This window comes from Streptomyces sp. NPDC030809, from assembly GCF_055572195.1.
Genome location: NZ_JBVIDV010000035.1, coordinates 1 through 57,671, shown reverse-complemented (window position 1 = coordinate 57,671; position 57,671 = coordinate 1). Strand labels below are relative to the sequence as shown.

At 73.8% G+C, this 57,671-nt stretch carries 41 protein-coding genes and 1 other RNA gene (1 of these 42 running past the window's edge); 18 read left to right on the top strand and 24 right to left on the bottom strand.

Annotated elements, in window-relative coordinates:
- The 5 genes from ACZ407_RS32625 to ACZ407_RS32605 all read right to left on the bottom strand — a co-directional run.
- Window positions 1-2,107, bottom strand: the 5' portion of a protein-coding gene (locus tag ACZ407_RS32625) for a HelD family protein (protein ID WP_468134732.1). Its footprint begins 209 nt before the window's first position; 2,107 of the gene's 2,316 nt are visible here — the first part of the coding sequence; the start codon lies at window positions 2,105-2,107; its stop codon lies off the left edge, out of view.
- A gap of 174 nt (window positions 2,108-2,281) precedes the next feature.
- Window positions 2,282-2,854 (bottom strand): CGNR zinc finger domain-containing protein, encoded by a 573-nt coding sequence (locus ACZ407_RS32620; RefSeq protein ID WP_468134756.1) that lies wholly within the window; start codon window positions 2,852-2,854, stop codon window positions 2,282-2,284.
- A gap of 155 nt (window positions 2,855-3,009) precedes the next feature.
- A complete protein-coding gene (locus ACZ407_RS32615; RefSeq protein ID WP_468134730.1) occupies window positions 3,010-4,179 on the bottom strand; it encodes a uroporphyrinogen-III synthase in 1,170 nt (389 codons plus the stop codon).
- 146 nt (window positions 4,180-4,325) lie between these two features.
- Entirely contained in the window at window positions 4,326-5,693 is a 1,368-nt protein-coding gene (locus tag ACZ407_RS32610; RefSeq protein WP_468134728.1) for a nitrate/nitrite transporter, read from the bottom strand.
- A 207-nt stretch (window positions 5,694-5,900) separates the two neighbouring features.
- Window positions 5,901-6,872: a LysR family transcriptional regulator gene (locus ACZ407_RS32605; RefSeq protein ID WP_468134726.1), complete on the bottom strand. Its 972-nt coding sequence runs from the start codon at window positions 6,870-6,872 to the stop codon at window positions 5,901-5,903.
- 85 nt (window positions 6,873-6,957) lie between these two features.
- Between ACZ407_RS32605 and ACZ407_RS32600 the strand changes: the two genes are divergently transcribed.
- Window positions 6,958-8,256 carry an MFS transporter gene (locus tag ACZ407_RS32600; RefSeq protein WP_468134724.1) on the top strand — a complete coding sequence of 433 codons (1,299 nt, stop codon included), beginning with the start codon at window positions 6,958-6,960 and terminating at the stop codon, window positions 8,254-8,256.
- 69 nt (window positions 8,257-8,325) lie between these two features.
- On the opposite strand, the gene ssrA is transcribed toward ACZ407_RS32600, so the two are convergent.
- From ssrA to ftsE, 5 genes are all read right to left on the bottom strand, one after another.
- Window positions 8,326-8,718: a transfer-messenger RNA gene (ssrA, locus tag ACZ407_RS32595) on the bottom strand.
- 86 nt (window positions 8,719-8,804) lie between these two features.
- A complete protein-coding gene (gene smpB / locus ACZ407_RS32590) occupies window positions 8,805-9,293 on the bottom strand; it encodes an SsrA-binding protein SmpB (RefSeq protein ID WP_468134722.1) in 489 nt (162 codons plus the stop codon).
- A gap of 18 nt (window positions 9,294-9,311) precedes the next feature.
- Complete coding sequence (locus ACZ407_RS32585) at window positions 9,312-10,559, bottom strand: S41 family peptidase (protein ID WP_468134720.1); 1,248 nt, start codon at window positions 10,557-10,559, stop codon at window positions 9,312-9,314.
- Between the two features lie 67 nt (window positions 10,560-10,626).
- A complete protein-coding gene (ftsX, locus tag ACZ407_RS32580) occupies window positions 10,627-11,550 on the bottom strand; it encodes a permease-like cell division protein FtsX (protein WP_468134718.1) in 924 nt (307 codons plus the stop codon).
- 18 nt (window positions 11,551-11,568) lie between these two features.
- The gene (ftsE, locus tag ACZ407_RS32575) at window positions 11,569-12,258 is read right to left on the bottom strand and encodes a cell division ATP-binding protein FtsE (protein WP_226735442.1); all 690 of its coding nucleotides are present in this window, start codon (window positions 12,256-12,258) and stop codon (window positions 11,569-11,571) included.
- 212 nt (window positions 12,259-12,470) lie between these two features.
- On the opposite strand from ftsE, the gene ACZ407_RS32570 reads away from it, so the two are divergent.
- Window positions 12,471-12,662, top strand: coding sequence for a hypothetical protein (locus ACZ407_RS32570; protein ID WP_468134715.1), 192 nt, complete (start codon window positions 12,471-12,473; stop codon window positions 12,660-12,662).
- A 141-nt stretch (window positions 12,663-12,803) separates the two neighbouring features.
- Here ACZ407_RS32570 and prfB read toward each other — a convergent pair whose 3' ends face one another.
- Window positions 12,804-13,913, bottom strand: a complete 1,110-nt coding sequence (prfB, locus tag ACZ407_RS32565; protein ID WP_468134713.1) for a peptide chain release factor 2 — start codon at window positions 13,911-13,913, stop codon at window positions 12,804-12,806.
- 315 nt (window positions 13,914-14,228) lie between these two features.
- Between prfB and ACZ407_RS32560 the strand changes: the two genes are divergently transcribed.
- Window positions 14,229-15,263 (top strand): isopenicillin N synthase family dioxygenase, encoded by a 1,035-nt coding sequence (locus tag ACZ407_RS32560; protein ID WP_468134711.1) that lies wholly within the window; start codon window positions 14,229-14,231, stop codon window positions 15,261-15,263.
- Between the two features lie 98 nt (window positions 15,264-15,361).
- Here ACZ407_RS32560 and ACZ407_RS32555 read toward each other — a convergent pair whose 3' ends face one another.
- Together ACZ407_RS32555 and ACZ407_RS32550 are read right to left on the bottom strand one after the other, a co-directional pair.
- On the bottom strand, window positions 15,362-16,645 hold the full coding sequence (locus tag ACZ407_RS32555) for a serine/threonine-protein kinase (RefSeq protein WP_468134709.1): 1,284 nt from the start codon (window positions 16,643-16,645) through the stop codon (window positions 15,362-15,364).
- A 218-nt stretch (window positions 16,646-16,863) separates the two neighbouring features.
- Window positions 16,864-18,657: a serine/threonine-protein kinase gene (locus tag ACZ407_RS32550; RefSeq protein WP_468134707.1), complete on the bottom strand. Its 1,794-nt coding sequence runs from the start codon at window positions 18,655-18,657 to the stop codon at window positions 16,864-16,866.
- Window positions 18,658-19,083: 426 nt separating this feature from the next.
- On the opposite strand from ACZ407_RS32550, the gene ACZ407_RS32545 reads away from it, so the two are divergent.
- From ACZ407_RS32545 to ACZ407_RS32525, 5 genes are all read left to right on the top strand, one after another.
- Window positions 19,084-22,653: an FtsK/SpoIIIE domain-containing protein gene (locus tag ACZ407_RS32545; RefSeq protein WP_468134705.1), complete on the top strand. Its 3,570-nt coding sequence runs from the start codon at window positions 19,084-19,086 to the stop codon at window positions 22,651-22,653.
- A 185-nt stretch (window positions 22,654-22,838) separates the two neighbouring features.
- A complete protein-coding gene (locus tag ACZ407_RS32540; RefSeq protein WP_468134703.1) occupies window positions 22,839-24,224 on the top strand; it encodes an ABC transporter substrate-binding protein in 1,386 nt (461 codons plus the stop codon).
- Window positions 24,172-25,530: a carbohydrate ABC transporter permease gene (locus ACZ407_RS32535; protein WP_468134701.1), complete on the top strand. Its 1,359-nt coding sequence runs from the start codon at window positions 24,172-24,174 to the stop codon at window positions 25,528-25,530. The genes ACZ407_RS32540 and ACZ407_RS32535 overlap by 53 nt, the downstream gene beginning before the upstream one ends.
- The gene (locus tag ACZ407_RS32530; protein WP_468134699.1) at window positions 25,527-26,390 is read left to right on the top strand and encodes a carbohydrate ABC transporter permease; all 864 of its coding nucleotides are present in this window, start codon (window positions 25,527-25,529) and stop codon (window positions 26,388-26,390) included. The genes ACZ407_RS32535 and ACZ407_RS32530 overlap by 4 nt, the downstream gene beginning before the upstream one ends.
- Window positions 26,391-26,483: 93 nt before the next feature.
- Window positions 26,484-28,754, top strand: a complete 2,271-nt coding sequence (locus tag ACZ407_RS32525; protein ID WP_468134697.1) for a bifunctional glycosyltransferase/CDP-glycerol:glycerophosphate glycerophosphotransferase — start codon at window positions 26,484-26,486, stop codon at window positions 28,752-28,754.
- Window positions 28,755-28,780: 26 nt separating this feature from the next.
- On the opposite strand, the gene ACZ407_RS32520 is transcribed toward ACZ407_RS32525, so the two are convergent.
- Window positions 28,781-29,404: a TetR/AcrR family transcriptional regulator gene (locus ACZ407_RS32520; protein ID WP_468134695.1), complete on the bottom strand. Its 624-nt coding sequence runs from the start codon at window positions 29,402-29,404 to the stop codon at window positions 28,781-28,783.
- A gap of 167 nt (window positions 29,405-29,571) precedes the next feature.
- Between ACZ407_RS32520 and ACZ407_RS32515 the strand changes: the two genes are divergently transcribed.
- Both ACZ407_RS32515 and ACZ407_RS32510 read left to right on the top strand, forming a co-directional pair.
- On the top strand, window positions 29,572-30,522 hold the full coding sequence (locus ACZ407_RS32515) for an ABC transporter permease (RefSeq protein ID WP_468134693.1): 951 nt from the start codon (window positions 29,572-29,574) through the stop codon (window positions 30,520-30,522).
- On the top strand, window positions 30,515-31,303 hold the full coding sequence (locus ACZ407_RS32510) for an ABC transporter ATP-binding protein (RefSeq protein WP_468134691.1): 789 nt from the start codon (window positions 30,515-30,517) through the stop codon (window positions 31,301-31,303). The genes ACZ407_RS32515 and ACZ407_RS32510 overlap by 8 nt, the downstream gene beginning before the upstream one ends.
- Before the next feature lie 463 nt (window positions 31,304-31,766).
- Here ACZ407_RS32510 and ACZ407_RS32505 read toward each other — a convergent pair whose 3' ends face one another.
- The 3 genes from ACZ407_RS32505 to ACZ407_RS32495 all read right to left on the bottom strand — a co-directional run bounded on the left by ACZ407_RS32505 (window position 31,767) and on the right by ACZ407_RS32495 (window position 38,307).
- Window positions 31,767-36,713: an NAD-glutamate dehydrogenase gene (locus ACZ407_RS32505; protein ID WP_468134689.1), complete on the bottom strand. Its 4,947-nt coding sequence runs from the start codon at window positions 36,711-36,713 to the stop codon at window positions 31,767-31,769.
- 369 nt (window positions 36,714-37,082) lie between these two features.
- Window positions 37,083-37,772: an HAD family hydrolase gene (locus ACZ407_RS32500; protein ID WP_468134687.1), complete on the bottom strand. Its 690-nt coding sequence runs from the start codon at window positions 37,770-37,772 to the stop codon at window positions 37,083-37,085.
- Window positions 37,773-37,803: 31 nt separating this feature from the next.
- Window positions 37,804-38,307, bottom strand: coding sequence for a DUF6912 family protein (locus ACZ407_RS32495; protein WP_468134685.1), 504 nt, complete (start codon window positions 38,305-38,307; stop codon window positions 37,804-37,806).
- A 259-nt stretch (window positions 38,308-38,566) separates the two neighbouring features.
- Here ACZ407_RS32495 and ACZ407_RS32490 point away from each other — a divergent pair, with 259 nt between their 5' ends.
- Entirely contained in the window at window positions 38,567-38,986 is a 420-nt protein-coding gene (locus tag ACZ407_RS32490) for an Rv3235 family protein (protein ID WP_468134683.1), read from the top strand.
- 71 nt (window positions 38,987-39,057) lie between these two features.
- Here ACZ407_RS32490 and secA read toward each other — a convergent pair whose 3' ends face one another.
- Window positions 39,058-41,847, bottom strand: coding sequence for a preprotein translocase subunit SecA (gene secA / locus ACZ407_RS32485; RefSeq protein WP_468134681.1), 2,790 nt, complete (start codon window positions 41,845-41,847; stop codon window positions 39,058-39,060).
- Window positions 41,848-42,075: 228 nt separating this feature from the next.
- On the opposite strand from secA, the gene ACZ407_RS32480 reads away from it, so the two are divergent.
- Both ACZ407_RS32480 and ACZ407_RS32475 read left to right on the top strand, forming a co-directional pair.
- Window positions 42,076-42,660, top strand: coding sequence for a GNAT family N-acetyltransferase (locus ACZ407_RS32480; protein WP_468134679.1), 585 nt, complete (start codon window positions 42,076-42,078; stop codon window positions 42,658-42,660).
- A 164-nt stretch (window positions 42,661-42,824) separates the two neighbouring features.
- Window positions 42,825-44,000, top strand: a complete 1,176-nt coding sequence (locus ACZ407_RS32475) for a winged helix-turn-helix domain-containing protein (RefSeq protein WP_468134677.1) — start codon at window positions 42,825-42,827, stop codon at window positions 43,998-44,000.
- Here the strand turns inward: ACZ407_RS32475 and ACZ407_RS32470 are convergent.
- From ACZ407_RS32470 to mtrA, 6 genes are all read right to left on the bottom strand, one after another.
- A complete protein-coding gene (locus ACZ407_RS32470) occupies window positions 43,993-44,718 on the bottom strand; it encodes a response regulator (protein ID WP_468134675.1) in 726 nt (241 codons plus the stop codon). The genes ACZ407_RS32475 and ACZ407_RS32470 overlap by 8 nt on opposite strands.
- 203 nt (window positions 44,719-44,921) lie before the next feature.
- Window positions 44,922-45,614, bottom strand: a complete 693-nt coding sequence (gene hpf / locus ACZ407_RS32465) for a ribosome hibernation-promoting factor, HPF/YfiA family (protein WP_468134674.1) — start codon at window positions 45,612-45,614, stop codon at window positions 44,922-44,924.
- Between the two features lie 332 nt (window positions 45,615-45,946).
- On the bottom strand, window positions 45,947-46,690 hold the full coding sequence (locus ACZ407_RS32460; RefSeq protein WP_468134673.1) for a ComF family protein: 744 nt from the start codon (window positions 46,688-46,690) through the stop codon (window positions 45,947-45,949).
- An 80-nt stretch (window positions 46,691-46,770) separates the two neighbouring features.
- Window positions 46,771-48,519, bottom strand: a complete 1,749-nt coding sequence (locus ACZ407_RS32455; protein WP_468134754.1) for an LpqB family beta-propeller domain-containing protein — start codon at window positions 48,517-48,519, stop codon at window positions 46,771-46,773.
- 229 nt (window positions 48,520-48,748) lie between these two features.
- Window positions 48,749-50,881 (bottom strand): MtrAB system histidine kinase MtrB, encoded by a 2,133-nt coding sequence (mtrB, locus tag ACZ407_RS32450; protein ID WP_468134672.1) that lies wholly within the window; start codon window positions 50,879-50,881, stop codon window positions 48,749-48,751.
- Window position 50,882: 1 nt separating this feature from the next.
- Entirely contained in the window at window positions 50,883-51,572 is a 690-nt protein-coding gene (gene mtrA / locus ACZ407_RS32445) for a two-component system response regulator MtrA (RefSeq protein WP_468134671.1), read from the bottom strand.
- A 255-nt stretch (window positions 51,573-51,827) separates the two neighbouring features.
- Here mtrA and ACZ407_RS32440 point away from each other — a divergent pair, with 255 nt between their 5' ends.
- The 5 genes from ACZ407_RS32440 to ACZ407_RS32420 are packed head-to-tail and all read left to right on the top strand — an operon-like array spanning window position 51,828 to window position 57,525.
- The gene (locus ACZ407_RS32440) at window positions 51,828-53,126 is read left to right on the top strand and encodes a DUF7847 domain-containing protein (RefSeq protein WP_468134670.1); all 1,299 of its coding nucleotides are present in this window, start codon (window positions 51,828-51,830) and stop codon (window positions 53,124-53,126) included.
- A gap of 7 nt (window positions 53,127-53,133) precedes the next feature.
- A complete protein-coding gene (locus tag ACZ407_RS32435) occupies window positions 53,134-53,826 on the top strand; it encodes a DUF4129 domain-containing protein (RefSeq protein ID WP_468134669.1) in 693 nt (230 codons plus the stop codon).
- The gene (locus ACZ407_RS32430) at window positions 53,823-55,208 is read left to right on the top strand and encodes a DUF4350 domain-containing protein (protein ID WP_468134667.1); all 1,386 of its coding nucleotides are present in this window, start codon (window positions 53,823-53,825) and stop codon (window positions 55,206-55,208) included. Before ACZ407_RS32435 ends, ACZ407_RS32430 begins: the two co-directional genes overlap by 4 nt.
- Window positions 55,205-56,215, top strand: a complete 1,011-nt coding sequence (locus ACZ407_RS32425) for an AAA family ATPase (protein ID WP_468134665.1) — start codon at window positions 55,205-55,207, stop codon at window positions 56,213-56,215. The genes ACZ407_RS32430 and ACZ407_RS32425 overlap by 4 nt, the downstream gene beginning before the upstream one ends.
- Window positions 56,215-57,525, top strand: coding sequence for a DUF58 domain-containing protein (locus tag ACZ407_RS32420; RefSeq protein WP_468134663.1), 1,311 nt, complete (start codon window positions 56,215-56,217; stop codon window positions 57,523-57,525). The genes ACZ407_RS32425 and ACZ407_RS32420 overlap by 1 nt, the downstream gene beginning before the upstream one ends.
- Window positions 57,526-57,671 lie beyond the last annotated feature (146 nt).

The window sequence follows — 57,671 nt, the reverse complement described above, 5'->3', positions numbered from 1 at the left end:
GCCCGCCCAGGTCCGCCAGCCAGCCGGCGGCCTCCTCGCGGCGGTCCATGGCCACCACGACGCCGACCGTGCCGTCCACCTGCTCCAGCAGCCGCGCGGTCTCCGCCCGCACCGAGGCGCCCAGGTCCCCGCCGGCGGCGGTGAACCGCGGGCGCAGGCCGGTGGAGCGCACCGCCGTCGGGGACTCCGCCCCCGGCATCGCCAGGGCCAGCACCCTGGCCGCCAGCTCGGCGATCTCCGCCGGGTTGCGGTAGTTCACGGTCAGCGTGAACCGGCGCCGCGGACGGGTGCCCAGGGCCTCGTCGCGGGCCTCCGCCGCCTCCTCGGGGGTGGTCCACGAGGACTGGGCCGGGTCGCCCACCACGGTCCAGGTGGCGTGCCGGCCGCGGCGGCCGACCATCCGCCACTGCATGGGGGTCAGGTCCTGCGCCTCGTCGACGATCACGTGCGCGTACTCGGTCCGCTCGGCCGCCAGCCGCTCCGCCCGCTCGCGCTGGGTCTCCTCGCGCTGGGGCATCAGCTCCTCCAGCCCGGTGAGCTGGTCCAGCGGGTCCAGCTCGCGCTTGCGCTTGGGCCGGGCGGGGGCGCCGAGCAGCGTCTGGAGCTCGTCCAGCAGGGCCACGTCGTGGACGGACAGCGGGCCGTTGCCGTCCGGGCCCACCCGGCGCAGCGAGCGGGCCAGCCGGCGGGTCTCGCCGGGGTTGAGCACCCGGCGGCTCCAGCGGCCCAGCTTCTTCTCGTCGGCCATGGCGGCCAGCACCCGGCGCGGGGTCAGCTCGGGCCACCAGGCGTCGAGGAACTCGATGAACGGGTCCTCGGTGGACACGTCCTCGTCGAAGCTGGACCGCAGCTCGGCGGCGAGCTCCGGGTCGCTGTGCCGGCCGGCCCCGCCGGACTTCGCCCACAGGGCGTCGAGCAGCAGCTTGCGGGCGCGCGGGCGCAGCAGGTTGACCGGCGCGGTGCCGCCGAGGGCCGCCTGCCGGATCCGCTCCAGTTCGTCGGCCTCCAGCTCCTGGCGCCGGTTGAAGGCGACCACGCGCAGCCGCTCGGGCGCGCCGCCGAGCTCCAGGGCGCCCCGTACGGCCTTGCGCAGCACCTTGAGCATGCGCGAGGAGCCCTTGACCCGGGCCACGGCGGGTTCGTCGTACGTGGTGGCCTCGGCCCCGTCGACCAGCGAGCCGAGGGCCCGGATGGCGACCTGCCCCTCCTCGCCGAGCGAGGGCAGCACGCCCTCGGTGTACGCGACGAGCAGCGGGGTCGGGGAGACGATCAGGATGCCGCCGGAGTAGCGGCGGCGGTCCTGGTAGAGCAGGTAGGCGGCGCGGTGCAGGGCGACCGCGGTCTTGCCGGTGCCGGGTCCGCCGGAGACCTCCGCGACGGAGGCGGCGGGGGCCCGGATGACGAGGTCCTGCTCGGCCTGGATGGAGGACACGATGTCGCGCATGGTGTGCGTGCGGGCCCGGCCGAGCGCGGCCATGAGGGCGCCGTCGCCGATGGCGGGCAGTTCGGTGCCGTCCAGGAAGGCGGTGACCTCGGGGCGCATGAGGTCGTCCTCGACGCCGAGGACCTTGCGGCCCTTGGAGCGGATGACCCGGCGGCGGATCACCCGGCCGGGGTCCTTCGGGGTGGACCGGTAGAAGGGCGCGGCGGCCGGCGCCCGCCAGTCGATGACCAGCGGGGAGTAGTCGGCGTCGAGCACGCCGATGCGGCCGATGTGCAGGGTCTCGGCGACGTCGGCCGTCAGGTCGGGGCGGATCGCGTCGTCGGCGGGGTCGACGGAGGTGTACGCGCCGTCGGGGCCGCGCTGCCCGTCCTTGCCGAGCACCAGGTCGATGCGGCCGAAGAGGAAGTCCTCGAACTCGTTGTTGAGGCGGTTGAGGTGGATGCCCGCGCGGAACACCTGGGCGTCCCGCTCGGCGAGGGCGCCCGGGGTGCCGACCTGGCCCCGCTGGGCGGCGTCGTTCATCAGGAACTCGGCCTCGTGGATCTTCTCTTCCAGTCGGCGGTACACCTGGTCCAGGTGCGTCTGCTCGACCGCGATCTCGCGATCGCGGACGGAATCTGCCGTGGTACCGACCGTGAGATCGACGGCATCCTGCGCGGCCACCGGGGCCCCCTTCTGACGTGCGTGGGCGACCGTCAACCGTACGCGAAGGCGGACCGTATCTGCACGTGCGTTCCGGGAGCGCCGGGAAGGGCCGGGCCGGTCCGGTAAGGCGTCCGGGCCGTTGCGGTCCTCACGAGGGCCGCACGGGGGCCGCACGCGGTCCGCACCCGGCCCTCAGGGGGTGCGGGCGGCGACGGCGCGGCGGCGGTGCCGGGCGACCCGTTCCCGGTTCCCGCACAGCTCGCTGGAGCACCAGCGGCGGCGCCGGCCGCGGGAGGTGTCGAGGTAGACCCGGGTGCAGCCGTCCCCCTCGCAGGCCCGCAGCCGGGCCCGGTCGCCGGGGTCGGTGAGGAGTTCCACCGCGTCGCGGGCCACGGCGGCGAGCAGGGCCGCCCGGTCGGGCCCGCCGCGCAGGGCCCGCACCAGCTCCCCGTCCTCCCCGCGTACGGCACACAGGCCCGGGGGTGGGCCGGCGGCCAGCGCGTTGACACGGGCCAGCGCCTCGTCGGCGGGGACGGCCGCGAGCTCGGCCCGCACCAGGGCGGACAGGTCGGCGCGCAGGGCGCGGAAGGGGGGCAGCCACTCGCCGTCCACGGGGTGCAGCGGGGTGCCCGGGGGCACCAGCCCGGCGCCGAGCAGCCAGCAGCGCAGCTCGCCCGCGCTGCGCAGCCGCTCCTCGGGGCCGCCGGTGGCCAGGAGGTCCAGGCAGGTGCGCCCGGAGTCGAACCACAGCCCGTGCGCCCGCATGTCCGCCACCGCCTCGGCTCCCGGAGAGAGTGCCCTGCCGCCACCCCAGAGTGCCCCCGCCGCCGCGGTTCCGGAACCCCGCGGACCGATCGCATCCGGGGCCCCTCGGGCGGGCGCGTCCCGGTCCCGGCCCGGCCCCGGTGCCGCGCCCGGGGCTACCCGCGGGCGTACGTGTCGTCGGCGGGGGTGTCCAGGGCCAGGCGGTAGCCCCGCTTGACGACCGTCTGGATGAGTTTGGGGGCGCCGAGGGCCGCGCGGAGGCGGGCCATGGCCGTCTCCACCGCGTGTTCGTCGGTGCCCGTGCCGGGGAGGGCGCGCAGGAGTTCGGCGCGCGGCACGACCCAGCCGGGGCGGCGGGCCAGGGCGCGCAGCAGGGCCATGCCCGCGGGCGGGACCGGGCGCAGGTCCTCGCCGACGAGGGCGGCGTGGCCGCGGATCTCCAGCCGCCGGCCGGCGACCGACAGGACCCGGGTGCGGGCGGGGAGTTCCCCGCACAGCAGGGAGACCAGGGGGCCGAGCCGGAAGCGTTCGGGCTGGACGGTGTCCACTCCGCGGGCCTGGAGCGGGAGGGCGGTCACCGGGCCCACGCAGGCGGCGAGCACGTCCCCGTGCAGGGCGTCGAGCAGGCCGGGCAGCAGGCCGCGTTCCTCGGCGCGGGAGAGGAGGGAGGCCGCGGCGGGGGCGGAGGTGAAGGTCACGGCGTCCAGGGCGCGGCCGACGGCCGCATCGAGCAGCCGGTCCAGCGGGGCCGGGTCCTGGGGCGGCAGCCAGCGGTAGACGGGGACGACGACCACGTCGGCCCCGCCCGCCGTCAGGGCCTCGACGAATCCGGGCAGCGGCTCCCCGTGCAGCTGGAGGGCGATGCGGCGGCCCGCGACCCCGTCGGCGAGCAGCCGGTCGAGGACCTCGGCGAGGGATTCGGAGTCGGGGGACCAGGACTCGACGAGTCCGGCGGCCCGGATCGCCCCCTTCACCTTGGGTCCGCGGGCGAGGAGTTGGGCCTCGCGCAGCCGGGCGAGGAGGTCCTCGCCGATGCCCCAGCCGTCGGCGGCCTCGATCCAGCCGCGGAAGCCGATGGCGGTGGTGGCCACGACCGCGTCGGGGGCGGAGTGGATCAGGTCCTTGGTGGCGGCGAGGAGTTCGCTGTCGTCGGCGAGCGGCACGATCCGCAGGGCGGGCGCGTGGTGGACGGCGGCGCCGCGCCGGCGGAGCAGGGCGGCGAGTTCGTCGGCGCGGCGGGCGGCGGTGACGCCGACCGTGAACCCGGACAGCGGGCCGGTGCCGGGGCCGGAGTTCTCGCGGTGCCCGTCCGTCGTGACCTGCATGGTGACCTGCCTCGGCGTGCATTGCGGCGCATGGGGGCGGCGCATGGGGAGGTGCGCCGGTCCGAGCCTGCCAACGGGGCGTGACGGGCTCGGTTCGGCGGTATTTCGCGGCGGTAACGGGCGGTGCGTTCGTTCCCGCACCGCCGTCACACCCGCGCGTAGCCCGACTGCGGCTCGGCCGCCGCGTGCGGGGCGGGTGCCGGGGCGGGGGCGGGCCGGCGCAGGTATACGGCCCAGGTCACGGCGCAGCACACCGCGTAGAAGCCGAGGAAGGTGACGAAGGCGGCGGTGCCGGAGCCGGAGCTGAGGAAGGCCTCGCGGAAGACGAGGTTGATGCCGAGTCCGCCGAGGGCGCCGACCGCGCCGATGAGTCCCATGGAGGCGCCGGAGAGGCGGCGCCCGTAGGCCGCGGCGGCCTCGCCCGCCATGCCCCGGGCCTCCGCCTGGCCCTGGAAGATGCCGGGGATCATCTTGTACGTCGATCCGTTGCCGAGCCCGCTGAGGACGAAGAGGGCGATGAAGCCGACGAGGAAGACGGGCAGCGAGGTCCGCAGGGAGGCGGCGACGACCACGGCCGTCGCGGCGGCCATGGCGACGAAGGTCCCGAGGGTGATCCGCGCCCCGCCGAAGCGGTCCGCGAGCCGGCCGCCGACGGGGCGGATCAGCGAGCCGAGGAGCGGGCCGATGAAGGTGAGGGAGGCGGCCTGCAGCGGGGTGCGGCCGAACTGGGTCTGGAGGACCAGCCCGAAGGCGAAGCTGTAGCCGATGAAGGAGCCGAAGGTGCCGACGTAGAGGAAGGCCATGATCCAGGTGTGGCGCTCGCGGAGGGCCTCGCGGACGGCGCCGGTGTCGTTGCGGACGGGGGCGAGGTTGTCCATCCGTACGTACGCCAGGATCGCGGCGAGCACGACGAGCGGCAGGTAGGCGGCGAGGAGCAGGCGGGGGTGGCCGGCGCCCGCGGTGCCGATGACGAGGAGCCCGGCGAGCTGGACGACCGGCACGCCGATGTTGCCGCCGCCCGCGTTGAGGCCGAGGGCCCAGCCCTTCTGCCGGAGCGGGAAGAAGGCGTTGATGTTGGTCATGGAGGAGGCGAAGTTGCCGCCGCCGACCCCGGTGAGCACGGCCACCAGCAGGAAGGTGGTGTACGAGGTGCCCGGTTCCATGACGGCGAGCGCGGCGGTGGTCGGCGCGAGGAGCAGGAGGGCGCTGACGACGGTCCAGTTGCGGCCGCCGAAGCGGGCCACGGCGAAGGTGTACGGGATCCGGACCAGCGCGCCGACCAGGGTGGCGGTGGCGATGAGGAAGAACTTGCCGGCCGGGTCGATGCCGTACTGCGGTCCCATGAAGAGGACCATCACGGACCACAGCGACCAGACGGAGAATCCGATGTGCTCGGAGAAGACGGAGTAGAGCAGGTTGCGCCGGGCGGTGCGCTCGCCGCTCTCCTTCCAGAAGGTCTCGTCCTCGGGGTCCCACTGCTCGATCCAGCGGCTTCCCGTGCGCGGTGCGGTCATCACGCCTCCACAGCTCTCGTGTCGTGGAGCCGACCGTAGGGATGGCGCGTTTCGCTCCCCGTGCCCGCGCGATGACCGCTGCGGAACGTTGCTCTCACCCGGGCGGGGCGCAGGGTGTGAGCCGCCCGGGCGTACGGGCACACGGGCACACGGGGGTACGGCGCACGGGCGCTCGAACGCCGGGGCGGACCCCGGCCCGTCCCGGCATCAGCCCGTCGCGGACATCAGCTCCGCGTCGGGTTCGGGCAGCCAGCTGCCCGCGGGCCGGTCCAGCCAGCCGTGTGCGGCGGCCAGCTCGGCCGCGGCCCGGCGCAGCGCGTCCAGCCCGGGGTGGGCGAAGCCGGGGCGCCACACCATCGACAGCGGGGACAGCGGCACCGGCTCGGCCAGCGGCCGCTTCACGGCGCCGGGCAGGTCGGCGAAGGACACGGTGGCCAGGACCGGGGTGCGGGTCTTGGCCATGACCCGCCCGAACTCCTCCTTGCCGATGGCCACGGGTGCGGGCGGCGCCACCCGGATCCCGCGCCCGGCGAACAACCGCCGGGCGAGGTCGGTCCATTCGGCGGTGCGCGGGTTCCCGGCGCCCGCGTACACGCTCTCGCCGGCGAGGGCGGCCAGCGGTACGGCGGGCAGGCCGGCCAGCGGGTGGCCGAGGGGCAGCAGCACGGCGAGCGGCTCGCAGCGGACGGGCTGGTGGGCGAGGCGGGCGCGCAGGGCGGCGGGCAGCCCGGCGAAGCGGCCGAAGGTGACGTCGAGGCGCCCGGCGGCGACCTCGGCGGCGCTGTGCGTGAGCCCGCTCTCGAAGCGGGCCATCAGCTCGCAGCCGGGGACGAGTTCGCGGGCCCGGTCGAGCACGGTGCGGGCGGTGCCGGGCCCGTCGGTGTTCACGTCCACGAGCAGCGGCCGGGCGGCGGGCCCGCGGAAGGCGGCGGCCAGTTCCTCGTGCGCGGCGAGCACCCGGTGGGCGTACGGGAGCAGCCGCTCGCCCTCGGGGGTGAGCGCGACCTGCCGGGTGGAGCGTACGAACAGCTCGGCTCCCAGGGCCCGTTCGAGCCGGCGGATGTCCCGGCTGAGCGCCTGCTGCGCCACGTAGAGGCGGGCGGCGGCCCGGGTGAAGTGCAGGTCCTCGGCCACGGCGGTGAAGCCGCGCAGCAGCCGGGGGTCCAGGTACTCGGTCACGCGCCGAGATTAACAACACAGCCGCGTGAATGGCGGCCGGGTAGGTGTTGGACCGCGGCCGGGCCCCCGGGCGAGGGTTCTTTCCATGCCGATCCTCACTGTCTCGGGCAGCACCCTGGTCATCGCCGCTCCCGCACCGCGCCGCCGCGCGGCCCGCGCCCCGGGCCCGTACGGCCGGCTCTTCGCGGTGCCGGGCGCGCGGGCCTTCACCGCGGGCAACCTCGTCGCCCGGCTGCCGATGGGGATGTTCGGCGTGAGCGCGGTCATGATGATCGCCGGCCAGCGCGGCTCGTACGCGCTGGCGGGGGCGGTGACCGCGACCGGCCTGGCGGCGACCGCCCTGGTCGCGCCCTGGACGGCCCGGCTGGTGGACCGCCACGGGCAGGCCCGCATCGCGGTCCCGGCCACCGTGCTGGCCGTGCTCGGCTCCCTCTCCCTGGTGCTGTGCGTACGGACGCAGGCCCCGGACTGGACCCTGTTCGCCTCGTACGCGGCGACGGCGACCACCCCGAACCTCGGCGGGCTGTCCCGGGCCCGCTGGGCGCACCTGTTCCGCGAGGACCCGGCGGCCCGGCACACGGCGAACGCGTTCGAGCAGGCCGTGGACGAGCTCTGCTACATGTGCGGCCCGGTCCTCGCGGCCCTGCTGTGCGCGAGCCTCTTCCCGGAGGCGGGCACCCTGACGGGCGCGGCCCTGCTGCTGACGGGCATGCTCCTGTTCTGCTCCTGCCGCTCGACCGAGCCCCCGGCCGGCGGCGGGGGGACGGCGGTCGGCCCCGCGCCCCTGCGGGCCCCCGGGATGCCCCGCCTGCTGGCGATGTGCCTGGCCCTCGGCGTGGTCTTCGGGTCGATGGAGGTGGCCTCGATCGCCTTCCTCGACGCGCACGGCCTGTCCGCGGGGGCGGGCCCGGTCCTCGCGGTACAGGCCATGGGCTCCTGCCTGGCGGGCCTGCTGTACGGCACCCTGCGCCCGGCCCCCTCGGTACGCCGCCGCCTGTTGCTGTGCGTGGCGGCGATGGCCGCACTGACGGCCCTGCCCCTGGCCGCGGCGGCGTCCGGCTCGGTCCTGCTGCTGGCCTGCGCCCTGCTGGGGGCCGGGATGTCCACTGCTCCGACGATGGTGACGACGATGACCCTGGTCCAGCGCACCAGCCCGCCGGGCCGCCTGAACGAGGCGATGACCCTGGCCGTGACCGCCCTCCTGGCGGGCATCGCCGCGGGCGCCGCCTCCGCCGGTACCGCGGTGGACCGCCTGGGCCCGGCCCCCGCCTACGCCCTGCCCGCCCTCGCCACCCTCACGGCCCTCCTCCTCACCCTCCCCCTCCTGCGCCACCGGGGCACCACGGCCACCCGTACGACGGACCGGACCCAGCTCCCATACTGAGGACTGACCCCGGGCATGACGAAGGCCCCGCTGCCGGAACCGGCGGCGGGGCCTTCGCCCACATGGGATGAGTGGAGATGGCGGGAATCGAACCCGCGTCCAACGGTGCGGAAAAAGGACTTCTCCGAGCGCAGTCCGCTATGAGTTTCTCGGCCCCGGAGATCACGCGGACAAGTCTCCGACGGGCTCAGTCACTGTTTGATTTCCCCCCACCCCCCGTGACCGGAGGTGGAGGTTTAGATCCCTTGATGACGCCAGGATCCGGGTCGGGACCATCCCCGGGCTGACGCTCCTCACAGAGGCTTCTGCTCGTTACCTAAAATTAGGCAGCGAGGGCGAAGCGGGAGTTATCGCTCTTGGTGTTGGCGATTATTGGTTGCGACACGTGGTTAACGAGATCATTGCCGCTTCCTCGGCTCGCTTCTCCTGTTTCGACAGCCGCTGTCGAAACCGATCATCCCCATGTTCTGTTAACAATGTGCTCCGCCCCCGAGGGGGTGGCGCTGCCCACATGGTACGCGAAACGGGCCACGTGATGCCAAGCCCTTTTAGACCGCGGCGCTGCGCTGCCGCCGGCGCGCGGCCGCGATGGCCCGGTTCGTCTCGCGCGTGTCCTGCTTCTCGCGCAGGGTCTGCCGCTTGTCGTACTCCTTCTTGCCCTTCGCCAGGGCGATCTCGACCTTCGCCCGGCCGTCCTTGAAGTACAGGGACAGGGGCACGATCGTGTGACCCGACTCCTGCGCCTTCGACTCCAGCTTGTCGATCTCGGCCCGGTGCATCAGCAGCTTCCGCTTGCGGCGGGCGCTGTGGTTGGTCCACGTGCCCTGGCTGTACTCGGGCACGTGCACCGCGTGCAGCCACGCCTCGTGGCCGTCGATCTGCACGAAGCCGTCCACCAGGGAGGCCCGCCCCTGCCGCAGCGACTTCACCTCGGTGCCGGTGAGCACCAGCCCGCACTCGTACGTGTCGAGGATCGTGTAGTCGTGCCGCGCCTTCTTGTTCTGCGCGATCAGCTTGCGCCCTTTTTCCTTTGCCATAGTGCGGTCATTTTCGCACTACGACCCCGCCCCGAGGCCACTCAATACCGAACGGGCCCGCTCCTCGACCCGCTCCCCCACCGCCAGGTCCGGCGCGATCCCCCGGCCGTCCAGGGTGCGGCCCCCCGGGGTCCGGTAGAGGCCCACCGTCAGCTCGGCCACCGAGCCGTCCGGCAGCTCCGTCGGCATCTGCACCGAGCCCTTGCCGAAGGTGCGGGTGCCGACCGTCACGGCCCGCCCCCGGTCCTGCAGGGCGCCGGTGACCAGCTCGGCCGCGCTCATCGTGCCCCCGTCGACCAGGGCCACGAGCGGCCGCCCGGTGTCCCCGCCGCGCGGCGCGTACAGGGCCCGCTGGGCGCCCCGTACGTCGTACGTCGCGACCAGCCCGCCGTCCAGGAAGGCCGATGCGGCCGCGACCGCCTCGCTCACCAGCCCGCCCGGGTTGCCGCGCAGGTCGAGCATGACCCCGCCGCCGGGCGGCGCGCTGCGCACCGCCTCGCGGACCCGGTCCCCGGAGCCGCGGGTGAAGGCGGCGACCTTGATGACGGTGACCCCGCCGGGCAGCGTGCGGACCGTCACGGGCGCGGTGCTCAGCCGCTCGCGCCGCAGGGTCTCGGTACGGGCCCGGCCGGCGCGTTCCAGCACCAGGACCACCGGGCTGCCGGGGGCGGCGTCCTGCGGGACCCCCCGCAGGAGGGCGATCACCCCGGCCGGCCGCAGCCCGTCCACCGGGCGCCCGTCCACGGTCCGCAGCCGGTCCCCGGCCCGGATCCCGGCCCGGTCGGCGGGCCCGCCCCGGCGCACCTGGGCCACCGCGATCCGCCCGCCCGGCCGCGGTTCCACCCGCAGGCCGACCCCGGTGTAGCTGCCGTCGAGGGAGCGGGCGAACTCCTCGTACTCGGAGCGGCCGTACACCACGCCCCACCGGTCCCCGCTCCGGCTGACCACGTCCTCGGCGGCCTGCTGCCCGGACTTCCCGTCGGCCATCGCCTGTGCGGCGGCCCGGGCCACGGCCGCGCGGTCGGCGGTGGCGGCAGCCGGGGCGGCCGGGTCGCGGGCCGGGCCGGAGCGGCCGCCCGCCCCGGTTAAGCCCCGGGAGTCCCGGCCGGGCTCGGCCGCCGAGGCGTACTCGCGTGCGAGCGGGTCCTCCGGCTGCCAGCAGCCGCCGGCCGCCCCGGCGCCGAGCACCCCGAGGAAGACCAACGTCAGAACGGCCCCGCGACGCAGGTCACGGGGCCGGAGGCGGAAGACGGGACGACCCGGCATGCCGCCGAGTCTAGGACAACGCCCCGCGCGGTACGGAAGGTTGCCCGTACCGCTCGCGGGGCGCTCGTCACACCTTCAGGTACTTGCGCAACGCGACGAAGGCCGCCAGCGCGGGCATCAGCAGGCCGATGGCGAGGACCAGCGGCAGCTTGGTCACCAGGGCGTCCCAGCCGATGAAGTTGATCAGTTCCAGCTTCTGCTTGAGCGCGAAGCCGTGGTCGATCACGAAGTACTGGCCGGTGACCAGCATCCCGCAGGCGACGAAGGCGCCGATCAGGCCGGCGAAGGCGGCCTCCATGATGAACGGCATCTGGATGTAGAAGCTGGAGGCACCGACCAGGCGCATGATCCCGGTCTCACGCCGACGGCTGAAGGCCGACACCCGCACGGTGTTGACGATCAGCAGCAGCGCCACGATCAGCATGATGAGCATGATGATCAGGGCGGCCTTGTTGAGCGCGTCGAGCAGGCCGAAGAGGTTGTCCAGCACGCTGCGCTGGTCCTGGACGGACTGCACCCCGTCCCGGCCGGCGAAGGCCGTGGTGATGACCTTGTACTTCTCGGGGTCCTTCAGCTTGACCCGGAAGGACTCCTGCATCTGGTCGGGGGTGATGGAGGCGGCCAGCGGAGTGTCGCCGAACTGCTCCTTGTAGTGCTTGTACGCCTCGTCGGCCGACTCGTACGTGACCTTCTCGACCAGGTCCATCTTCTTGAGCTCGGCCTCGATGGTCTTCTTCTGCTCCGCGGTGACCGCGCCCTTGGCGCAGCTGGCCCCGCCGCTCGTCTCCGCCTCGTTCTTGTTGCAGAGGTAGATCGAGACGTTGACCTTGTCGTACCAGTAGCCCTTCATCTGGCTGACCTGGTCGCGCATGAGCAGGGAGCCGCCGAACAGGGCGAGCGACAGGGCGACGGAGATGACCACGGCGAAGGTCATCGTGAGATTGCGGCGGAGGCCGACGCCGATCTCCGACAGGACGAACTGGGCGCGCATGGCGTCTCTTCAGGCCTTTCAGTGCTGGTAGCCGTAGACGCCGCGCGACTGGTCGCGTACGAGACGGCCCTGTTCGAGTTCGATGACGCGCTTGCGCATCTGGTCGACGATCTGCTGGTCGTGCGTCGCCATGATGACGGTGGTGCCGGTCCGGTTGATCCGGTCCAGCAGCTTCATGATGCCGACGGAGGTCTGCGGGTCGAGGTTGCCGGTGGGCTCGTCCGCGATGAGGAGGGCCGGCCGGTTGACGAAGGCCCTCGCGATGGCGACGCGCTGCTGCTCACCGCCGGACAGCTCGCCGGGCATGCGCTCTTCCTTGCCGCCGAGGCCGACCAGGTCGAGGACCTGCGGCACGGCCTTGCGGATCTCGCCGCGCGGCTTGCCGATCACCTCCTGGGCGAAGGCGACGTTCTGCGCGACCGTCTTGTTGGGCAGCAGGCGGAAGTCCTGGAAGACGGTGCCCAGCTGGCGCCGCATCTGCGGGACCTTCCAGTTGGACAGCCGGGCGAGGTCCTTGCCCAGGACGTGCACCTGGCCGTGGCTCGCCCGCTCCTCGCGCAGGAGCAGCCGCAGGAAGGTGGACTTTCCGGAGCCGGAGGAGCCGACCAGGAAGACGAACTCGCCCTTGGTGATCTCCAGGGAGACGTCCCTGAGGGCGGGGCGGCTCTGCTTCGGATAGGACTTGGAGACGTTGTCGAATCGGATCACGGGTGCACCACGGTCGCCGGGAGTAGGTGTGCGTGACCATACGCGACAGCGCGCGAGGAGGGCAGCCGGCGTCCATACTTGACCGATATGTCCGCGTTCTCGGACGGATCATCCGTCGGGCCGCGCCGAATGTTCCCGAAGCTGGCACAGTGGGAGGGGGAACGGACCCGTTCCCTCCAGCGTTGTTCAAGGGGACGAGAGGAGGAGAGCGCATGACATATGACCGGCTCGTGTGCGCGAACTGCGCGGCGCCCGTCGCCCAGGGCCGCTGCCCGGTGTGCCGGGCGAACCGGGAGCGCCTCCAGCAGGAGAGCCCCTTCGCCGGCCTGAACCCGATGGCGCTCGTCGCGCTCCTGGTGGTCCTGGTGGCCGCACTGGCCCTCGTGGCAGGGCACACCGCGTAGCCCGGGCACTCAACCGATCGTATGAAGCGTGCAACAGCAGGCGGAAGGGCCCCGGGCGCGTGACGCACCCGGGGCCCTTCTGCGTGTCTGCGTGCTGCGTACTGCGTGCCTGTGACGGCCCGGCCCGCTCGCCCGTGACGGCTAGCTCGCGGTCTCCTGCTGCTTGCGCCAGCGGATGCCGGCCTCCAGGAAGCCGTCGATCTCGCCGTCGAGGACGGCCTGCGGGTTGCCGACCTCGAACTCGGTGCGCAGGTCCTTGACCATCTGGTACGGGTGCAGGACGTAGGAGCGCATCTGGTTGCCCCAGGAGCTGCCGCCGTCCTTGAGGGCGTCCATCTTGGCCTGCTCCTCCTGGCGGCGCCGCTCCAGCAGCTTGGCCTGGAGGACGTTCATGGCGCTGGCCTTGTTCTGGATCTGCGAGCGCTCGTTCTGGCAGGAGACGACGATGCCGGTCGGGATGTGCGTGATGCGCACGGCCGAGTCGGTGGTGTTGACGCCCTGGCCGCCGGGGCCGGAGGCGCGGTACACGTCCACGCGCAGCTCGGACTCGTCGATGTCCACGTGGTCGCTGGTCTCGACGACCGGCAGGACCTCGACGCCGGCGAAGGAGGTCTGGCGGCGGCCCTGGTTGTCGAAGGGCGAGATGCGCACGAGGCGGTGGGTGCCCTGCTCGACGGAGAGGGTGCCGTAGGCGTACGGGGCCTTCACGACGAAGGTGGTCGACTTGATGCCGGCCTCTTCCGCGTACGAGGTCTCGTAGACCTCGGTCGCGTAGCCGTGGCGCTCGGCCCAGCGGAGGTACATGCGCTGGAGGCGCTCGGCGAAGTCGGAGGCGTCCACGCCGCCGGCCTCGGCACGGATGTTGACCAGCGCCTCGCGCTCGGCGTACTCGCCGGAGAGCAGGGTGCGGACCTCCATCTCGTCCAGTGCCTTGCGCACGGACACGAGCTCGGCCTCGGCCTCGGCCCGGGTGTCCGGGTCGTCCATCTCCTCGGCCAGCTCGAACAGCACCGCGAGGTCGTCGATGCGGCCGCGCAGGGTCTCGGTCTTGCGGACTTCCGCCTGGAGGTGCGAAAGCTTGCTCGTGATCTTCTGGGCAGCCTCGGGGTCGTCCCACAGGGACGGGGCCGCGGCCTGCTCCTCGAGCACGGCAATGTCTGCCCTCAGCTTGTCGAGGTCCAGGACGGCCTCGATCGACCCCATGGTCGAGGAGAGGGACTTCAGCTCTTCGGAAACATCGACGACTGCCACTCCCCCAGCGTAGCCGGTCACCCGGCGGTCCTGACCGTCCAGGGGCGATCACCGGCTTCTGGGAGTCGGCGGCGGGGGCGTACCCTCGGGCTATGACTCTTGTGCTCGTGATGCGCCGCCATGTGGACTACATGCGCGTCACCACCATGAGCTGTCGACCGTCGGACTAGAACCAAGCGCCTCATCCCGCCTGCTTCCACCGGTCCTGTCCACGGCACCCGCAGCCCTCGGCCCACCACCGCCGACTGCCCCTCCCGCCCGCTGCCCCACCACCTCTGGGGAACAGGACCCCGTGACATCCGAAACGGAGCCGTCATGCCGTCCGCGCACCTCGACACCCCTCTTCCCGTCCTCGACCTCTCCCGTGCCGACGACCCGGCCCAGCGCGAGGCCTTCCGCAAGGAACTGCACGCCGCCGCCCGCGACACCGGCTTCCTGCACCTGACCGGCCACGGGATAACGGACGCCGAGTCCGCCCGCATCCTGGACCTGACCAGGCAGTTCTTCGCCCTGCCCGAGTCCGACCGGCTCGCGGTCAGCAACCTGAACTCCCCGCACTTCCGCGGCTACACGCGGATCGGCCACGAGCTGACCGGCGGGGCCTCGGACTGGCGGGACCAGCTGGACGTGGGCGCGGAGCGCCCGGCCCCGGTGGTGGGCCCGGAGGACCCGGCGTTCCTGTGGCTGGAGGGCCCGAACCAGTGGCCGGCGGCCCTTCCCGAGCTGCGCACGGTGGTGCTGGAGTGGCAGGAGCGGCTGGCGGGCGTGGCGCACCGGCTGCTGCGCGAGCTGCTGGCCTCGATCGGCGCCCCGCAGGACTTCTTCGACGAGGCCTTCGCCGACCGCCCGCACCTGCACACGAAGCTGATCCGCTACCCCGGGTCGGCGCCTTCCGGGGCGGACCAGGGCGTGGGCGCGCACAAGGACTACGGGTTCCTGACCCTGCTGCTCCAGGACGAGGTGGGCGGGCTCCAGGTGGTGAAGGACGGCGGCTTCCTGGACGTGCCGCCGATGCCGGGCGCGTTCGTGGTCAACCTGGGCGAGCTGCTGGAGATCGCGACCGAGGGGTACCTGGTGGCGACCGACCACCGCGTGGTGAGCCCGCCCGGCGCGACGGAACGTTTCTCCGTGCCGTTCTTCTACAACCCCCGCCTGGACGCGGTCATCGAGACGGTGCCCGGCGACTACCTGGAGCACGCCCCCGGCGTCGCGCACGACGCCTCGAACCCGCTGCACGCGGAGTACGGGCTCAACGAGCTCAAGGGCTGGGTCCGGGCGCACCCGGCGGTGGCCCGCCGCCACCACCCGGAGCTGGTCGCGGCCGCGCAGGAGCCGGTCCTGGGCTCGTAGCGGGGCCGTCCCCTCCCGCGGGCGGGGCGCCCTACGGCGTGGGCGGGCCGCGCGCGGGTGGCGCCCTACGGCGTGAGCGGGCCCGAGCGGGTGGCGCCCTACGGCGTGAGCGGACCCGAGCGGCCCGACTGCTTGTGGTCCTGGGGCGGGGGCTCCTCCGAGGAGACCGCCAGCCAGGTCCCGATCCCGACGACCCCCGCGAGGGCCGCCGCCGCGGCCCCCAGCGCCAGGCGCCGCTTGCGGACGGCGTCCGCGCGGTGCCGGGCGGAGCCGGGGCGCGGGGCGCCGGTGGGCCGCGGCACCCGGGCGGTGCCGAGCGCGCCGCCCGCGAGTTCGTCGGGGCCCGGCACCCGCATCGAGGTGTGGGTGTCCCGGCCGGAGTCGACGAGCGGTCCGCCGGGCACCAGCGGCACCGCCCCGCGCCGCCGGGCCGGCGGGGCCGCGTCCGGGGCCTCCCCGGGCTCCCCGGCCTCGTCGGCGGGTGAGGCGTACTCCCCGGTCTCCAGGTCGTCGGGCTCGTCCACGTCCAGCGGGGGCATCCCGGCCAGCAGCGGCAGCAGCTCGCGCAGCCGTACGGAGAGCTCCGAGGCGCGCAGCCGGGAGGCGGGGGCCTTGGCCAGGCACTGCACGATCAGCTGCCACAGCTCGTCGGGGATGCCGGGGAGCGGGACGACGGTCTCGGTGACGTGGCGACGCAGGACCGCCCCCGGGTGCCCGCCGCCGAAGGGCGTGAACCCGGCCAGCAGCTCGTACAGCACGGTGGCGAGGGCGTAGATGTCCACGGCCGCGCGCGGCGGCAGGCCCTCGACGATCTCGGGGGCGAGGTAGTCGGGCGTGCCGATGATCCGCGTACGGGTGCCGGCGGCGGGCGGTCCGGTCCGGCGGGGGGAATCGATGAGCTTGGCCACGCCGAAGTCGGTCAGGAGGGCCGGGTGCGCCCCGCCGGGGCCGAGCGGGCCCTGCATGTCGAGGAGGACGTTCTCCGGTTTGACGTCGCGGTGCACGACCCCGGCGGCGTGCGCCACGGCGAGGGCGTCGGCCACGTCCGCCACGATCGCCACGGCCGCCTCGGGGGCCAGCCGGCGTTCGCGGTCGAGACGGGTGCGCAGGTCGGTGCCGCGTACGAGGTCCATGACGAGCGCGAGGTCGTTGCCGTCCACGACGAGGTCGCGGACCCCGACCACTCTGGGGTGGTCGAGCCCGAGCAGGGCACTGCGCTCCTGGACGAACCTCCCCACCAGCTCCTGGTCGGACGCGAGGTCCTCGCGGAGCAGCTTGATCGCGACGGGCCCGTCGGGTCCGTCGCCCAGCCATACCGTGCCCGCGCTGCCGCGTCCCAGGATCTGGTGAGCGGTGTACCGGCTGCCGATCTTCCGTGCCACGACTGCTCCCTCAACCGCTGGCGTACGCGTCCAAGCTACGCGGCCGGGAGGGGGTTGCACGCCATTCGACGGGCGCAGATCGCGGCGACCTTCACTTCTGCGGGGGAAATCACCCCCCACAAGTCGACAAATCTACGAACTCGCTCCCTGGCGGGGGTGCGGCGGCGGGAACGGCCGAGGGGCCGGCGGAGTACCGCCGGCCCCTCGGTCCGGACCTTCTAGACCTTCACGCCCCTGACGAAGTCGCTGACCTCGCCGATCCAGGTGCCGATCTGGTCCCACCAGCCCTTGCCGGTGCCGATCCACTCCTGGAGCGGGGTCAGCTCCCAGATCAGCCAGCCGCCCACGAAGAACAGCAGCACCAGGAACAGGCAGCCCTTGAGGCAGCCCAGCCCGGGGATGCGCATCGGGTTGGCGCTGCGCTGGCGCGGCGGCCGGGGCTCCCGCGGGGCCGGCCGGGCCGGCTGCTGGGGCTGCGGCGCGGGCGCGGCCGCGTACGGCTGGGGCTGCTGCGGCTGCTGGTACACCGGGGGCGGCGGCTGCGGCTGCTGGTACTGCGGCTGGTGCGGCGGCTGCTGGTACTGCTGCGGCGGCGGGTACGGGTACCCGCTCGCCTGCGGGGCCGGGCCCTGGCGGTACGGCTGCTGCGGCGGGGGCGGAGCCTGGCGCTGCGGGGGACGCTGCTGCTGGTGCGGGGGCTGCTGGGGCTGCTGCCCGTACGGCTGCTGCGGCGGGGGCTGCCGGTGCGGGGGCTGCTGCGGCTGGGGGCGCTGCGGCCGGCGGCGCAGCGGGTCCTCGCTCGGGTCGAGGTACTGGATCTGCGTCTGCTCGTTGCGGTCGCGGGCGGCCTGGAGCTGGGACTGCCACGGGTGCGGGGCGTCCGGCTGCTGCACCGGCGGCATGACGGCCGTCGGGTCGGCCGCACCGGCTCCGGCGCCCGCGGTCTGCGGGAGCACGGAGGTGGCGTCGTCCCCGCCCACCGGCGGCAGCACGCTGGTCATGGCGTTCGGGTCGTACGCGCCCACGGGCCCGGCGGCGGACCCCGCGGGGAGCACCTGGGTCGGGTCGGCGGCCCCGGGGGTCTCCGGTACCGGCGCGGGCGAGGGGTCGGGGGTGAGCAGCGCGCCGACCCCGAGGGCGGCCTCGACCTCGGCGGCGGAGGAGTGCACGCCGATGCCGGCGGCGACCACGCGCAGGGCGCGGGCCAGGCTCTCGGCGCTGGGGCGCTCGTTCGGCTCCTTGCGCAGGCAGCGCTCGATGACCGTCCAGAGCGGCTCGGGCAGGGTGGAGGGCCGCTGGGGCTCCTCGCTGAGGTGGCGGTGCAGGACCTCCAGCGCGGTGCCGCCGGCGAACGGCGGGCGGCCGGTGACCAGCTCGTACAGCAGGATGCCGGCGCCGTAGATGTCCACGGCGGAGGTCTGGGGGCGGCCCTCGGCGGACTCCGGGGCCACGTAGGCCGGGGTGCCGACGAACTCGTGGGTGCGGGTGAGGCCCGGGGAGTCGGCGAGGCGGGCGATGCCGAAGTCGGTGAGCATCGGGCGCATCTGCCCGGCGCTCTCGTCGAGGAGCACGTTGGCCGGCTTGAGGTCGCGGTGCACGACCCCGTCCGCGTGGCTGGCGGCGAGCGCGTCCGCGATCTGGGCGGTGAGCAGGCTCGCGGCGACCGGGGTGAAGGGGCCGTTCTCGCGGATGTAGCGGTGCAGGTCCGGGCCGTCGATCAGGTCCATGACCAGCGCGAGGAGGTCTCCCTCGACGACCAGGTCGCGGGTGCGCACGATGTTGGGGTGCGTCAGCCGCAGCAGCACGGAGCGCTCGCGCAGGAAGCGCATCACGATGTCCGCGTCGTTCGCGAGCTCTTCCTTGAGCACCTTGATGGCGAGGGTCTCGCCCGGCTGCCCGGGCACGGCCGCTTCCGCGCCGGCCGTCTCCCGCTGGCGCGCACGCCAGACGGTGCCCGTGGCGCCGCGGCCGAGCGGCTCCTCGAGCAGGTACTTGCTGCCTACCGGCCGCACGTCAGCGCTCCCTGGTCTCAATTTTCGTGTCCGACCACTCTAGGGGTTGGTGGTCCGGAAGACGCGGGTCCAGGGCGGATGGTTGCCGCACATCCGTGCGAAGGGTGACGGCCGTACGGGTTCCTCCGCGGTCCGCCGGGCCCGTGAACACGGGTTTCCCGGGACCGGGGGACGGCCCGGGAGGATCCGGTGCGCGGGCGGGCGGCGGCCGGACCATCATTCAAGATCACTTTCGGGTGGCTGCCGGGCGTGTTGTCCGCGACAGGTGCGAGGATGCACCCAGTACGGATGCGGGGGGTCGGGAGCCCCCCGGTCCGGCAGACCTGAACGGGCTACGCGTCCGTGCCGGGTTGGGGGGCGGACCGGGCAGCATCCTGCCGCCGTTCCCCTGCCGGGCGCACCGCGCAGAAGGGACCGCTGACGGCGATGCAGATCCGGCTGACCGTCCTCGGGCCGCGCAGCGGCCACCAGAGCGCGAGCGCGCGCTGTGACGTGCTCGTCACGGCGCCGGCCGGGACGCCCCTGGCCTCCGTGGCCTCCGGGCTGGCGGCCACCGTCGCCGGACCGGACACCGGCGGCACGGTCGTGCTGTACGCGGGGGCCGAGCGGCTGGACCCGCAGCGGCACACCCTGGGCGAGCCGCCCCTCATGGACGGGGCCGTGCTGTCCGTGCACCTGCCGGCGGCGGAGGAGTCCCCGGCGGTCGGCTCGGCCGCGCAGCTGCACGTGATCGCGGGCCCGGACGCGGGCGGGGTGCACCTGCTGCACGGCGGCCCGATCCGCATCGGGCGCTCGGCGGAGGCCGACGTCCCGCTGGACGACCCGGACGTCTCCCGCCTGCACTGCGCGGTGACGGTGTCCGAGGACGGCCGCGTCGCGGTCGCCGACCTCGGCTCGACCAACGGCACCTCCCTCGACGGCCACCCGGTCGGCCCCGACCCGGTCCCCCTCACCCCGGGCTCCCTCCTCTCCGTGGGCGAATCCACCCTCCGCCTCCTCCCGCCCGCCCCACCGGCCACCCTCCCCGTCACCCCGGACCTGGAGGGCCGCCTCCGCGTCAGCCTGGCGGCACGGCCGGAGACGCCCGGCGGCCGCACGCCGTCCGGAGCCACGAACGTCCCGGCGGGCCCCGACGCCTCCCCGGCTTCGGGCCTCCCGGGTCCCGCCGGCACTGGTCCCGGCGGCACTGCGGGCTCAGGCGGATACGCGGGCCTCGGCGGCCCTGCGGGTGGCGCCACCGGCGGCCCGGCCGGGCACGGCAGCCCGGGCACCGGCGGATACGCAGGGGCCGGTGGCCCTGCGGGGGCCGGTGGTCCTGCGGGCCTCGGCGGTCCCGGCGGCAGTCCGGCCGGATACGGCGGCCCGGCGGGTGCCGCCACCGGCGGCCCGGCGGGGCACGGCGGCCCGGGACTCGGCGCCGCTGCGGGTCCTGGCGGTCGTGCAGGGGCTGGCGGCGTCGGCGGTACCGGGACCCCTGCCGGTCTCGGCGGGCCGGCCGGGCCGGGTGGGGCGGTCGCCGCCGACGGGACTGCGGGCGGTGCTCCGGGCTCCGGGGGCGGCTCGGAGGGCGCGGGGGCGGACTCGTACGCGTATCCGCAGGCGCAGCCGGTCTCCGGGGCGGCCGGAGCAGCGGCCGCCGTTCCCGGTGCACGGCGCGCGCCCGTTCTCGGGGTCACGGGCGCGGGAACCTCGGCCGGGGCGCCGGGCCGCTCAGCAGCAGCGGCCGCAGGACCGGGAGCGGCACCCGCGGCGTATCCCGGCCCTGGTACCGGTGTGGGTGCCGGTACCGGTGCCGGTCCTGCGGCCGCTGCCGCTCCCGGCGTCGCTCCCGACCCCGCCCCCGGCCCCGGTGCCGAGTCCCCCGCCCCCCGTCGCGGGCTCGGGGCGTGGGCGCGCCGCCGGTTCGGGCGGGAGGCTGCCGGGCCGGCCGCGGAGGGGCCCGCGGGCGGGCCCGTCGCGGGTCGGCCCGCGGAGCTGCCGGACGCCGGGCCCGACGCCGCCGCGCTGCTGCTGACCGCCCTCGGGCCCGGCCCGCTGCTGTGGGAGCGCGGGCCCGGACACCCCGAAGCGCTCCTCGTACGCCTCGGGCACGGTTGCGCGGTGCCGCTGCGCGAGACCGGTTCGCTGGGCCTGGCGGGCCCGCGGGCCCGGCTGCTGGGCCTCGCCCGTTCCGTGGTCGCCCAGCTCGCCGCCCTGCACGGCCCCGAGGACCTGGAGCTCGTCCTCCTCGCCACCGACCGGGCGCGCCCCCTGCCCGAGCGGCGCGCCGACTGGGGCTGGCTGGGCTGGCTCCCCCACGTGCGTCCGGCGCACGGTCAGGACTGCCGGCTGCTCCTCGCGTACGACAAGGACCAGGCGGCCGCCCGTACCGCCGAGCTGACCCGGCGGCTGGACGACAGCCCGCTGGGCCCCGGCTGGTCCGCCGCCGACCGGAGCACCGTGGCCCGCACGGGCGCCGCGTACTGCGGCCCGCGCACCGTGGTCGTCCTCGACGGCGATCCCGGCCCGGGCCCGCTGCGCGACACCGTGGCCCGGCTGGCCGCCCACGGCCCCGCCGCCGGCATCCACCTGGTGTGCCTGGCCGAGACCCCGGCCGCCTCGCCCGCCTCCCCGGTCTCCGACACGTACGAGGCGGCCTGCGCGGCCTCCCCCGCCTTCCGCGACTGCGGTACGGCCGCCCTGCTCAGCGGGGACGTGGCCACCGCCCTGCGGGTGCTGCCGGTGGCCGGCGGCCGGCCCGCCGGACACGGGGAGACCGTCACCGCCGACGCGGTCTCGGCGGCCTGGGCCGAGCGGTTCGCCCGCGCCCTGGCCCCGCTGCGCACCGAGGGCGCCGAGTCCGGGCCGCAGCGGCCGGCCGCCGCCCTGCCGGCCGCGGCCCGGCTGCTCGACGAACTGGGGCTGGCCCGCGCCACCCCGGCCTCGCTGATGGCCCGCTGGGCGGCCGCCACCGACCAGGGCCAAGGGGTCGGCGGGCTGGCCGAGGTGGTGCTCGGCAGCGGCCGCAGCGGCCCGGTCGGCGCGGAACTGGTCGCCGAGGGGCCGCACCTGCTGATCGAGGGCCCGCCCGGCAGCGGCCGCACCGAGCTGCTGCGCTCGGTGGCGGCCTCGCTGGCCGCGGCCGCCCGGCCGGACCGGCTGGGCCTGCTCCTCGTCGACGGTGCGGGCGGCGAGCGCGGCGAGGGCCTCCGGCCGTGTACGGAACTGCCGCACGTGTCGGGGCACCTGGTGGCCTCGGACCCGGTGCGGATGCGCGAGTTCGCCCAGGCCCTGGGGGCCGAGCTGAAGCGGCGCGCGGAACTGCTGGACGGGGTGCCGTTCGCGCAGTGGCACGCCGTACGGGAGGTGTCGGGGCGGATGGTGGCCCAGCGGGCGCCCAGCGCGGCGGAGCTGCGCGGGGACCTCGACCCGCAGCGTTCGGGGACCCTGCGGCTGCGCGCCGGGACGGGCCGTACCGAGCCGGCGGGGCCCCCACCGCTGCCCCGGCTGGTGGTGCTCGTCGACGACTTCGACGCGCTGGTGGCCCCGGCCCTGGGCAGCCCCGGCCGGCCGGCCGCGGGGTCCGTGGTGCGGGCGCTGGAGGCGGTGGCGCGGGACGGGGGCGCGCTCGGGGTGCACCTGGTGGCCTCGACGGCCCGCCCGGAACGCACGGCCGGCACCGAGCCGGCCCGGCTGGCGAGCCTGCGCGTGGAGCTGGCGGCGGTGCCTGCGGGCGGAGGCGGCGAGCCGGGCGGGGCTGCGCCGGGGCGGGGGGTGCTGCACCGGCCCGACGGGCGCCAGGTCCCCTTCCAGGGCGGGCGGGTGACCGGGCGGATCCCGCGGACGGCCACGCTGCGGCCGACCGTGGTCCCGCTGGAGTGGGAGCGCATGGGTGACCCTCCGGCCCGGCGGCCGGTACGCGAGCTGGGCAACGGGCCCACGGACCTGGCGCTGCTCGCCAGTGCCCTGGACCGCGCCGCGCACCTGGTCTCGGCGACCCCGGTCCCGTTCCCCTGACCCCCGGGGCTCCGCCCCGGACCACGCGCCTCAAGCGCCGGCGGGGCCGGATCCGGCCGGGCAGCGCCGGCACGCCCGGCCGGATCCGGTCGGCGGCGCCACCTGGGGCAGGCGGTATTGCGGTGGCCGGAACCACGGCGTATCCCTGAGGGACCGGACTCGGCCACGGCGATACGGGGGCAGCGATGCGCAACCGCACGGCACGGCGGACACGAACCTGGACGGCACTCGGCCTGGCGGGCGCACTCGCCGCCACCGCCGGCGCGTGCAGCAGTACCGAGGAGGGCAGCACGAACGGCCCGTCGAAACCCCCCGCCTCCGCCGTGAAGTTACCCCGCCTGGACGGCGAAAAGGTCTCCGTGGCCGCCGTCTGGACCGGTCCCGAGCAGCAGAACTTCACCAAGGTCCTCGACGAGTTCGAGAAGCGGACCGGCGCGGAGGTCACCTTCGTACCGGCCCAGGACCCGATCGTCACCTTCCTCGGTTCGAAGATCGCCGGCGGGCAGCCCCCGGACGTGGCGCTGCTGCCGCAGGCCGGGGCCCTGGTGCAGGCGGTGCAGAAGAAGTGGGCGCAGCCGCTGGGCCCGGAGGCGAGGGCGCAGCTGGACGCGGGCTACGCCCCGGGCTGGAAGAAGCTCGGCACCGTCGGCGGTGTCCCGTACGGCGTGTACTTCAAGGCCGCGAACAAGTCGCTGGTCTGGTACAACACGAAGGCCTTCGAGGCGGCCGGCGCCGAAGTCCCGGGCACCTGGAAGGAGTTCCTGGAGACGGCCGACACCGTCTCGGCCTCCGGCACGGCCCCCGTGTCGGTGGGCGGCGCGGACGGCTGGACGCTGACGGACTGGTTCGAGAACGTCTACCTCTCGCAGGCGGGTCCGGAGAAGTACGACCGGCTGGCCCGGCACGAGATCAAGTGGACGGATCCGAGCGTGGCGGCGGCCCTGACCACCCTGGGCGAGCTGTTCGGCCGCAAGGACTTCCTCGCGGGCGGTCAGAGCGGGGCGCTGGCGACGGAGTTCCCGAAGTCCGTCACGCAGACCTTCACCGGCGGGGACCGCCCGGCGGCGGCCATGGTCTTCGAGGGGGACTTCGTCTCCGTCAACATCGCCCAGGCGGGAGCGGAGATCGGCAAGGACGCGAAGGTGTTCCCGTTCCCGTCGGTCGGGGCGAAGCACCCGGTGGTCTCGGGCGGTGACGTGGCGGTGGCGCTCAAACCGTCCAAGGGGGCGCAGGCCCTGCTGACCTTCCTGGCCTCGCCGGACGCGGCGACGGTGTGGGCCCGGCAGGGCGGTTTCCTGTCGCCGAACCGGAACGTGGATCCGGCGGCCTATCCGAACGACATCCAGCGCGGCATCGCGAAGGCCCTGATCGCGGCGGGCGACGACTTCCGCTTCGACATGTCGGACCAGGCCCCGGCCGCGTTCGGCGGCACCCCCGGCGCGGGCGAGTGGAAGGCCCTGCAGGACTTCCTGAAGGACCCGAAGGACGTGGCGGGCACCCAGCGGCGGCTGGAGGCCGATGCCGCCAAGGCCTGGGGGCCGCCCGGGACGGGGTCCGGGGGCGGGAACTGAGCCGGTGACCCCCGCCGGATCGGAGCGCCGGCGCAGGAGGGCCGTCGCGGCGGCCTTCCTGCTGCCCGCGCTGGTGCTGCTGGGCGCCCTGGTGGTGTACCCGATCGGCTTCTCGGTCCACCGCAGCCTGTACGACCGTGCGGGCGACTCCCTGGTGGGCCTGGACAACTACGCGGAGCTGCTGCGGGACGAGGCGATCCGCACGGCCTTGAAGAACACCGCGGTGTGGGTGGTGCTGGCCCCGGCCGCGGCCACCGCGCTGGGCCTGGTGTTCGCGGTGCTGACCGAGCGGGTGCGCTGGGGGACGGCGTTCAAGCTGGTGGTGTTCATGCCGATGGCGATCTCGATGCTGGCGGCCGGGATCGTCTTCCGGCTGGTCTACGAGCAGGACCCGGACCGCGGGGTCGCGAACGCCGTGTGGGTGGGGGTGCACGACACCTTCGCCCCGTCCTCGGCCTTCCCGCGGGCCCGGCCCCGTCCGGACGCCCCGCTGGCCGCGGCGCCGGGCGGCGGGTTCACCACCCGGGCCCCGGTCCGGGCCGGGGTGCCGGTGCTGCTGCCGCTGGTCGGCGTACCGCAGGAGGCGCTGCCGGAGGGCACCCGGCCGGCCCGGCCCGCCGCGGCGGAGCCCGGGAAGGTGACGGGCACCGCCTGGCAGGACTTCACGCGGGGCGGCGGCGGCCGGCGGGGGGCGGTGGACCCGCGCGAGTCCGGATACGCGGGGATGCGGGTCGAGGCGGTCCGCGGGGGCGAGGTGGTGGCCTCGGCCCGGACCCGCCCGGACGGCACCTTCACCCTGCCTGCGGAGGCCTCGGGCGCCCTGCTGCGGCTGCCCGCGTCGAACTTCGCGGAGCCGTACGCGGGCGTGGCCTGGCTGGGCCCGGCGCTGGTGACCCCGGCGGTGATCGGCGCGTACGTGTGGATGTGGGCGGGGTTCGCGATGGTGCTGATCGGGGCGGGGCTGGCGGCGGTGCCGCGGGAGCTGCTGGAGGCGGCCCGGGTGGACGGGGCGAACGAGTGGCAGGTGTTCCGCCGGATCACGGTGCCGCTGCTGGCGCCGGTGCTCGCGGTGGTGCTGGTGACGCTGGTCATCAACGTGATGAAGATCTTCGACCTGGTCTTCGTGATCGCCCCGGGCTCGGTGCAGGACGACGCGAACGTGCTGGCGCTCCAGCTGTACCGGACCTCGTTCGGCACGGACGCGGACCAGGGGGTGGGCTCGGCGATCGCGGTCCTGCTGCTGGTCCTGGTGCTGCCGGTGATGCTGGTCAACATCCGCCGGATGCGGAAGGAGTCCTCCCGATGAGCCTCCGCCGTACGTCGGCCGCGGGCCGGCTGGCCGCCCGGGCCGCGGGCGGGGCGGTGCGCGTGTTCCTGGTGGCGGCCGCCGTGTTCTGGCTGCTGCCGACCACCGGTCTGCTGCTCTCGTCCTTCCTCTCCTCCTCCGACCTGGCCTCCGGCGGCTGGTGGCAGGTGCTCGGCGCGCCCTCCCGGCTGACGGCCGCCAACTACGCGGCCCTGCTGGAGAACGAGACGATCACGCGGTCGCTGCTCAGCACCGTGCTGATCACCGTCCCTGCCACCCTGCTCGTGCTCGTGCTGGGCGCCTTCGCCGGATACGCCTTCGCCTGGCTGGAGTTCCCGGGCCGCGATGCGCTGTTCCTCGTGGTGGTCGCCCTGCTGGTGGTGCCGGTGCAGGTGGCCCTGATCCCGGTGTCCGAACTCTTCGGCAGCATCGGCCTGTTCGAGACCACCGCCGGCGTGGTGCTGTTCCACACCGCGTTCGGGCTGCCGTTCGCCGTCTTCCTGCTGCGCAACTTCTTCGCCGGCATCCCGCGCGAGCTGCTGGAGGCGGCCCGGCTGGACGGGGCGGGCGAACTGCGGCTGTTCGCGCAGGTGGTGCTGCCGCTGGGCGGCCCGGCGCTGGCCTCCCTCGGCATCTTCCAGTTCCTGTGGGTGTGGAACGACATGCTGGTGGCGCTGGTCTTCGCCGACTCGTCGAACCCGCCGGTGACGGTCGCCCTCCAGCAGCAGGTACGGCAGTTCGGCAACAACATCGACGTGCTCGCCCCGGGCGCCTTCCTGTCGATGGCGGTGCCCCTGGTCGTCTTCTTCGCCTTCCAGCGGCAGTTCACCACGGGGGTGATGGCCGGAGCCGTGAAGTGACGCTCCGTAACCCGGATGCCGCATTCTGCGTAACCCCGTGACGGGGGCGGGCGTTGCTCGGCAATATGCCCGCGCCCCACCCCTGGATGTGACGTGCCCCGGTTCAGCGTCATCGTGCCCGCGTACAAGGTCCAGGCGTACCTGCAGGACAGTCTCGATTCGGTCCTGTCCCAGTCGTACCCGGATCTCGAACTGATCGCCGTCGACGACTGCTCCCCGGACGCCTGCGGCTCGATCATCGACGAGTACGCGGCCCGCGATCCGCGGGTCACGGCGGTGCACCTGCCGCACAACGTGGGCCTGGGCCCGGCCCGCAACGCCGGGCTGGCCCGCGCCACCGGGGACTACCTGATCTTCCTCGACAGCGACGACGTGCTCGCACCCGGCGCCCTGCGGGCCATCGACGACCGGCTCAAGGCCACCGGCGGGCCGGACGTCCTCGTCTACGACTACGCGCGGGCCTACTGGACCGGCGAGATCATCCGCAACCAGCTCTCCCACCGCCTCCACGAGGACGGCCCCGCCTCCTTCCGCGTGGAGGACCGGCCCGCCCTGCTCGGCGTGCTGATGGTGGTCTGGAACAAGGCGTACCGGCGGGAGTTCGTCGAGCGCGAGGCCTTCACCTTCCCGCCCGGCTACTACGAGGACACCCCGTGGACCGCGCCGGTGCTGCTGACGGCCGAGTCGATCGCCGTCCTCGACCGGGTCTGCGTGCACTACCGCCAGCGACGCACCGGCTCGATCATGACCACCACCTCCCGCCGGCACTTCGACGTCTTCGACCAGTACGACCGGCTGTTCGCGTTCCTCGCCACCCGTCCCGAGCTGGACCGCTGGCGCCCGCTGCTCTACCGGCGGATGGCCGACCACCACGCCCGACTGCTCTCCTCCCGCGGCCGGCTCCCCCGCGGCACCCGCGGCGAGTACTTCCGCCGGGCCCGCGCCCAGCTGCGCCGCTACCGGGTGCGCGGGGCCGCCCCGGCGGCCGTTCCCCGGCTGCGGCACGCGGTGATGCGGCTCGGCACCCACGGGACCTACCGGACCCTGGCGGCCGTCCGCTCGGGGGTGCTGGGCGCCGGCCGCCGGCTGCGCGCCCTGCGGCAGGCCCTCGGCAAGGGGCTGATGCTGCTCCACTACCGGACCCAGCGGCTGCTGCCCCTGCGCCCCGACCTCGCCGTGTTCAGCGCGTACTGGCACGGCGGATACGCCTGCAATCCGGCGGCCGTCGAGGAGAAGGTCCGGGAGCTGGTGCCGCGGGTGCGGACCGCCTGGATCTGCGCCCCGGCGCACGAGGGGACCGTACCGGCGCAGACCCAGAGGCTGCGGCCGGGCTCCCGGGCGTACTGGACCGCGCTGGCCCGGGCCACGTACCTGGTCACGAACGTCAACTTCGACCGGGGCCTGGTCAAGCGCCCCGGCCAGATCCTGGTGCAGACCCAGCACGGCACCCCGCTCAAGCGGGTCGGACTGGACCTGCTGGACCGCCCGGCGGCCACCCCGACCACCGATTTCGCGGCCCTGCTGCGCGGCGCGGACCAGTGGGACTACCTGCTGTCCGCGAACCGGCACTCCACGCTGGTGTGGGAGAAGGCCCTGCCCTCCTCGTACACGACCCTGGAGTACGGCTACCCGCGCAACGACGTCTTCCAGCGGGCCGGGGCCACCGAGGTGCTGGAGCTGCGCGAGCGGCTGGGGATCGCCCCGGGCACCACGGCGGTCCTGTACGCGCCCACCCACCGCGACTACCGGCGCAGCCGCCCGGTCCACCTGGACTTCGAGCGGGTGCTGCGCGACCTGGGCCCGCGGTTCACGATCCTGACCCGCAGCCACCTCACGTACGGCGGCGGTCCGCTGAGCCCGGACGTGCACCCGCGGCTGATCGACGTCTCCGGGCATCCGTCGGTGGAGGAGCTCTGCCTCGCCTCCGACGCGCTGGTCACGGACTACTCCTCCCTGATGTTCGACTACGCCTCGCTGGACCGGCCGATCGTGATCCACGCGGACGACTGGGAGGCGTACGAGGCGGCCCGCGGCACCTACTTCGACCTGCGGGCCACCCCGCCGGGGGCGATCGCCCGGACCGAGGACGAGCTCGTGGACATCTTCGCCACCGGCCACTGGCAGGGCTCCCGCTCGGCGCAGCTGCGGTCCGCGTTCCGGGCCCGGTTCTGCCAGTACGACGACGGGCACGCGGCGGAGCGGGTGGTGCGCCGGGTGTTCCTGGGCCAGGAGACGGGCCTGCCGGAGTTCGTGCCGCTGGAGGACCGGCGGCCGGCCCCCGCGGCCCTGTCGGCGGGTCCGGCCTCGGGGACCCCGGGGCAGCGGCGCGGGCTGCGCGGCTTCGACCGGCTGACCCTGGACTGAAGGGGGCGGGAGGGCCTGCCGCGCCGCTACGGGCGGCCGGCGGCGAGGCCGGCGGCGGCCGCGCGGGCGAGTTCGTCGAGGTAGCCGCCGGGCAGCTCGCCGCGGACGACGACGAGCCGCCAGTAGAGCGGTCCGATGACCAGGTCGAGGGCGCGCTCGGGGTCGGTGTCCGCGGGCAGTTCGCCGCGCGCGACGGCGGACCGTACGACCTCTCCGGCCAGTTCCGTCTCGCTGCGCAGCAGGACCTCCCGGACCGCCTGGGCGATCTCGGGGTTGCGGGCGGCCTCGACGAGCAGGTCCGGGATCACCTGGGAGGCCACCGGGTGGCGCAGCAGGTGGGACATGACCTCCAGGAGGGCCCGCAGGTCTCCGGTGAGGGAACCGGTGTCGGGGGCGGGCAGGCCCTGGACGGCGAAGGCGGAGACCAGGTCGAGGACCAGGTGCAGCTTGGAGCGCCAGCGGCGGTAGACGGCGGTCTTGCCGACCCCGGCGCGGCGGGCGACGGCCTCGATCGACATGCGGGAGAAGCCGACGGCGGCGAGTTCCTCGAAGACGGCCGCGCGGATCGCCTCGGTGACGTCCTCCCGCAGTACGGCGGCCCCGGCGGGGGCGCGGCGCGGACCGGGTGACGGTGCAGGCGGAGTCGTCATGGACAGAGCATACCGGGCGGATACGTCACGACGATACGGTTGCGTTCCGACGTTTGCGTTCCGACGTGGAGGGTCCTAACCTCGGCGTTGCGACGATACGGACCCGTCCCGTCGTCGATGCCTGCTCGCCCGTGCCCGTGCCCCCGTCGAAAGCGACTTCTGTGAGCGTGACGACCGCACCCGCCCCGCCGCCCCGGCGCGGCCCGGCCGCCGTACCCACCGCCGCCGAACGCGCCAGAACCGCCGCCTCCGCCGAGGCGGCCCGGCTGGCCGCGGCCCACGGCCTGCACCTCAGCGGGGCCCGGCCCCCGCTCGGCGCCTACACCCGGCAGCTGTGGGGGCGCCGGCAGTTCATCACCGCCTTCGCGTCCGCCCGGATGAGCGCCACGTACAGCACGGCCCGGCTCGGCCAGGTGTGGCACCTGATGACCCCGCTGCTCAACGCGGCCGTCTACTACTTCATCTTCGGCATCGTCCTGAGCCAGAGCCGGCACACCCCGCAGTTCATCCCGTACCTGGTCACCGGCGTGTTCGTCTGGGACTTCTTCAGCAGTGCGCTGAACTCCGGCACGCGCGCGGTCTCCGGCAACCTGGGCCTGGTGCGGGCCCTGCAGTTCCCGCGCGCCTCGCTGCCCCTGTCCACGGTGATCCAGCTCTTCCAGCAGCTGATGGTCACCATGGCCGCCCTGCTGGTGATCCTGCTCGCGTTCGGGCAGCGGCCGCGGGCCTCCTGGCTGCTCGCGGTCCCCGCGCTGCTGCTGCTCGCCGTGTTCTGCGCGGGCTGCGCGATGGCCATGGCCCGCATCGGGAGCCGGATGCCGGACGTCAGCCAGCTGATGCCGTTCGTGCTGCGGACCTGGATGTACTTCTCCGGCGTGATGTGGAACATCGGCTACACCCTGCAGAGCCGGCACCTGCCGGAGTTCGTGGCGACCGCCTTCCAGTGGAACCCGGCGGCCCTCTACATCGACCTCATGCGCTTCTCGCTGCTCGACGGCTTCCACCGGAGCCAGCTCCCCCACCACGCCTGGCCGCTCGCCGCGGCCTGGGCCCTGCTCGCCGGCATCGGCGGCTACGTCTACTTCTGGAAGGCCGAGGAGGTGTACGGCCGTGGCTGAGAGCCTCCGTACCGCGCACGACGGGCGCGTCCCGACCGTCATCGCCGACGACGTCCACGTCGTCTACAAGGTCCAGGGCGCGGCGGGCGGCCGGGGCAGCGCCACCTCGGCCCTCAGCCGGATCTTCTCCCGGAAGGCCAGCCCGGGCGTACGGGAGGTGCACGCGGTCAAGGGGGTCAGCTTCACCGCGTACAGGGGCGAGGCCATCGGCCTCATCGGCTCCAACGGGTCCGGCAAGTCCACCCTGCTCAAGGCCATCGCCGGACTGCTCCCGGCGGCCGCGGGCCGGGTCTACACCGACGGCCAGCCCTCCCTGCTCGGGGTCAACGCGGCCCTCATGAACGACCTGACCGGCGAGCGGAACGTCCTGCTGGGCGGGCTCGCGATGGGCATGTCCCGGCAGGAGATCAGGGACCGCTACCAGGACATCGTCGACTTCTCCGGCATCAACGAGAAGGGGGACTTCATCAGCCTGCCGATGCGCACGTACTCCTCCGGGATGGCGGCCCGGCTGCGCTTCTCCATCGCCGCCGCGAAGCAGCACGACGTACTGATGATCGACGAGGCCCTGGCCACGGGGGACGCGCGCTTCCAGCGGCGCAGCCAGCAGAGGATCGCGGAGCTGCGGAAGGAGGCGGGCACGGTCTTCCTCGTCAGCCACGGCATCGGCACGATCCGCGAGACGTGCGACCGGGCGATCTGGCTGGAAGCGGGCACGCTGCGCATGGACGGCCCCACGCACGAGGTCTGCAAGGCCTACGAAAACCACACCCACCCCTGACCCCGCGGGGGACCCGGCAAAGTCCAGCCCCTCCGGCGTTTGAGGAGCGGGTCCGGGCAGAGCCCGGTGCCCGGCGCCAGCCGGGATGCCTTGGCGCTCCGCCCCAAACCCCTCACGCCTCGGACCCGGCAAAGTCCAGCCCCTCCGGCGCTCCGCCCCAAACCCCTCACGCCTCGGACCCGGCAAAATCCAGCCGCTCCGGCGTTTGAGGAGCGGGTCCGGGCGGAGCCCGGTGCCCGGCGCCAGCCGGGATGCCTTGGGGCTCCGCCCCAAACCCCGCTCCTCAAGCGCCGGAGGGGCTGGAATTGCCCCCGCCTCGGGCGCAGCCGACCGCCGCCGTCTCGGGGCTCCGCCCCAAACCTTGCGCCTCAAACGCCGGCGAGGCTGGGTTTGCCAGGGGGAAAAGGGGCGGGGCCCGCGCCAAGGGATTGGGCGGGCCCCGTCGTGCCGGTTACGCCGGCGCCTAGCTGTGCGTGCGGAGCAGCGTCCGCATCGTGCGCATCGCCACGGACAGGTTCGCCAGGTCGAAGTCGTCGGACCCCTGGATCTCCTCCAGCGTGGTCCGCGCCCGCCCGATGATCGCCGCGTTCCGCTCCTCCCAGGCCTTGAACCGCTCCTCCGGCGTGGCGCTGCCGTTGCCCACGGCCAGCACGTCGGAGGTCAGCCCGGCGTGCGCGGCGAACAGGTCCTCGCGGATGGACGCACGGGCCATGGACTGCCAGCGGTCGGCCCGCGGCAGCTCGATGATCCGGTCCATCAGCTGGGTGATGTTCAGCCGGTCCGCGAGGTCGTAGTAGACCTCGGCCACGGCGAGCGCGTCCTGGCCCGTACGATCGGCGATCGCGACGACGTCCAGCGTCGGGAAGGCCGACGAGAACCCGGCCACCTTGGCCGCCAGCTCGTCCGGCACGCCCTCCGCGGTGAGCTCGCCGAGGACCTGCTGGTACCACTCCAGGTCCGCCCCCCGCACCAGCTTGGGCAGCTCCGCCCAGACCTGGGCGACCCGCTCGCTGAAGAACGCGATCGTCTCGGTGATCTGGAGCGGCTGCGGCCGGTTGTTGAGCAGCCAGCGGGTGCCGCGCTCGACCAGGCGCCGCGAGTGCAGCCGGATCCGGGTCTGGACGTCCGCCGGGACCTGGTTGTCCAGCGCCTCGACCGCGTCCCACACCTCGGCCAGCCCGAAGATCTCGCGGGCCGCGAGCTGGGCGCGGACGATCTCCTCCAGCGAGGCGCCGGTCTCCTCGCGCAGGCGGTGCAGCAGGGTCGAGCCACCGGTGTTGACGGTGTCGTTGACCAGCAGCGTCGTGATGATCTCGCGGCGCAGCGCGTGCGCGTCGATCTGCTCGGGGAACCGGTCCCGCAGGGCCTGCGGGAAGTACGCGTGCAGCAGGCCGCGCAGGTACGGGTCGTCCGGCAGATCGGTGGTGATCAGCTCGTCGGCGGTGGTGATCTTCGTGTAGGCGAGGAGCACCGCCAGCTCGGGCTGGGTGAGGCCCTTGCCGTTGTTCAGGAGCTCGCGGATCTGCCGGTCGTTGGGCAGGAACTCCAGTGCGCGGTCCAGCAGGCCGTCCCGGCCGAGGCGGCGCATGAAGCGCTGCTGGGCGTGGAGCAGGCTGGCGGACTGGGCGCTGCCGTTGGCCAGGGCGATGTTCTGCGCGTAGTTGTTGCGCAGGACCAGCCGGCCGACCTCGTCGGTCATGTCGGCGAGCAGCTTGTTGCGCTGCTTGACGGTCATGTCCCCGTCGGCGACGACCGCGTTGAGCAGGATCTTGATGTTCACCTCGTGGTCGGAGGTGTCCACGCCCGCGCTGTTGTCGATGGCGTCGGTGTTGACCCGGCCGCCGTGCTGGGCGAACTCGATCCGGCCGAGCTGGGTCAGGCCGAGGTTGCCGCCCTCGCCGACGACCTTGGCGCGCAGGTCGGCGCCGTTGACGCGGATGGCGTCGTTGGCCTTGTCGCCGACGTCGGCGTGGGTCTCGGCGGTGGCCTTGACGTAGGTGCCGATGCCGCCGTTCCAGAGGAGGTCGACGGGGGCGGTGAGGACCGCCTGCATCAGCTCGGCCGGGGTCATCTTGGTGATGCCGGCCTCGATGCCGAGGGCCTCGCGGACCTGCGCGTTGATCGGGATGGACTTCGCGGAGCGGGGGTGGATGCCGCCGCCCGCGGAGAGCAGCTCGGTGTTGTAGTCGGCCCACGAGGAGCGCGGCAGGTCGAACAGGCGGCGGCGCTCGGCGTACGAGACGGCCGCGTCCGGGTTCGGGTCGATGAAGATGTGCCGGTGGTCGAAGGCGGCGACCAGGCGGATGTGCTCGGAGAGCAGCATGCCGTTGCCGAACACGTCGCCGGACATGTCGCCGACGCCGACGACGGTGAAGTCCTCGGTCTGGGTGTCGTGGCCCAGCTCGCGGAAGTGCCGCTTGACGGACTCCCAGGCGCCGCGGGCGGTGATGCCCATGCCCTTGTGGTCGTAGCCGGCGGAGCCGCCGGAGGCGAAGGCGTCGCCCAGCCAGAAGCCGTAGGACTCGGCGACCCCGTTGGCGATGTCGGAGAAGGTCGCGGTGCCCTTGTCGGCGGCGACGACGAGGTAGGTGTCGTCCTCGTCGTGGCGGACCACGTCCTGCGGGGGCACGACCTCGCCGGCGACCAGGTTGTCGGTGATGTCGAGCAGCGCCGAGATGAAGATCTTGTACGAGGCGATGCCCTCGGCGAGCCACGCGTCGCGGTCCACCGACGGGTCCGGCAGGTTCTTGGCGACGAACCCGCCCTTGGCGCCGACGGGCACGATGACGGTGTTCTTCACCATCTGCGCCTTGACCAGGCCGAGGATCTCGGTACGGAAGTCCTCGCGGCGGTCGGACCAGCGCAGGCCGCCTCGGGCGACCTTGCCGAAGCGCAGGTGGACGCCCTCGACGCGCGGGGAGTAGACCCAGATCTCGAAGGCCGGGCGCGGGGCCGGCAGGTCCGGGATGGCCTGCGGGTCGAACTTCATCGACACGTAGGAGTGCTGCTCGCCCGCGGCGTTCTTCTGGAAGAAGTTGGTGCGCAGGGTGGCCTTGATGACGGTGAGGAAGGAGCGCAGGATGCGGTCCTCGTCGAGCGAGGCGACCTGGTCCAGGGCCCCGTCCAGCTCCTCCAGCATGGCGTCGATGAGCTCGGTGCCCGCGGCCTGGCGGCCCGGGGACATCCGCGCCTCGAAGAGCGAGACGAGCAGCCGGGTGGTGTGGACGTTGTTGCGGAGGGTGTCCTCCATGTAGTCCTGGCTGAAGGTGGAGCCTGCCTGGCGCAGGTACTTGGCGTACGCGCGCAGGACCACGGCCTGGCGCCAGGTCAGTCCGGCGCCCAGGACCAGGGCGTTGAAGTTGTCGTTCTCCGCCTCGCCCTGCCAGACGGCCGAGAAGGCGTCCTGGAAGCGCTCGCGGGCGTCGTCGCCGAGGTCGCCGTTGCCGGAGCCGGCGGGCATGCGCAGGCCGAAGTCGTAGATCCAGGCCTGGGCGCGGTCGGCGCAGCGCAGCTCGTACGGGCGCTCGTCGGTGACCTCGACGCCGAGACGGTGGAGGACCGGGAGGACCGCGGAGAGGGAGACCTGCTCGCCCTGGCGGTAGATCTTGAAGCGGCGCTCGCCGGGGCCGGCGTTGACGGGCTCGTAGAGGGAGAGCGCGAAGTCGCGGTCCGAGGCCTTGAGGCGCTCCAGGTGGACCAGGTCGGCCACGGCGGAGCGGGGCGAGTGGTCGCCCTTGTAGCCCTGGGAGAAGGCGTCGCCGTAGCGGCGCAGCATCTCCGCGGCGCGCTCCTCGCCGAGTTCGGCGACGAGGGCCTCCTGGAAGCCGTCGGCCCAGGAGCGGGCGGCCTCGACCAGGCGGTTCTCGATGCGCTCGGCGTCGGCGTCGGTGAGGTCGGGCAGCTCGGTGCCCTGCGGGACGCGGACGACGAAGTGGATGCGGGAGAGGACGGACTCGGTGTTCCAGGCGGTGAAGTCGACGCTGGTGCCGCCGAGCTCCTCCTTGAGGATGTCCATCAGCCGCAGCCGGACGGCGGTGGTGAACCGGTCGCGCGGCAGGTAGACGAGGGCCGAGTAGTAGCGGCCGTACTCGTCCTGGCGCAGGTACAGCCGCAGCCGGCGGCGCTCCTGGAGGTACAGGACCGAGGTGACGATCTCGCGGAGCTTGTCGACCGGGGTCTGGAACAGCTCGTCGCGCGGGTAGGTCTCCAGGATCTGGAGCAGGTCGCGGCCGTCGTGGCTGGACGGCGCGAAGCCGGCGCCTTCGAGGACCTCGGCGACCTTGCGGCGGATGACCGGGACGCGGCGGACGGACTCGGTGTAGGCGGCCGAGGAGAACAGGCCGAGGAAGCGGCGCTCGCCGACCACGTTGCCCTCGGCGTCGAACTTCTTCACGCCGACGTAGTCGAGGTAGGACGGGCGGTGCACGGTGGCGCGGCTGTTGGCCTTGGTCAGGACGAGCAGCTTGTGCTCGCGGGCCTTGGCGCGGGCGTCGGCGGGCAGCCGGTTGAAGGACGGGGAGACGGGGTGGCCGTCCTCGCGGGTGCCGTGCTGCGGGTCGGAGCGCAGGATGCCGAGGCCGGTGCCGGGGACGGCCGCGAGGGCGTCGCCGTCGACCAGGTTGTACTCGCGGTAGCCGAGGAAGGTGAAGTGGTCGTCGGCGAGCCAGCGCAGCAGTTCGCGGGCCTCTTCGAGCTCGTACTCGCGCAGGTCCGGGGCGGTGGGCTCGTCGGCGAGGCCCTCGGCGATGCGGAGCGCGGCCTCGCGCATCTTCTCCCAGTCCTCGACGGCCTCGCGGACGTCGGACAGGACGCGCAGCAGGTCGACGGTGATCTGCTTGAGGTCGGCCTTGTCGGTCTCGCGGTCCATCTCGACGTGGATCCACGATTCCACGACGGCGTCGTGGGGGCGCTCGGTGGCGGAGCCGTGGGCATCGCAGTCGGGGCCGAGGATCTCGATGAGCTTGCCGGTGACGTCGCGGCGGACGACGACCTGCGGGTGGATCACCACGTGGATGCCGCGGCCCTGGCGGGAGAGCTCGTTCGTGACGGAGTCGACGAGGAACGGCATGTCGTCCGTGACCACCTCGACGACCGAGTGGCTGGAGGTCCAGCCGTTCTCCTCGACCGTGGGGGTGTGGACGCGCACGTTCGCGGTGCCCTGCGGGCGGACCTCGGCGAGCCGGTAGTGCGAAAGGGCTGCTCCGAACACGTCGTCCGGGTCCCGGCCGACCAGGTCCTCGGGCGCGGTGTGCAGGTAGTAGCGCTGGAGGTAGGAGAGGACGGTGTCCTGATCGGGACTCCCGGCCTTCTCGGACCCAGTCGGAAGTAGCCCCCCGGCCGGGCTGTTCTCAGCTACCCGGGCAGCCCGTGCGAGCAGCTCGGCCTTTGCTTCGTCCAGCTTGGTCTGCATGTCCTCATGGCTCCTGTCGCGCGCCGTTGCGTGACGTAGGTGAAGGCGGGAATGGCGTAAGCGCCGCGACGCGGGGCACCCGTCGTCGGGCCCGACGCTATGCCGTAAAAGGAAAACGCCGGAACAGATTCAGCCAAGATCGACTTCCTTGGCAGGCTGCCCCGGCGGCGGGAATCAGCGGCGGCCCGGGCACGGACGTGCGCCGGGCGCAGGCCGGGGGCTACGGCGCCCCCGATGAATATCGCGCTGATCACGGGTCAAGGCTATCCCCACCCACCCGGTCCCCGTCATGAGCTGTATGTGTACAAAACCTGGGGGTGAACTTTGACACTCTGGACAGCGACGCGGGACGGGAGCGTGCTCCAGTGACTATTGAGCCAGTTCCCACGCCGTGTGAACGGCCTCGGCCAGGGTGTCCACGACGGGTACCCCGGCCACCGCGAGGCTGCTCCGACTGTGTGAGCCGCCGGTGTACAGGACCGCCCTGGCCCCCACGTGCGCCGCCGCGCGGGCGTCGTCGACCGCGTCCCCGATGAGGACCGTACGGGCCGCCACGACCCCGTCCAGGGCCTCCAGGTGGCGCACCAGGTGCCCCGCCTTGCTGGTGTGCGAGGGCCCGGTGCGGCCGTCCACCCGGACGAAGTGGTGGTCTATGCGGTGCGTGCGCACCAGCGGCACCAGCCGCTCGTGCGGGGCGAGGGACAGCAGGGACTGGGTGAGGCCCCGGTCCTGCCAGTCCTGGAGCAGCTCCCGGGCCCCCTCGGTCAGCCCGGTGTCCACGGCGAGGGCCCAGTAGTGGCGGTGGAACACGTCGTCCATGAGGAGCCACTCGTCCTCGGTGGGCATCCGGCCGAGCAGCCGCTCGTAGAACTTCGGCACGGGTACGCAGTACAGCTCGCGGTAGCGCTCCAGCGTGATCGGCTCCATGCCGAGCTCCGCGAACGACGCGTTGGTCGCGCCGATCACCGCGTCGATGTCGTGCAGCAGCGTGCCGTTCCAGTCCCACACGATGTGCGGAGCCGTCACGGCCGCGGCCCCCGTGTCCGTACCATTCCCCATGGAGAGGACGGTACCCGGTCGGATGGCGTGGTCAGCCGCCGACCAGGTTGGGGATCTCCTGCACCCCGTACCAGAGGAGCTCGTGGTCCTCGGCCCCGTCCACCGCGGTCTGCGCGTCCTCGTCCCCCGCGTCCGCCGCCGGCAGGGCCGCTGCGGCGGCCGCCACGTCCTTCTCGGCCTCGTCGGCGTCCGCGTGCACCGCACCCGCGGCGGTCAGCCGTACGGTGCCCGCGACGGCCACGCGGCCGAGGCTCGCCTCGTCGGTCGCCGCCTCCGGCGCCACCGCCTTGTCGGCCACGTCCACGGCCACCACGACCCGGCGGCGGGCGGCCGCGGGGTCCTCGGCGAGCAGCCGCAGCGAGGCGAGGGCGGCCCGGCCCAGAGCGGCGTACTCCAGCTCCTCGATGTCGTCCGAGACGTACCACTCGCGCAGCGCGGGAGTGACGGCGTAGGCGCGCAGCGGGGCCGGGCCGAGCTCGCCCGCCCGGTGCGCCTCGGCGAGACCGGAGAGGGTCAGGGGGACGTACACGCGCATGGCCGGCTGCTTTCCGTAGTCGGGAACGGACTCAGGATACGGCTGCCGGTCCCCCTTCGGGCTGTTGCCCCCGTCCCCGCCCCCGTCCACCCCGCTCCCCGGGGACGGGGTCCTGACCAGGGGCGGAACCGGGCCCGTCACCCGGATAAGTGAAATCCGGGGCTCCGCCGCGGCCCGGTTACAGCCCGTTGCGGGGCGCTTTTCCGCCCCCGTACAAGATCCCCGACCACGTTACCGACCGGTACGCGAAGGGGCGCCCATGACCAGCACCATGACCGCGAGGAGCACGGCCGGGACCCGTCCCGCGGGACGCCACGACCGGCGCCGCCCGCCGGCCGGCCCCCGCATGCCGCGCCGGATCCGGCCGCACCACTGGTTCGCGGAACGGCTGCTCGCCGTCCTCAGCGGGCGGCGCCCGGTCCACTGGATGCTCGGCCACACCGTGGGCGAGGCGTACGAGCAGCTCGTCGAGCTCTGCCCGGCCTGCCCTCCCGAACCGGCCGGCCGCCCCCGCCCCGCCCTCCGCTACTGCGACTACGCCGAACCCGCCGACGGCGTCATGGAAGCCTTCGCCCGCATCACCACCGGCGACGCGGTCACCGCCATGGCCTTCCGCCTGGAACGCGGCCCGGACCTGCGCTGGCGCTGCGCGGCCGTCGAGACCGGCCCCCGCGCATGACGCCCCCGCCCCCGGACACGCCCGAGGCCGGACACCACCCGGTGCCCGGCCTCGGAACCCCGACGCAGGGGTTACTTCTTGCGGCGCCGCCCGCCGGCAGCCTTCTGCGCCTTCCGGCGCTCCGCCCGGGTCATCCCGTCGCCCTCGGACACGGTGTCCTCGAAGTCGCCCTCGACCACACCGCCCTCGCCGTCGACGGTCGGCGCGGAGAAGTGCAGCCGGTCGGGCCGCTGCGGGGCGTCCAGGCCCTTGGCGCGGATCTCCGGACGCGCGGCCGGGATCGCCTCCTCCTTCTGCAGCGAGGGCGCCACCGGGACCTCCTCGACCTGCTGCTCGACCTGGACCTCCAGGTTGAACAGGTAGCCGACGGACTCCTCCTTGATGCCCTCCATCATGGCGTTGAACATGTCGAAGCCCTCGCGCTGGTACTCGACCAGCGGGTCCTTCTGCGCCATGGCCCGCAGGCCGATGCCCTCCTGGAGGTAGTCCATCTCGTAGAGGTGCTCGCGCCACTTGCGGTCCAGGACCGACAGCACCACGCGCCGCTCCAGCTCGCGCATGATGTCCGAGCCGAGCTGCTTCTCGCGCGCCTCGTACTGCTCGTGGATGTCGTCCTTGACGGTCTCCGCGATGAACTCGGCGGTGATGCCGGCGCGGTCGCCCGCGGCGTCCTCCAGCTCCTCGATCGTGGCCTTGATCGGGTAGAGCTGCCTGAAGGCGCCCCACAGGCGCTCCAGGTCCCACTCCTCCGCGAAGCCCTCGACCGTCTCGGCCGCGATGTACGCGTCGATGGTGTCGTCCATGAAGAAGCGCACCTGCTCGTGCAGGTCCTCGCCCTCCAGGACGCGGCGGCGCTCGCCGTAGATGACCTCGCGCTGGCTGTTGAGGACCTCGTCGTACTTCAGGACGTTCTTGCGCGTCTCGAAGTTCTGGGTCTCGACCTGCGACTGCGCGGAGGCGATGGCGCGGGTGACCATCTTGTTCTCGATCGGCACGTCGTCCGGCACGTTCGCCATCGCCATGACGCGCTCGACCATCTGGGCCTTGAACAGGCGCATCAGGTCGTCGCCCAGCGACAGGTAGAAGCGGGACTCGCCCGGGTCGCCCTGACGGCCGGAGCGGCCGCGCAGCTGGTTGTCGATACGGCGGGACTCGTGGCGCTCGGTGCCGAGCACGTACAGGCCGCCGAGCTCCTTGACCTCTTCGAACTCGGCCTTGACGGCCGCCTCGGCCTTGGCGAGGGCCTCGGGCAGGGCGTGCGCCCACTCCTCGATGTGCTCCTCGGGGTCCAGGCCGCGCTGGCGCAGCTCGGCCTCGGCCAGGTCGTCCGGGTTGCCGCCGAGCTTGATGTCGGTACCGCGGCCGGCCATGTTCGTGGCGACCGTGACCGCGCCGCGGCGGCCGGCCTGGGCGACGATGGTGGCCTCGCGCTCGTGGTGCTTGGCGTTGAGGACCTCGTGCGGGATGCCGCGCTTGGAGAGCTGCTGGGAGAGGTACTCGGACTTCTCGACCGAGGTGGTGCCGACCAGGATCGGCTGGCCCTTCTCGTGCTTCTCCGCGATGTCGTCGACGACGGCGGCGAACTTGGCGACCTCGGTCCGGTAGATGAGGTCCGGCTGGTCCTTGCGCTGCATGGGCCGGTTCGTCGGGATCGGCACGACGCCCAGCTTGTAGATCTGGTGGAACTCGGCGGCCTCGGTCATGGCCGTACCGGTCATGCCGGACAGCTTCGAGTAGAGGCGGAAGAAGTTCTGGAGGGTGATCGTGGCGAGGGTCTGGTTCTCGTCCTTGATGTCCACCCCTTCCTTCGCCTCGATCGCCTGGTGCATGCCCTCGTTGTAGCGGCGGCCGGCGAGGATGCGGCCGGTGTGCTCGTCGACGATCATGACTTCGCCGTCGATGACGACGTAGTCCTTGTCCTTCTTGAACAGTTCCTTCGCCTTGATGGCGTTGTTCAGGTAGCCGACGAGCGGGGTGTTGACCGACTCGTAGAGGTTGTCGATGCCGAGCCAGTCCTCGACCTTGGCGACACCGGCCTCGTGGATGCCGACGGTGCGCTTCTTCTCGTCGACCTCGTAGTCGCCGGTCTCCTCGATGCCCTTGAGGGGCTGGCCGGGCTCGCCCTTGGTGAGGCGGGTGACCAGCTTGGCGAAGTCGCCGTACCACTTCGTGGCCTGGTCGGCCGGGCCGGAGATGATCAGCGGGGTGCGGGCCTCGTCGACGAGGATCGAGTCGACCTCGTCGACCACGGCGAAGTTGTGGCCGCGCTGCACCAGCTCGTCCTTCGACCACGCCATGTTGTCGCGCAGGTAGTCGAAGCCGAATTCGTTGTTGGTGCCGTACGTGATGTCGCAGGCGTACTGCTCGCGGCGCTGCGCCGGGGCCATGTTGGCCAGGATGCAGCCGACGCTCAGGCCCAGGAACTTGTGGACCCGGCCCATCATCTCGGAGTCGCGCTCGGCCAGGTAGTCGTTCACCGTGATCAGGTGGACGCCCTTGCCGGACAGCGCGTTCAGGTACGCGGGCAGGGTGCCGACGAGGGTCTTGCCCTCACCGGTCTTCATCTCGGCCACGTAGCCGAGGTGCAGGGCGGCGCCGCCCATGAGCTGGACGTCGTAGTGGCGCTGGCCCAGGACGCGCTTGGCGGCCTCGCGGACCGTGGCGAAGGCCTCGGGCAGCAGGTCGTCCAGGCTCTCGCCGTTCTGGTAGCGCTCCTTGTACTCGTCCGTGAGCGCCCGCAACTCGGCGTCGGAGAGGTTGACGAAGTCCTCTTCGATGGAGTTGACCTGGTCCGCAATGCGGTGCAGTTTGCGCAGGATCTTGCCTTCGCCTGCACGCATGAGCTTGTTGAAGACGGACACTGAGGCTGGTCTCCTTGCCGGTCGGGCCTGGCACTGGTTCGTACACGGGCACGGCAGGGGTGCCCCACCGCAACGGCCATCGTAAGCGAGGACCCGGTCGAGCCGGGAGGTCTGCCATGGCCCCGGGGCTGCTGCCACCCGGAATGAGAACGTACGGGGCCTCTGGAAGGTGCCGGGTCTCCCGAAAACTGTTCGCCCCTTCCCCGCCCCGGGCACCAGAATCCGTTCATGGAGCCCCTCACCCTCACCACGGAACGCCTCGTCCTGCGCCCCTGGCGCCCGGACGACGCCGAAGCCGTGTACCAGGCCTGCCAGGACCCCGACATCCAGCGCTGGACCCAGGTCCCCTCGCCCTACGAGCGCGGGCACGCGCAGGGCTGGACCGGCGAGCTCGCCCCGGCGGGCTGGGAGAACGACACCGAGTACACCTTCGCGGTCTGCCTGGCCGGCCCCGGCACCGTCGTCGCCGCGGCCGGCGTGCACGTCCACGGGCCGCTGAAGTACGAGGTCGGCTTCTGGACCGCCAAGGAGCACCGCGGCCGCGGCTACATGCAGGAAGCCGTGCTCGGCATCGCCCGCTGGGTCTTCACCGGCCTGGGGGCCGGGCGCCTGGAGTGGCGGGCCGAGGCCGGGAACCTGGGCTCGCGGGCCGTCGCCGAGAAGTGCGGCTTCCGCATGGAGGGCACCGCACGGGCCGCCCTGCCGAAGTCCGGCACCTGGCGGGACGCCTGGGTGGGCGCGCTGCTCCCCGCCGACCTGGGCCTCCCCTCGACGCTGCCGTACCTGCCGGCACCGGAAATGCACTCGCCCTGACCTGCGGCAACGGTGGCCATGCGGCCATGGAGCCGATCACCCTCAGCACCGACCGACTGGTCCCTTCGCCGCCTGCCAGGGCCCGGAGATCCAGCGCTGGATCTCCGTGAACACCCCGTACGGGCGGGACCGCCGCTGTCAGTGCCGCCGTCTAGGGTGCGGTCATGACGAGCCTGCCGCCGCCCGCCCTGTCCCTGTCCGCCGACGACGCACGCCGACTGGCCCTGCGCGCCCAGGGGTTCATCGGCGCACCGGACCGGCGCGGCGGCGTGCGCGGGATGCTCCGCCACCTCGGCGCGGTGCAGCTGGACACCATCTCGGTGCTGGCCCGCTCGCACGAGCTGATCCCGTACGCACGCCTGGGCGCGGTCGGCCGGGACACCGTCGAGAAGGCGTACTGGAGCGACAGCCACGCCTTCGAGTACTGGTCGCACGCCGCCTGCATCCTGCCCATCGAAGAATGGCCGCATTTCGCCTTCAGGCGGCGGGCCCGCCGGGCCCGCGGCCACCGCTGGCACGTCCTGGCGGACAAGGAGCGCTCGACCCGGGCGGTCCTGGACCGACTCGCCGCCGAGGGCCCGCTCACGTCCAGCGAGCTGGGCGGCGCGAAGAACGGCGGCGAGTGGTTCGAGTGGTCCGAGACCAAGATCGCGGTGGAGTGGCTGCTCGACATCGGCGAGGTGGTGTGCACCGAGCGGCGCGGGTGGAAGAGGGTCTACGACCTCGCCGAGCGGGCCGTGCCGGAGGCGCTGTTCCACGACGCCCTGGAGGACCGCGAGTGCCTGCGCCGCCTGGTGGCACTGGCCGGGCACTCCCTGGGCGTGGGCACCCGCGCGGACATCGCCGACTACCACCGCCTCAAGGGGGAGCAGGTGGACTCGGTGATCGCGGACTCCGGTCTGGTCCCGGTCGAGGTGGCGGGCTGGTCCAAGCCCGCCTGGGCGGATCCGAAGGCGCTGGCCTCCGAGCCGCGCGGCCGGCACCGCACCACCCTGCTCTCCCCGTTCGACTCCCTGGTCTGGGACCGGCCGCGGACCGAGCGGATCTTCGGCTTCACGCACCGGCTGGAGGCCTACGTGCCCAAGCCCAAGCGGCTGCACGGGTACTTCGCCATGCCGCTGCTGTCGGGCGGCCGGCTGCTGGGGCGGGTGGACCCGGCCCGGGAGGGGCGCACCCTGGTGGCCCGGCAGGTCTCGCTGGAGTCCCCGGCGGGGGCCCGGCCGATGGCCCGGGCGCTGCGGGAAGCGGCCGAGTGGGTGGGCTGCGACGCGGTGCGCATCGAGCGGACGTCCACCGCGGCCGAGGCCTCGGCCCTGGCCAGCGAGCTGGCGGCTATCTGATCTCCAGGATCTTCTCCCGCATCGCGTAGACCACGGCCTCCATCCGGGAGTGCAGCTGCAGCTTCTCCAGGATGTTGCGCACGTGGTTCTTCACGGTGTTCTCGGAGATGAAGAGCTGCTTGGCGATGTCCCGGTTGTTCATGCCCGTGGCGACGAGCTTCAGGACCTCCAGCTCGCGGTCGGTGAGCCGGGGAGCCGGGACCAGGCGCCGCTCGTCGGTGCGCTGGATCATCGACTTGAACTCGGTGAGCAGCTTGGAGGCCATGGACGGGCTGATCTGCGACTGCCCGTCCGCCACCGCGCGGATGGCGGTGGCCACCTCGTCGGTGGAGATCTCCTTCAGCAGGTAGCCGGTGGCCCCCGCCTTGATGGCGTCGTAGAGGTCGGCCTCCTCGTCGCTGATCGTCAGCATGATGATCTTCGCGGAGGGGGCCACCTCCTTGATCGAGGTGCAGGCCTCGATGCCGCCGCGCCGGGGCATCCGCACGTCCATCAGCACGATGTCGGGCAGCAGGTCGGCGGCCTTGTCCACGGCCTCCGCGCCGTCCCCGGCCTCGCCGACGACCTGGATGTCCTCCTCCTGGGCGAGGACGATCTCCAGGCCGCGCCGGAACAGCGCGTGGTCGTCCACAACCAGCACCCGGATCGGCTCCCCGCCCCGTGCCGGGTGGCGGTCCGCCGCGTCCTCGTCGCGCACCGGCCCGAAGGTGTCCGCCATCGTTCCCCCCTGAAGGCCGTGGCCCCGAAGTCTGCCTGCTGCGCGCCAACCGGTTGCCCGTGCGGGCCGGTTGACTGTCCGCCATGATTCCATGCCGGAGCGGTCCGGCGGTGGGCCCGTGGCTGCATACGAGTGCCCCCGGGGGCGCACGGGGCGCTCCCGGGGGCACCGTCACGGTGTGGATTCCACGGGCTTTCCGGCGGTCAGCCGCCGAGTGCCCCTCCGGCGCCCCGGGCCTCTTCCGAGGTGGAGGCGCTGTCCGCATTCAGGTGAATGACGCCGTAGTCATAAGCGTGGCGCCGGTACACGACGCTGGGCTGCTTGGTGTCGGCGTCGACGAACAGGTAGAAGTCGTGCCCGACCAGTTCCATTTCGTACAGCGCCTGGTCGAGCGTCATGGGTGCGGCCGAGTGCGTCTTCTCGCGGACGATGAGCGGTCCTTCGCCCTGTACTTCCAGCGAGCCGATCCGCGTGGTCGGGATCGTGTCCTCGGCTTCTCCCCGGACGATCTGTCCATTTCCGTTGAGGGTGGCGGCGTCCGGTACGACGTCGGCGACCTCTGCGGCCGAGAGCCGGCCGGCGCCGCGGCGCGTGCCGCGCTTGTCGTGCTGCCTGCGCAGCCTGGCCTCCAGCTTGTCCTGGGCCAGGTCCAGTGCCGCGTACGGGTCCGCGGCGGCCGCCTCGGCCCGGATCACCGGACCACGCGAACGAAGGGTGATCTCCACCCGGTCGGAACGGTCGGCCTGACGCGGGTTGTGCTCCTTGGAGACCTCCACGTCCAGGCTGATCACCTTGGCGTCGAGCTTCTGGATTCTCTCCAGGTTCAGCTTCTCGGCCACGTGCTTGCGGAACCGGTCGGGCACCTCGGTCTTGCGGCCCTTGACGACGATGTCCACGCAGAACTCCGTTCCCGGATTGCTCCGTCCCAGGGACGGAGCGTCTCCCTTTTTGCACCAGACCCCGGTGAGCACCGGAGCCTCGGACTTGGCGACTTTCACCTCCTCCTCCCCCATCGGCAAGATCGCCACCCCACCGACTTCGGAGTCGAGAGACACCTTCGTGACACGAAGATTCCGAAGCACGCGTCCCGAGGCGTGGGGCCCAAGGCTCGCCATTTCCTTACAACCGAACATATCTCGCAACGACGGTTGTCGGCACCCGCTACCGGGACGTACCTCCGTTCAGGTGTGTTTTCCCTCCTACCACCTGCAACGACCCTCGAATCCGATCAGTTCCAATTGTTTTCGAAGGACCTCGAACGCGCCGCGACGACTGCGGCCGACAGGGCCGGGAATCCCCCGTACGGCGCCCTGACCGGCGGCGTTGCCGGAGCCCCCGCCGCACCCGAGACCGCCCGTGCCGCCTCCACCAGGGATGCACCGGTCGTCATGAGATCGTCCACCAGGACCACGGGGCAGCCCGCCAGGAGCCGCGCGCCGCCGGGCCGCACCTCCAGGGCCCCGGCGAGGTTCAGCAGCCGCTCCCGGGCCCCCAGGCCCGCCTGGTCGGCCACCGGCCGCCGCTGCCGCAGCACGTCGGCCACCCGCGCCCGGACCCCCGACCGGCGCAGGGCGTCCGCGGCCGCCAGCGCGATCCGGCGCGCCGGATCGTGCCCGCGCGCCCGCACCGCCCGCCGGGCCGAGGGCACCGGCACGAGGACCACCCCCGCCGGTCCGGCGGGCCCGGCCGCGGCCCGGACGGCACCGGCCAGCGCGCCGCCGAGGGGTCCGGCGAGCCCCAGGACCCCGCGCTCCTTGTGGGCGAGCAGCAGCTCGCGCACCGCCCCGCCGTAGCCGGCGGCCGCGTGCACCTCGGGGAGCCCGGCCGGTTCCGGGCAGGGCCGCACCCGGCGCGGCCCCGCCCCGTACAGCTCCTGCCGGCAGTCCCCGCACACCAGGGAGCGCGGGCTGCCGCAGCCGGCGCAGCACACCGGCAGCACCAGTCCGGCGAGCTCCTGCCACCAGCCCCGCATGCGCCCACTGTGCCCGGCCGCGGGCGGGACCCGCGACCCCTGTGGACAACCACGGGCGCTCCCTTGCGGGAGGCCGCCCGTCAGCCCGGATAGACCGGCGCCTGACCCGGCACGGCCACCGTGCGCCACTGGGCGCCCGGCGGCAGCCAGACGATCCCGTCCTCGTCCGAGAAGGCCACCACCGGCAGCCGGTCGTCCTCCGAGGCCGCGATCGCGCTGACGCCGGTGGCCCCGGAGAGGCTGCCGGAGACCACGACCGACCCGTCGGCCTGCATGTACCGCGCCTGCACCAGGCCGCCGGCCTCCCGGCCGACCACCAGCAGCCGTCCGCGCGAGGCCCAGGAGACCGCCTTGACCTCCTCCATCTGCGGGGCCGCGGGCCGCAGTTCGCGGACCGTGACCGGACCCGCGCCGCCCTTGCCGTCCGGCCGCTCGATGCGCCCGATGTGCAGGGTCTTGCGGCCCTCCCCCCGGGAGATCAGCAGCGCGATGCGGACCCCGTCCGAGGACACCCGCAGGGACTCGATCCGGCCGCCGTCCAGCCCGGCCACGTCCACCCGCTGGGGCTTGCCGGTCCCGCCGGGCAGCAGCCACAGCGTCGGGTCCGCGGGGTTCCGGTCCGCCACCCACAGGTCGCCGAGCGCGTCCCAGCTCGGGGCGGACAGCTTGTTGGCGGCGCTCTTCAGCGCCGGCTCGCCGACCGGGCCGCCCGTGGTCAGGGAGAGCACGTACATCTCGTGCCCGTTCTGCGTGACCACGGCCGCGCGCCGTTCGTCGTGGGCCACCGCCGCCGTGCCGACCTTCAGCCCGGAGCCCACCAGCGGGCCCGGCACCTGCTCGGCCGGCCGCTGGGTGTCCGGGCCCTCGGCGCCGTCGGCGTCGAGCTGCATGCGCACGAGCCGGTGCTCGGTGTCCACGTAGTACTGGTGCTGCGAAGTGCCGGAGAAGCGGTTCGTCTGCGCGGAGGCCTCGTCCACGGTGCACAGCGCGGAGCCGTCGGAGCGGACCAGGTCCACCCGGACCACGCGCGCCGAGGTCAGGTCCCGCGCGGTGAACAGCAGCTGGGTGCCCATCTTCTCGCACTGCTTGGCCGCGACGTTCTCGGCCTTCTCGTTGAGCGGGACCCGCAGGGTGTTCTTCTCGTCGGGGGTCAGCGTCCGCGTGCCCTCCTTGAGGGCGGTGCCGGTCGGGAAGCTGGACGTGACCACCGGGTCCAGCCAGGCCGAGGGCCCTGCGAGCAGCGACTTCACCGTCTGGGTCATCGGGTCCATGAGGGACTCGGGGTCCTGCCGCTGCCGGACGTAGACGGGGTCGGCGACGAGCATCCCGGAGGCGAAGTAGTACTTGTTGACCGACTTGAAGATGCGCTGGAAGTCGGACTCGCCGAGGACCAGGCCGTCGGGCAGGTCGGCGATGCGCCACTGCCCGTCCTTCTCGACGAGCTGGAGCTGCGCCTCGTAGCGGCCCCCGCGGGTCTCGGGCTGGTAGGCGCTGCGCGCGTCCACGGTGGCGAGCTTCTTGCCGGTCAGCTCGAACTGCTTGCCGAGGATCTCCTTCTCGGGGCCGCGGACCGGGGTGACCTGCCGGCTGCTGGGGCCGGAGGAGAGCACGGTGATGCCGGAGCCCGGCTTCCACTTCGCCGCGGCCTCCTTGGTCAGGTACTGCCGGGCGGTGGCCAGCTGCGGGTCGTCGCTGGTCATGGCCTCCAGGAAGCCGTAGACGATGTCGGACGGCGAGGCCTTGTCCGGCGGTGGCACGGCGAAGACCCGCACCTGTGAGTCCACCCCGTGGGCCGCGTCCACCTGCTGCACGTCCCCGCTGCCGGGCATGGAGGCGCAGCCGGCGAGCAGCACGGCGCCGCTCGCGAGGACCACGGAGGTACGCAGGACCCGCCCGCGGGGTCCGGCGCCGGCGCGGCGCCCCGCAGGACGGCCGGCACCGGCGGCGCGGCCGGGGCCGTCCGCGCCGGACGCCTCGTCCGCACGGTCCGCACGTGCCGTCGGGGCCGTCGGGGCCGTCCTGGCCGTCGGCTCGGTCCCGTCGATCCCGTCCTCGAACTCAGCGTCCACCTGCGTAGTCCTCCCGGTCCGTGCGCTCGGCCGCGGCCGCGGTCCCGGCCGGGGCCGCACCGGCGGTCCCGGCCTGCCCGGCCCCGCCGGCCTCCCCGTCTCCCGCCGGAGCCCTGCCCGTCCTGCTGCCCGCCGCCGCGTCGGCGCCGCCCGCACCGGCCCCCGGAGCCACCGCCCCCGGAGCGGCACTCGAAACCGCACCCCGAGCAGCCCCGGCGGCCGTCCCCGGCTCGGCCGGCCGGGCCACCACCCGCGCCCCGTTGCCCGGCAGGGCCGTCGGGTCGGCGGGCACGGCCGTGGCCACCGCGGTGCGCGGCGGTATCGGCGACCGCCCCGCCGCGCCCCGCTCGCCGTGGTGCGGAGCGGGCACCGGACCGCGCCGGCCCGCCTCGGCCCGTTCGGCCTCGGCGTCCGCCTGCGCCCGGGCCCGGGCCGCCCGGGAGTCCTCGGGCTCCAGCGGGATCGGCGATCCGCGCAGCGGCTCGTCGGCGGTGCGCGGCAGGGTCAGGCGGAACTGCGAGCCGCCGCCGGGCTCGCCCCAGGCCTGGAGCCAGCCGCCGTGCAGCCGGGCGTCCTCGACGGCGATCGACAGCCCGAGGCCGGTGCCGCCGGTGGTGCGGGCGCGGGCCGGGTCGGCCCGCCAGAAGCGGTTGAACACGCGGGTGGCCTCGCCTGGCTTGAGGCCCACGCCGTAGTCGCGCACGGCGACCGCGACGGCCCCGCCGGCGGAGGCCAGCCGTACCACCACGTCCCGGCCCTCGCCGTGCTCGACGGCGTTGACGACCAGGTTGCGCAGCACCCGCTCGACCCGCCGGGCATCGGCCTCGGCCACCACCGGCTGGGTGTCGCCGAGCACCCGGATCCGGGTCCCCTTGCGCTCCGCCAGCGGCTCGGCCGCGTCGATGACCCGGCGCACCACGTCCCGCAGGTCGATCGGCTCGGCCTCCAGGGCCGCCGCACCCGCGTCGAAGCGGCTGATCTCCAGCAGGTCGGCGAGCAGCGACTCGAAGCGGTCCAGCTGCCCGACGAGCAGTTCCGCGGAGCGGGCCGTCACCGGGTCGAAGTCGTCCTTGGAGTCGTGGATGACATCGGCCGCCATGCGTACCGTCGTCAGCGGGGTGCGCAGCTCGTGCGAGACGTCGGAGACGAACCGCCGCTGCATCCGGGACAGGTCCTCCAGCTGCTGGATCTTGTGCTGGAGGTTCTGCGCCATCTTGTTGAAGGCCTCGCCGAGGCGGGCGATGTCGTCCTCGCCGCTGACCTTCATGCGCTCCTGCAGGCGCCCGGCCGAGAGCCGTTCGGCGATCCCGGCGGCCATCCGCACCGGCGTGACCACCTGCCGTACGACGAACCAGGCGATCGCCCCGAGCAGCACGACCACGAACAGGCCGGCCGTCGCGACGGTGCCCTTGACCAGGTTGAGGGACTCCTCCTCCTGGCTCAGCGGGAAGAGGTAGTAGAGGTGGTACGGGTCGCCGTTGATGTCCGTCAGGCGCTTGCCGACGATCAGCGCGGCCTCCGGCGACCTGTCCTCGCCCTCGCTGTAGCGGATCTTCGAGAAGGTCTGGTAGGCGCCGACCCCGTGGTCCACCTCGCGGCGCAGCTCGACCGGGATGCTGGCGGTGGGGTCCACGCCGCCGGACGCACGCGCTCCGCGTACGCCGGAGCCGGTGTCGCCGGTGCCGGCCCCGAGCGCGACCACGTCGAAGGCGCTCTGGCCGCCGCTGGAGAGCTGCTCGACGAGGTTGTTCATCCAGGCGGTGGCGTTCCGCCCGGTCTTCCCGTCGGCGGCGGCGCTCTGCCCGTCCGCCGTCGGCGGGGTGTTGGCCTTCTCCTGGGCGACGGCGAACCCGCCGGCCGCCTGGCTCTGCGCGGCCTGCTGCTTGGCCTCGAGGAGGCCGTTGCGCACCTGGCCGATGACCACGAAGCCGAGCAGCAGGACCACGCCGAGCGACATCAGGAGGGTGCCGGCGACCACGCGGAGCTGCAGGTTGCGCCGCCACATCCGCATCGCGGGCAGCAGCGGCCTGCGGAGCAGGCGGACGAAGAGGCGCAGTACGGGGCCGCCGGGTGCTCGGTCCTGGAGCAGCCGGCCGCCCCGCAGGGGCCTGCCGGAGGACATGTCAGCTCGGTCCGGCCTTGTAACCGACACCGCGGACGGTCACGACGATCTCCGGGCGCTCCGGGTCCTTCTCGACCTTCGAGCGCAGCCGCTGTACGTGGACGTTGACCAGGCGGGTGTCCGCCGCGTGCCGGTAGCCCCAGACCTGCTCCAGGAGCACCTCGCGGGTGAAGACCTGCCAGGGCTTGCGGGCGAGCGCGACCAGCAGGTCGAACTCCAGCGGGGTCAGCGCGATGGCGGACCCGTCCCGCTTGACCGAGTGCCCGGCCACGTCGATGACCAGGTCGCCGATGGTGAGCTGCTCGGGCGCGGGCTCCTCGGAGCGGCGCAGCCGGGCCCGGATCCGGGCGACCAGCTCCTTCGGCTTGAACGGCTTGACGATGTAGTCGTCGGCACCGGACTCCAGGCCCACGACCACGTCGACGGTGTCGCTCTTGGCCGTGAGCATGACGATCGGCACTCCGGACTCGGCTCGGATCAGCCTGCAGACCTCTATGCCGTCCCGTCCGGGCAGCATGAGGTCGAGCAGCACGAGATCGGGCTTGGCCTCTCGGAAAGCCGCCAGTGCCTTGTCGCCGTCCGCGACGAACGACGGTTCAAAACCTTCTCCACGCAGCACAATGCCGAGCATCTCGGCCAGCGCGGTGTCGTCGTCGACGACAAGGACGCGTCCCTTCATGGTTGACATCATCCCATTAGCTAATCGTTACCCGGCGGTGAGCTGGCACACAGAAGGGCAAGGAGGGGTTCCGGTTCCGTTGCCCGCGGTGATCCGGCCCTCAGTCTGCCCCGTCCGGCGGTGACAATTGAAGGTGCCGGGTAAAGCCGCCCGGAGGGGCAGGAGCGCCACAAGGGGCCGCAGGGGCCGGTCCGCCCGGGGAACCCGCATGGCACGATGGCAGCCGACCAGCGCCCCGCCCCCGTACGGGCACACGAAGGAGCGACGATGAACGACTCTCCGGGCTGGGCTTCGCCCGGATCCTCCCCCTCCGACGGCGAGCGGCCCGACGCGGCCGCCCCCGCCGCCCCGGACGGCACCCCCGCCCCCGGTCCGGACGGTACGGGCACCGGCCCGGCCGCGTCCGGCCCGAAGTGGTCGAAGGAGCAGCCGCCCCCGGGTCGGTGGAGCGCCCCCGGACCCGGAGGCGCCGCGCCCGGTCCCGTCCCCGGAGGTCCCGCCCCGCAGCCGCCGCAGACCCCGCAGGGCTGGGGCAGCCCGTACCCCGGCGGCTCCCCGCAGGGCGGCGGCTGGGGCGCCGGCCCCGGCCGGGCCTGGGGCGCACCCCCGGCCGCCAAGCCGGGCGTGATCCCGCTGCGGCCGCTGGCCGTCGGCGAGATCCTCGACGGCGCGGTCACCACCATGCGCGAGCACTGGCGCACGGTCCTCGGGATCACCCTCGCCTTCGCCGTGGTCACGCAGCTCGCGATCACCCTGGTCCAGGGCTTCTTCTTCGAGAACGCCGCCACGACCCCCGCCGACCCGGACGACCTGGGTGCGCTGGCCGACCAGATGGGCGCGAACCTCGCCGCGAGCGGCATCGCCCAGGTGATCACCCTGATCGGGACGGTCATCGCGACGGCCACCCTGACCATGGTCTTCAGCCGGGCCGTGCTCGGCCAGTCCTCGTCGATCGGCCCGGTCTGGCGCGAGGCCCGCCCGCAGCTGCTCAAGCTCGCCGGCCTGACCCTGCTGCTCGCCCTGATGGGCCTGACCGTCCTCGCGGTGGGCATCCTGCCGGGCGCCCTGGCCCGCAGCTGGGGCCTGGGCATCGCCGGCTTCCTCGCCGCCCTGCTGGTCGCGATCTGGCTCTGGGTCCGCTTCACGCTCGCCTCCCCGGCCCTGATGCTGGAGAAGCAGACCGTGCTGAAGGCCCTGGGCCGCTCGGCGAAGCTGGTACGCGGCTCCTGGTGGCGGGTCTTCGGCATCTCGATGCTGGTGCAGGTCCTGACCAGCATCGTCGCGGGCATCATCATCCTGCCGTTCACGTTCATCGCGATGGCGGTCACCGGCGGCGGGATGGCCGGGATCGCGAACGGCACCGCCGCCTTCGGCTGGGGCTTCCTCGTCATCTCCGCGATCGGCGCGGTCATCGCCCTGACGATCACCATGCCGATCAACGCCGGCGTGACCGTCCTGCTCTACATCGACCAGCGCATCCGCCGCGAGGCCCTCGACCTGGAACTGGCCCGGGCGGCCGGCCTCCAGAACTACGGCGGGCCCGCGCCCTCCGCTCACGGGGGCTGATGCCGCGGTGGCCACGACGGGGGGACCGATCGCGCACGCAACCGCCCTGCTGCCGGGCGTCACCGGCGACGGCAGCACACCGCCGGTGACGATCCCGCGCGGCCCCGCCCGCGAGGCGGCGGAGCGCGAGCTGTCCAAGGCGGTCTACCACGAGAACGACCCGAGCCTCTTCCAGCGGGCCCTGGACGCCCTCTGGGAGTGGATCGGCGACCTCCTCGGCTCGGCCGCCGGGGCCACGCCGGGCGGCGCCCTCGGACTGGTCGCGGTCGTGCTCCTGGCCGCCCTCCTGATCACCGCCCTGTGGTGGCGGCTCGGCACCCCGCACCGCGCCGCCGCCCGCCCGGCCGCCCTCTTCACCCAGGGCCCGCGCAGCGCCGCCGAACACCGCGCCGCCGCCGAGTCCCACGCCGCCGCGGGCCGCTGGACCGAAGCCTCCCAGGAACGCATGCGCGCCATCGTCCGCGCCCTGGAGGAACGCACCCTCCTCACCGACCGCCCCGGCCGCACGGCCGACGAGGCCGCCGCAGAAGCCGCCACCGCCCTCCCGGCCCACGCCACGGCCCTGCACGAGGCAGCCCGCACCTTCGACGCCCTCACCTACGGCGGCCACCCCGCCACCCCCACCACCTACGAATCCCTCACGTCCCTGGACACCACCCTCACCCGCACCACCCCCACCCTCCAGGCGCGGCCCTCATGACGAACCCAGCCGAGGCCCACGTTCCAGCCCGCCCGGCCCATGAAGGCACCTCCGCCCGGACCGCACCCGAACAGCCGGCCCGCCCGGCGTTCGAGGGCACGGGGGTCCGGGGCGGAGCCCCGGGAAACGGCGAAGGAGCGGGCAGGGGACCAGCCCCGCAGGGCAACGCCCGGCACACCCTCTGGCACCGCACCCGCGGCCCCCTGCTCGCCCTGGCCATCCTCCTCCTCACCGCACTCACCCTCGCCGCCCTCCAGTCCGGCCAATCCCACGGCCGCCTGGACCCCCGCTCCGCCGACCCCCAGGGCACCCGCGCCCTCGCCACCCTCCTCTCCGAGCGCGGCGTCAGCACGAGGGTCGTGACGACGACCCGCCAGGCCGTGGCGGCAGCCGCCCCCGACACCACCCTCCTCGTCACCGACCCCGCCCTCCTCGGCACCTCCCAGCTGACCTCCCTCAAGACCGCCATGGACCTGTCGGGCGGCCGCACGGTCCTCCTGGCCCCCGGCCGCACGGCAGTCCGAGCCCTGGCCCCCGGCGTCACCGCACACCCCCCGGCCGGCCCCGACCTGCTCTCCCCCGGCTGCCCCCTCCCGGCCGCCGCCTCCGCCGGCCGCGCCGAGACGGGCGGCGGCCTCCGGTACGCCACCGGCCTGCCCGGCGCCGTCGGCTGCTACTCCGCCGACGCCACCCCCACGCTCCTCACCCTGCCCCGCCCCGGCCACCCGGCCGACCCGGAAGCCGCGGAACACGACGGAGCCCCAGCCGGCCACGGAGCCCCGGACACCGTCCTCCTCGGCTCCCCCGCCCCCCTCTTCAACGAACGCCTCGCCGAGGAGGGCAACGCCTCCCTCGCCCTCCAACTCCTCGGCACCCGACCCACCCTGGTCTGGTACCTGCCGTCCCTGGACGACCCCGCCCTCACCGAGGCCCCGGCCGCCGAGCGCACCTTCTTCGACCTCATCCCCGACGGCTGGTCCTGGGCCCTGCTCCAGCTCGCCGTCGCCGCCGTCCTCGCGGCGATCTGGCGCGCCCGCCGCCTCGGCCCGCTGGTCACCGAGCGCCTTCCCGTGGCCATCCGCGCCTCCGAGGCCGCCGAGGGCCGGGCCCGCCTGTACCGCGCCGCAGGCGCCCGCGACCGCGCCGCCGCCGTACTGCGCGCCGCCGTCCGCACCCGACTGGCCGCCCTGCTCGGCGTACCCCCCGGCCAGGCCCACGACCCGGCGGCCCTGCTGCCCGCCGTGGCCGCGGTGACGGCCCCGCCCGGCCCGGGCCGGGACCCCGCCGCCCTCCTCTTCGGAACCGCCCCCGCCGACGACGCGGCCCTCGTCGCGCTCGCCGACCAACTCGACGCCCTCGAAAGAGAGGTCCGTACCTCATGACGGCCCAGCCCGCCGACCCCGCGGCCACCCCGGACACCACGGCCGCCCCGGACGGCCCGGCCCGCGCCCGCGCCTCCCTGGAGGCCCTGCGCGCCGAGATCGGAAAGGCCGTCGTCGGCCAGGACCCCGCCGTCACCGGGCTCGTCGTCGCCCTTCTGTGCCGCGGCCACGTCCTCCTCGAAGGCGTGCCCGGCGTGGCGAAGACCCTCCTGGTCCGCGCCCTCGCCGCCTCCCTCGCACTGGACACCAAGCGGGTGCAGTTCACCCCCGACCTGATGCCGAGCGACATCACCGGCTCCCTCGTCTACGACGCCCGCACCGCCGAGTTCTCCTTCCAGGAGGGCCCGGTGTTCACGAACCTGCTCCTGGCCGACGAGATCAACCGCACCCCTCCCAAGACCCAGTCCGCCCTGCTGGAGGCCATGGAGGAGCGCCAGGTCACCGTGGACGGCATGCCCCGCGCACTGCCGGACCCGTTCCTCGTCGCCGCCACCCAGAACCCGCTCGAGTACGAGGGCACCTACCCGCTCCCCGAGGCCCAGCTGGACCGCTTCCTCCTGAAGCTGACCGTCCCGCTGCCCGGCCGCCAGGAGGAGATCGACGTGCTGACCCGGCACGCCGCCGGATTCAACCCCCGGGACCTGCGCGCCGCCGGGGTCCGCCCCGTGGCCGGCCCCGCCGACCTGGAGGCCGCCCGGCAGGCCGTCGCCAAGACCACGGTCTCCCCCGAGATCGCCGGCTACGTCGTGGACGTCTGCCGCGCCACCCGCGAGTCCCCCTCCCTCCTCCTGGGGGTCTCCCCGCGCGGCGCCACCGCCCTCCTGTCCACGGCCCGCGCCTGGGCCTGGCTGACCGGCCGCGACTACGTCATCCCCGACGACGTGAAGGCTTTGGCCCTGCCCACCCTCCGCCACCGCGTCCAGCTGCGCCCCGAGGCGGAGATGGAGGGGGTCACCGCGGACTCGGTCATCACCGCGATCCTCAACCACGTCCCCGTGCCCCGCTGATGGCGCTCACCGGACGCGCCGCGCTGCTGGCGGCACTCGGCACCCTGCCGGTCGGCCTGCTGGAACCCGGCTGGACCGGGATCCTCGCCGTCAACGGCCCGCTGGCCCTCGCCTGCGCCTGCGACTACGCGCTCGCCGCCCCGGTACGGTCCCTCCGCCTGGCCCGCTCCGGTGACACCTCCGTACGGCTCGGCGAGCCCGCCGAGGTCCGGCTGACGGTCGCCAACCCCGGCAGCCGACCCCTGCGCGCCCGGCTGCGGGACGCCTGGCCGCCCAGCAGCTGGCTGCCCGGCACCGAGGCCGAGGCGTCCCGGCACCGGTTGACGGTCCCGCCGGGCGAGCGCCGCATGGTGACCACCCGGCTGCTCCCCACCCGCCGCGGCGACCGCCGGGCCGCCCGGGTCACCATCCGCTCGTACGGGCCCCTGGGCCTGCTGGCCCGTCAGGGCAGCCACGAGGTCCCCTGGACGGTCCGCGTCCTGCCGCCCTTCACCAGCCGCAAGCACCTGCCGTCCAAACTGGCCCGGCTCCGCGAACTCGACGGCCGCACCAGCGTGCTGACCCGCGGCGAGGGCACCGAGTTCGACAGCCTGCGGGACTACGTGCCGGGCGACGACACCCGCTCGATCGACTGGCGGGCCACCGCCCGACGGCACAAGGTCGCGGTCCGCACCTGGCGCCCCGAACGCGACCGGCACATCCTCATCTGCCTGGACACCGGCCGTACGTCGGCGGGCCGGGTCGGGGACGCCCCCCGCCTGGACTCGGCGATGGACGCGGCCCTGCTGCTGGCGGCGCTGGCCTCCCGGGCCGGCGACCGCGTGGACCTGCTGGCCCACGACCGCCGGGTACGCGCCCAGGTGCAGGGCCGCGCCGCCCGCGACCTGCTCCCCGCCCTCGTCAACGCCATGGCCCCGCTGGAGCCGGAACTCGTCGAGACGGACGCCCGCACGATGGTCTCCACGATCCTCACGAGCGCCCCGCGCCGCTCCTTGGTGGTCCTGCTGACCAGCCTGGACGCAGCGCCCATCGAGGAGGGCCTGCTCCCGGTCCTCCCGCAGCTGACCCAGCGCCACACCGTCCTCCTGGCCGCCGTGGCCGATCCGCACATCGAGCGCATGGCGGGCTCACGCGGTTCCGCCGAGGCCGTCTACGAGGCCGCTGCGGGCGCCCAGGCCCAGGAACAGCGCCGCCGTACGGCCGACCAGCTCGCCCGGCACGGGGTCACGGTCGTCGACGCCACACCCGACCAGCTCGCCCCGGCCCTCGCCGATGCCTATCTCGCGCTGAAGGCCGCCGGCCGCCTCTGACCGGAAACACAAAAGGCCCCCGCGAGGGGGCCTTTTCCGATCTCCCGACTGGGCCGTAAACGCAGAAAAGCCCCGCACCAGAAGGTGCGGGGCTTTCCCACAATGATTGTTCGGCGGCGTCCTACTCTCCCACAGGGTCCCCCCTG

Bases quoted from the DNA above. Each gene is read 5' to 3' on its own strand.
- ACZ407_RS32620 (WP_468134756.1), bottom strand. From the start codon at position 2,854: ATGCGGGCGCACGGGCTGTGGTTCGACTCCGGGCGCACCTGCCTGGAC.
- ACZ407_RS32615 (WP_468134730.1), bottom strand. From the start codon at position 4,179: ATGCAGGTCACGACGGACGGGCACCGCGAGAACTCCGGCCCCGGCACC.
- ACZ407_RS32610 (WP_468134728.1), bottom strand. From the start codon at position 5,693: ATGACCGCACCGCGCACGGGAAGCCGCTGGATCGAGCAGTGGGACCCC.
- ACZ407_RS32600 (WP_468134724.1), top strand. From the start codon at position 6,958: ATGCCGATCCTCACTGTCTCGGGCAGCACCCTGGTCATCGCCGCTCCC.
- smpB (WP_468134722.1), bottom strand. From the start codon at position 9,293: ATGGCAAAGGAAAAAGGGCGCAAGCTGATCGCGCAGAACAAGAAGGCG.
- ACZ407_RS32585 (WP_468134720.1), bottom strand. From the start codon at position 10,559: ATGCCGGGTCGTCCCGTCTTCCGCCTCCGGCCCCGTGACCTGCGTCGC.
- ftsX (WP_468134718.1), bottom strand. From the start codon at position 11,550: ATGCGCGCCCAGTTCGTCCTGTCGGAGATCGGCGTCGGCCTCCGCCGC.
- ACZ407_RS32570 (WP_468134715.1), top strand. From the start codon at position 12,471: ATGACATATGACCGGCTCGTGTGCGCGAACTGCGCGGCGCCCGTCGCC.
- ACZ407_RS32560 (WP_468134711.1), top strand. From the start codon at position 14,229: ATGCCGTCCGCGCACCTCGACACCCCTCTTCCCGTCCTCGACCTCTCC.
- ACZ407_RS32545 (WP_468134705.1), top strand. From the start codon at position 19,084: ATGCAGATCCGGCTGACCGTCCTCGGGCCGCGCAGCGGCCACCAGAGC.
- ACZ407_RS32540 (WP_468134703.1), top strand. From the start codon at position 22,839: ATGCGCAACCGCACGGCACGGCGGACACGAACCTGGACGGCACTCGGC.
- ACZ407_RS32535 (WP_468134701.1), top strand. From the start codon at position 24,172: ATGCCGCCAAGGCCTGGGGGCCGCCCGGGACGGGGTCCGGGGGCGGGA.
- ACZ407_RS32530 (WP_468134699.1), top strand. From the start codon at position 25,527: ATGAGCCTCCGCCGTACGTCGGCCGCGGGCCGGCTGGCCGCCCGGGCC.
- ACZ407_RS32520 (WP_468134695.1), bottom strand. From the start codon at position 29,404: ATGACGACTCCGCCTGCACCGTCACCCGGTCCGCGCCGCGCCCCCGCC.
- ACZ407_RS32505 (WP_468134689.1), bottom strand. From the start codon at position 36,713: ATGCAGACCAAGCTGGACGAAGCAAAGGCCGAGCTGCTCGCACGGGCT.
- ACZ407_RS32500 (WP_468134687.1), bottom strand. From the start codon at position 37,772: ATGGGGAATGGTACGGACACGGGGGCCGCGGCCGTGACGGCTCCGCAC.
- ACZ407_RS32495 (WP_468134685.1), bottom strand. From the start codon at position 38,307: ATGCGCGTGTACGTCCCCCTGACCCTCTCCGGTCTCGCCGAGGCGCAC.
- ACZ407_RS32490 (WP_468134683.1), top strand. From the start codon at position 38,567: ATGACCAGCACCATGACCGCGAGGAGCACGGCCGGGACCCGTCCCGCG.
- ACZ407_RS32480 (WP_468134679.1), top strand. From the start codon at position 42,076: ATGGAGCCCCTCACCCTCACCACGGAACGCCTCGTCCTGCGCCCCTGG.
- ACZ407_RS32475 (WP_468134677.1), top strand. From the start codon at position 42,825: ATGACGAGCCTGCCGCCGCCCGCCCTGTCCCTGTCCGCCGACGACGCA.
- ACZ407_RS32470 (WP_468134675.1), bottom strand. From the start codon at position 44,718: ATGGCGGACACCTTCGGGCCGGTGCGCGACGAGGACGCGGCGGACCGC.
- ACZ407_RS32460 (WP_468134673.1), bottom strand. From the start codon at position 46,690: ATGCGGGGCTGGTGGCAGGAGCTCGCCGGACTGGTGCTGCCGGTGTGC.
- ACZ407_RS32455 (WP_468134754.1), bottom strand. From the start codon at position 48,519: ATGCCCGGCAGCGGGGACGTGCAGCAGGTGGACGCGGCCCACGGGGTG.
- mtrB (WP_468134672.1), bottom strand. From the start codon at position 50,881: ATGTCCTCCGGCAGGCCCCTGCGGGGCGGCCGGCTGCTCCAGGACCGA.
- mtrA (WP_468134671.1), bottom strand. From the start codon at position 51,572: ATGATGTCAACCATGAAGGGACGCGTCCTTGTCGTCGACGACGACACC.
- ACZ407_RS32440 (WP_468134670.1), top strand. From the start codon at position 51,828: ATGAACGACTCTCCGGGCTGGGCTTCGCCCGGATCCTCCCCCTCCGAC.
- ACZ407_RS32430 (WP_468134667.1), top strand. From the start codon at position 53,823: ATGACGAACCCAGCCGAGGCCCACGTTCCAGCCCGCCCGGCCCATGAA.
- ACZ407_RS32425 (WP_468134665.1), top strand. From the start codon at position 55,205: ATGACGGCCCAGCCCGCCGACCCCGCGGCCACCCCGGACACCACGGCC.
- ACZ407_RS32420 (WP_468134663.1), top strand. From the start codon at position 56,215: ATGGCGCTCACCGGACGCGCCGCGCTGCTGGCGGCACTCGGCACCCTG.